The 44,789-nt window shown below is 73.4% G+C and carries 28 protein-coding genes and 1 pseudogene; 23 read left to right on the top strand and 6 right to left on the bottom strand.

The genetic code is table 11. The annotated features are described in order from the left end of the window. Positions 1-274: 274 nt before the first annotated feature. On the top strand, positions 275-1,222 hold the full coding sequence (locus tag ACFXAZ_RS15975; RefSeq protein ID WP_384590412.1) for a helix-turn-helix transcriptional regulator: 948 nt from the start codon (positions 275-277) through the stop codon (positions 1,220-1,222). A gap of 202 nt (positions 1,223-1,424) precedes the next feature. Here ACFXAZ_RS15975 and ACFXAZ_RS15980 read toward each other — a convergent pair. Next, positions 1,425-1,628, bottom strand: a pseudogene (locus ACFXAZ_RS15980) (peptidoglycan-binding protein); the annotation flags it as partial. An 88-nt stretch (positions 1,629-1,716) separates the two neighbouring features. Here ACFXAZ_RS15980 and ACFXAZ_RS15985 point away from each other — a divergent pair. The 4 genes from ACFXAZ_RS15985 (at position 1,717) to ACFXAZ_RS16000 (ending at position 5,840) form a co-directional block, all read left to right on the top strand. After that, the gene (locus tag ACFXAZ_RS15985) at positions 1,717-1,860 is read left to right on the top strand and encodes a hypothetical protein (RefSeq protein ID WP_384590415.1); all 144 of its coding nucleotides are present in this window, start codon (positions 1,717-1,719) and stop codon (positions 1,858-1,860) included. 247 nt (positions 1,861-2,107) lie between these two features. Then, positions 2,108-3,178, top strand: coding sequence for an iron ABC transporter substrate-binding protein (locus ACFXAZ_RS15990; RefSeq protein ID WP_384590418.1), 1,071 nt, complete (start codon positions 2,108-2,110; stop codon positions 3,176-3,178). A gap of 29 nt (positions 3,179-3,207) precedes the next feature. Then, entirely contained in the window at positions 3,208-4,770 is a 1,563-nt protein-coding gene (locus ACFXAZ_RS15995) for an ABC transporter permease (protein ID WP_384590422.1), read from the top strand. Then, positions 4,767-5,840, top strand: a complete 1,074-nt coding sequence (locus ACFXAZ_RS16000) for an ABC transporter ATP-binding protein (protein WP_384590424.1) — start codon at positions 4,767-4,769, stop codon at positions 5,838-5,840. Before ACFXAZ_RS15995 ends, ACFXAZ_RS16000 begins: the two co-directional genes overlap by 4 nt. 165 nt (positions 5,841-6,005) lie before the next feature. Here ACFXAZ_RS16000 and ACFXAZ_RS16005 read toward each other — a convergent pair whose 3' ends face one another. Beyond that, positions 6,006-6,743 (bottom strand): hypothetical protein, encoded by a 738-nt coding sequence (locus ACFXAZ_RS16005; protein WP_384590427.1) that lies wholly within the window; start codon positions 6,741-6,743, stop codon positions 6,006-6,008. A gap of 608 nt (positions 6,744-7,351) precedes the next feature. Between ACFXAZ_RS16005 and ACFXAZ_RS16010 the strand changes: the two genes are divergently transcribed. The 3 genes from ACFXAZ_RS16010 (at position 7,352) to ACFXAZ_RS16020 (ending at position 10,290) form a co-directional block, all read left to right on the top strand. Further along, positions 7,352-7,561: a ferredoxin gene (locus tag ACFXAZ_RS16010; RefSeq protein WP_384590430.1), complete on the top strand. Its 210-nt coding sequence runs from the start codon at positions 7,352-7,354 to the stop codon at positions 7,559-7,561. Continuing rightward, complete coding sequence (locus ACFXAZ_RS16015; RefSeq protein WP_384590432.1) at positions 7,551-8,936, top strand: NAD(P)/FAD-dependent oxidoreductase; 1,386 nt, start codon at positions 7,551-7,553, stop codon at positions 8,934-8,936. The genes ACFXAZ_RS16010 and ACFXAZ_RS16015 overlap by 11 nt, the downstream gene beginning before the upstream one ends. Before the next feature lie 139 nt (positions 8,937-9,075). After that, complete coding sequence (locus ACFXAZ_RS16020) at positions 9,076-10,290, top strand: cytochrome P450 (protein WP_384590435.1); 1,215 nt, start codon at positions 9,076-9,078, stop codon at positions 10,288-10,290. Positions 10,291-10,304: 14 nt separating this feature from the next. Here the strand turns inward: ACFXAZ_RS16020 and ACFXAZ_RS16025 are convergent, their stop codons facing one another. Continuing rightward, positions 10,305-11,132 (bottom strand): lipase family protein, encoded by an 828-nt coding sequence (locus ACFXAZ_RS16025; protein ID WP_384590438.1) that lies wholly within the window; start codon positions 11,130-11,132, stop codon positions 10,305-10,307. 396 nt (positions 11,133-11,528) lie between these two features. Between ACFXAZ_RS16025 and ACFXAZ_RS16030 the strand changes: the two genes are divergently transcribed. The 3 genes from ACFXAZ_RS16030 to ACFXAZ_RS16040 all read left to right on the top strand — a co-directional run bounded on the left by ACFXAZ_RS16030 (position 11,529) and on the right by ACFXAZ_RS16040 (position 14,344). Then, complete coding sequence (locus ACFXAZ_RS16030) at positions 11,529-13,010, top strand: MFS transporter (protein ID WP_384590516.1); 1,482 nt, start codon at positions 11,529-11,531, stop codon at positions 13,008-13,010. A gap of 127 nt (positions 13,011-13,137) precedes the next feature. Further along, on the top strand, positions 13,138-13,428 hold the full coding sequence (locus ACFXAZ_RS16035; RefSeq protein WP_384590441.1) for a DUF6343 family protein: 291 nt from the start codon (positions 13,138-13,140) through the stop codon (positions 13,426-13,428). A 7-nt stretch (positions 13,429-13,435) separates the two neighbouring features. Then, positions 13,436-14,344 carry a hypothetical protein gene (locus tag ACFXAZ_RS16040; RefSeq protein WP_384590444.1) on the top strand — a complete coding sequence of 303 codons (909 nt, stop codon included), beginning with the start codon at positions 13,436-13,438 and terminating at the stop codon, positions 14,342-14,344. Between the two features lie 125 nt (positions 14,345-14,469). Here the strand turns inward: ACFXAZ_RS16040 and ACFXAZ_RS16045 are convergent, their stop codons facing one another. Further along, a complete protein-coding gene (locus ACFXAZ_RS16045) occupies positions 14,470-15,621 on the bottom strand; it encodes a hemin ABC transporter substrate-binding protein (RefSeq protein ID WP_384590447.1) in 1,152 nt (383 codons plus the stop codon). Between the two features lie 85 nt (positions 15,622-15,706). On the opposite strand from ACFXAZ_RS16045, the gene ACFXAZ_RS16050 reads away from it, so the two are divergent. The 4 genes from ACFXAZ_RS16050 to ACFXAZ_RS16065 all read left to right on the top strand — a co-directional run bounded on the left by ACFXAZ_RS16050 (position 15,707) and on the right by ACFXAZ_RS16065 (position 21,164). Then, positions 15,707-16,546 (top strand): hypothetical protein, encoded by an 840-nt coding sequence (locus tag ACFXAZ_RS16050; RefSeq protein ID WP_384590449.1) that lies wholly within the window; start codon positions 15,707-15,709, stop codon positions 16,544-16,546. A gap of 56 nt (positions 16,547-16,602) precedes the next feature. Beyond that, positions 16,603-17,595: an HtaA domain-containing protein gene (locus ACFXAZ_RS16055; RefSeq protein ID WP_384590452.1), complete on the top strand. Its 993-nt coding sequence runs from the start codon at positions 16,603-16,605 to the stop codon at positions 17,593-17,595. Positions 17,596-17,836: 241 nt separating this feature from the next. Then, the gene (locus ACFXAZ_RS16060; protein ID WP_384590455.1) at positions 17,837-18,382 is read left to right on the top strand and encodes a hypothetical protein; all 546 of its coding nucleotides are present in this window, start codon (positions 17,837-17,839) and stop codon (positions 18,380-18,382) included. Between the two features lie 88 nt (positions 18,383-18,470). Next, a complete protein-coding gene (locus ACFXAZ_RS16065; RefSeq protein ID WP_384590458.1) occupies positions 18,471-21,164 on the top strand; it encodes an immunoglobulin I-set domain protein in 2,694 nt (897 codons plus the stop codon). A gap of 87 nt (positions 21,165-21,251) precedes the next feature. On the opposite strand, the gene ACFXAZ_RS16070 is transcribed toward ACFXAZ_RS16065, so the two are convergent. Continuing rightward, positions 21,252-24,620, bottom strand: coding sequence for a CARDB domain-containing protein (locus ACFXAZ_RS16070; RefSeq protein ID WP_384590461.1), 3,369 nt, complete (start codon positions 24,618-24,620; stop codon positions 21,252-21,254). A gap of 1,414 nt (positions 24,621-26,034) precedes the next feature. Between ACFXAZ_RS16070 and ACFXAZ_RS16075 the strand changes: the two genes are divergently transcribed. The 4 genes from ACFXAZ_RS16075 to ACFXAZ_RS16090 all read left to right on the top strand — a co-directional run bounded on the left by ACFXAZ_RS16075 (position 26,035) and on the right by ACFXAZ_RS16090 (position 31,154). Next, on the top strand, positions 26,035-27,027 hold the full coding sequence (locus ACFXAZ_RS16075) for a RimK family alpha-L-glutamate ligase (RefSeq protein ID WP_384590464.1): 993 nt from the start codon (positions 26,035-26,037) through the stop codon (positions 27,025-27,027). Between the two features lie 245 nt (positions 27,028-27,272). Beyond that, positions 27,273-27,773, top strand: coding sequence for an RpiB/LacA/LacB family sugar-phosphate isomerase (locus ACFXAZ_RS16080; RefSeq protein ID WP_384590467.1), 501 nt, complete (start codon positions 27,273-27,275; stop codon positions 27,771-27,773). A gap of 58 nt (positions 27,774-27,831) precedes the next feature. Next, entirely contained in the window at positions 27,832-30,261 is a 2,430-nt protein-coding gene (locus ACFXAZ_RS16085; protein WP_384590470.1) for a glycoside hydrolase family 65 protein, read from the top strand. Continuing rightward, on the top strand, positions 30,258-31,154 hold the full coding sequence (locus tag ACFXAZ_RS16090; protein WP_384590472.1) for an NAD(P)-dependent oxidoreductase: 897 nt from the start codon (positions 30,258-30,260) through the stop codon (positions 31,152-31,154). The genes ACFXAZ_RS16085 and ACFXAZ_RS16090 overlap by 4 nt, the downstream gene beginning before the upstream one ends. A gap of 87 nt (positions 31,155-31,241) precedes the next feature. Here the strand turns inward: ACFXAZ_RS16090 and ACFXAZ_RS16095 are convergent, their stop codons facing one another. Continuing rightward, positions 31,242-31,613, bottom strand: a complete 372-nt coding sequence (locus ACFXAZ_RS16095; RefSeq protein ID WP_384590475.1) for a DUF6479 family protein — start codon at positions 31,611-31,613, stop codon at positions 31,242-31,244. 342 nt (positions 31,614-31,955) lie between these two features. Here ACFXAZ_RS16095 and ACFXAZ_RS16100 point away from each other — a divergent pair, with 342 nt between their 5' ends. The 4 genes from ACFXAZ_RS16100 to ACFXAZ_RS16115 all read left to right on the top strand — a co-directional run. Then, entirely contained in the window at positions 31,956-34,289 is a 2,334-nt protein-coding gene (locus ACFXAZ_RS16100) for a tetratricopeptide repeat protein (RefSeq protein WP_384590478.1), read from the top strand. A 203-nt stretch (positions 34,290-34,492) separates the two neighbouring features. Further along, positions 34,493-36,082 carry a phytoene desaturase family protein gene (locus ACFXAZ_RS16105; protein WP_384590481.1) on the top strand — a complete coding sequence of 530 codons (1,590 nt, stop codon included), beginning with the start codon at positions 34,493-34,495 and terminating at the stop codon, positions 36,080-36,082. A gap of 152 nt (positions 36,083-36,234) precedes the next feature. Beyond that, entirely contained in the window at positions 36,235-42,228 is a 5,994-nt protein-coding gene (locus ACFXAZ_RS16110) for an SDR family NAD(P)-dependent oxidoreductase (RefSeq protein ID WP_384590484.1), read from the top strand. After that, positions 42,228-44,789, top strand: a 2,562-nt coding sequence (locus tag ACFXAZ_RS16115; protein ID WP_384590487.1) for a type I polyketide synthase, incomplete at its 3' end; no start/stop codon positions are given. The genes ACFXAZ_RS16110 and ACFXAZ_RS16115, both read left to right, overlap by 1 nt.

A 44,789-nucleotide genomic window follows, 5' to 3' on the forward strand; every position in this document is an offset into this window, starting at 1 on the left:
TTCGAAGACCTCAAGCTCCACACCATTGACTGAAACAAGGGTGGGCTCGGGGAAATCTGCCGGATCGAACATCGGAATTCTTCTCCTCTTCTCTTCTGGATGATCAGGCCCCGGCGATAGCGGTTCCTGAAGACAACGTCGGCACGCCCCTGACGGGCCGAGGAAAGATGCGGTCCTCGGCAAGGGGGGGGGGCTCGCCGGTGAGTTCATGTCGCCATCCTGGCGGCCTAAACCGGTCACCCCATGACCGGTTTCCTGTGAGAATCTCGTCGTCATGCGAAGCGACCGGCTGGTGGCCATTCTTCTCCTGCTGCAACGACGTGATCAGGTGACAGCGGCAGAGGTCGCCCGCGAGCTGGAAATCTCCGAACGCACCGCCCGCCGCGACCTCGACGCTCTGGCCATGGCCGGGGTGCCCGTGTACTCCGTGCAGGGCCGAGGAGGCGGCTGGCGCCTCGTGGGCGGGGCGCGGACCGACCTGTCCGGCTTGACCGCGAGTGAAGCCCGCGCCCTGTTCCTGGTCGCCGGCCCGGCCTCGGCTGCGACGCCGACCGTGAAAGCGGCTCTGCGCAAGCTCGTCCGGGCCCTGCCGGAGCCGTTCCGGGTGCAGGCCGAGGCGGCAGCGTCGTCGTTGGTCATCGAGCCGCAGCGATGGGGGTCGAGTCGGGTCGAGTACCCTCCGCCTCGTTTCCTCGACCAACTCCAGGACGCGGTGATCCGCGGCGTCCAGGTGCGGCTCGGCTACGTCGACCGCAAAGGGGACGAAACCGAGAGGACCGTTCACCCGCTGGGCATCGTCGCCAAGGGCCCGTCGTGGTACCTCGTCGCGGGCACCGACGCCGGTCGGCGGACCTTCCGGATCGACCGTGTCTCGTCAGCCGACCCGACCGGCGATCCGGTGCACCGGCCCGAGGACTTCGACCTCGCCGAGAGCTGGCGCGAGATCGCCGACGAGGTCGACCGCAAGCGGATGCCCCTTGAGATCCGGGCGGTATGCGTGCCCCACGGAATCGCCCTGCTCCGGATGGCGCTCGGGCCCCGGCTGGAGGTGGGAGGTTCCATGACCGACGGCCGCGTCGAGGTGGTGATCCGCGGCCACAACGAGTACATGCTCGCCGGTGAGCTTGCGTGGCTGGTCGAGTGGCTTGAGGTGACCGGGCCTCCAGGTGTACGAGACCATCTGGCCTCGATCGGCAACGCGCTCGTCAGGCGATACGGCTGAGGCCGTCCGGGAGTGCCGGACGGTTGGCAGGACCGGGTTCGGGCCGAGCACCGAGGGGTTGTCGCGGGATGCCGGCACCGGTTGCCGGGCTTCGCGGTCCTCCTTCGGCCATCACAGACCGGCGGCCTCGGTTGCTGCGGCTTGGCAGTGCTGCCGGGCGCACGGCGACGGCCCGCCGGTATCTGGCGGGCCGTCGCGGAGTTCAGGACTTGGGTGCGGCGAAGCGCTTGAACGCCTCCCGGGTACTCGGTCCGGCGATGCCGTCGATCGCACCGGTGTAGCCCTCATGCGCCGTCAGCCGGTGTTGCAGGGCCTTGATGGTCTCGGTGCTGACGATGCCGTCGATCGCGCCGAGGTAGCCCCAATACTGCTGGAGGAAGCGCTGGAGCGCCTTCCAGCTCTCGGTGTCTACGGTAACGGGACGACATCGGGCGGTACGGGAACCCGTCCATCGGCACTCCGTCACCGGCGGCACCGTCTGGTTCAACCCTGCGGTGGTCTTCCATGTCACCAGTCTTCCCGCCCCCACCCGCGACGGGCTGCTGGAGATCTGCGCTGTGGACGGCCTGCCGAACACCACGTACTACGGCGACGGCCAGCCGATCCCCGACGAGGTCACCGACCATCTCCGCCACTGACGACATGCTGGTGTCCCACGGCCGTGAACCGTTCACCGGCCCGCGCAGGATCGCCGTCGCGGTGGGGGGGGGAGGTGTCCGACGCCCGAGGGACCCCGGGACAGGCCCGGAGGGGCGTCGATTTTCAGTAATCTTGGCCAAAAATTGACAGTTAGGTAAGCCTGACCGTATCTATAGGGTTTCCGGATTCGTTCCCGCGCTCCGCAGGTCGGCCATGGCCGGCCAGCGGGTTGTACAGGAGGCCCTCATGCGTCGCCCGCTCGCTCGCCGCGGTACGGCTGCTTTCGCCATATCCGCCCTGCTCCTGCCCGTTCTCGCCGCCTGCGGCAGCACGGATGCGACGAGTGGCAAGGACGGCAAGGACGGCGAGGCCGCCGCTACGGGGGCCGCCGATGAGCTGGTCATCTACTCCGGGCGCAACGAAGAGCTGATCTCCCCGATCCTGGCGCAGCTGGAGAAGGCCACCGGCACCAAGGTGGAGGTCCGCTACGGCGACAGCGCGGAGTTGGCCGCGCAGATCCTGGAGGAGGGCGACAGAACCAAGGCCGGCCTGTTCTTCTCCCAGGACGCGGGCGCCCTCGGCGCGCTCTCCCAGGCCGGGATGCTCGCCAAGCTCCCCGAGAAGTCGCTGGACAAGGTCGACACCGCGTTCCGGGGCGGCGCGGACGACTGGATCGGCGTCTCCGGCCGTTCCCGGGTCATCGCCTACCACCCGGAGCAGGCCCCGAAGGCCCCGGACAGCGTCCACGACCTGGTGAAGCCCGAGTGGAAGGGCAAGGTCGGCTACGCGCCCACCAACGCCTCCTTCCAGGCGTTCGTCACCGGCATGCGCGTCCTGGAGGGCGACGAGACCACCCTGAAGTGGCTGAAGGACCTCAAGGCCAACGACGCCAAGCAGTACCCGAAGAACGGCGCCGTCCTGGACGCGGTCGACACGGGCGAGGTCTCCCTCGGCCTGATCAACCACTACTACTGGTACGAGAAGGTCGCCGAGGTCGGCGCCGACAAGGTCAACGCCAAGATCCACTTCCTGCCCGGCGGCGACCCGGGCGCGCTGATCAACGCGGCCGGTGTCGGTGTCCTCAAGAACGGCGGACAGGGCGAGGCCGCCGAGAAGGCCGTCGACTTCCTGCTCTCCGACGAGGCCCAGACCTACTTCGCCACGGAGACCTTCGAGTACCCGCTGGCCTCCGGTGTCACCAGCACCGTGCCGGACCTGCCCGCGCTCGCCACCCTCAAGGCCCCCGAGATCGACCTCGGCAAGCTGGAATCCCTCCAGCAGACCCTGGAGATGCTCAAGGAAGCCGGACTGGTCTGACCCGCCCCACGGTCACCCGCCCCACCACCATGACCACGCGCTCCAAGCCGTCCGCGCGCACCCCGGCCGCCGCGTTCCACGCGGCGGCCGGCCGCCGTCGGCCCCCGCTCGTCCTGCTGCTCCCCGCCACGGCGGCGGCGCTCCTCGCCCTGCTGCCGCTCGGCTATCTCGGCGTGCGCGCCATGGAGCACGGCTGGGGCTACGCCTGGGACATCGTCGCCGAACGGCGCACCCTCGAACTCCTGGGCCGCAGCCTCGGACTGACCGCGATCGTCGTCGGCGCCTCACTGCTCCTGGGCATATCCCTGGCCTGGCTGACGGTCCGCACCACCCTGCCCGGCCGCCGGGTCTGGGCCGTGCTCGCCACCCTGCCCCTGGCCGTCCCCAGCTACGTGGCCGCCTTCACCTGGATGTCCGCCGCACCCTCCCTCGCCGGTCTGCCGGGCGCGGCGATCACCCTCACCTTCGCCTGCTTCCCGTACGTCTTCCTGCCCGTCGCCGCCGCCCTGCGCGGCATCGACCCGGCGCAGGAGGAGGCCGCCCGCGCCCTGGGCAGCGGCCCCTGGGAGACCTTCCTCCGGGTGACACTGCCCCAACTGCGCCCCGCCGCGGCCGGTGGCGCCATCCTGGTCGCGCTGTACGTGCTCTCCGACTTCGGCTCGGTGTCCATCACCCGGTACGACACGTTCACCCGGGCGATCCACTCCTCCTACCAGGCCAGTTTCGACCGGACCCCCGCCGCTGTCCTCGGCTGTGTCCTGGTCGCGATGACCGTCCTGCTGGTCCTGGCGGAGAACCGCACCCGGGGCCGGGCCGGGCACTCCCGTACCGGACGCGGCAGTGCCCGGCCGCCCCTCGCGCTCGCCCTGGGCCGCTGGACGGCGCCCGCGCTCGCCTGGTGCACCGCCGTCGCCGCCGCGGCCGTGGCGTTCCCGCTGGGCACCCTCGGCTACTGGCTGACCGTCGGCAACTCCGGCTGGGACCCCGAGCGCTGGTGGTCCGCGCTCGTCGCCACGGTCACCGTCGCCGCCGCCGGAGCCGCCGTCACCACGCTGCTGGCGCTGCCCGTCGGCGTGCTCTCCGCCCGCCACCGCGGACGCCCCGCCCGCCTGCTCGAACAGTCCGTGTACGCCGGTCACGCGGTTCCCGGCATCACCGTGGGCCTGGCCCTGGTGTTCTTCTCGGTCCGCTACGCCTATCCGCTCTACCAGGAACTCCCGCTCCTGATCGCCGCGTACGTCGTCCTCTTCCTCCCCGTCGCCGTCGCCTCCGCCCGCGCGGCCGTCCTCCAGTCGCCGCCCGTCCTGGAGGACGTGGCCCGCTCCCTGGGCCGCTCCCCGCTCCGGGTGCTGCGCGAGATCACGGTGCCGCTCGCGGCACCCGGCATCGGCGCCGGTGCCGCGCTGACCTTCGTCGTCATCATGAAGGAACTCCCGGCGACCCTGCTGCTCCGCCCCACCGGCACGGACACCCTCGCCACCCGGCTGTGGACCGAGACCGGAGCGGGCGCCTTCGCGGGCGCCGCCCCCTACGCGGCGTCCATCGTGCTGCTCGCCGCCATCCCCTCCTACCTCCTCGGAAGGCGCTCATGACCGGACTGCGCGTGACGTCGGTGACCACGTCGTACGGGTCGGGCGGCCCGGTCCTCGACGGTCTCGACCTCACCGTCCCCGACGGTGAACTGGCCGCCCTGCTCGGCCCGTCCGGCTGCGGGAAGACCACCCTCCTACGGGTCATCGCGGGGTTTCTCACGCCCGAGGCGGGCGAGATCGTCCTCGGCGGGCGCACGGTCAGCGGTCCCGGGGTCCAGGTACCGCCGGAACGCCGCGGCGTCGGCATCGTCGCCCAGGAGGGAGCGCTCTTCCCCCACATGGATGTCACCCGCAACGTGGCCTTCGGACTCCGGGGCACCGGCCGGGCCGAACGGCGTGCGCGCGCCGCCGAGATGCTGGAACTCGTCGGCCTCGGCGGCTACGGACACCGGATGCCGCACGAACTCTCCGGCGGCCAGCAACAGCGGGTCGCCCTCGCCCGCGCGCTGGCGCCCCGCCCCGCGCTGATCCTGCTCGACGAACCCTTCAACGCCCTCGACAGCGCCCTGCGCGCCGGGCTGCGCTCCGACATCCGCGCCGCGCTCCGGACCGCCGGCACCACCGCCCTCCTGGTCACCCACGACCAGGAGGAGGCCCTGTCGTCCGCCGACCGGGTCGCCGTCATCCGCGACGGCAAGGTCGTACAGACCGGCACCCCCCAGGAGCTGTACACACGGCCCGCGGACACCTGGGTGGCCTCCTTCGTCGGTGAGGCCGTCCTGCTGCCCGCCACCGTCGACGCCGGCCACGCGGTCACCGCCCTCGGCCGTATCCCGCTGACCGGAACCCCGGCGGACGGCACGCGGACAGGCACGGTCGTCCTGCGCCCGGAGCAACTGCGGCTCGTCCCCGCCTCCGACCCCTCCGTCACCCGCGCCCGCGTGACAGAAGTCCGCTACCACGGCCACGACGCCCTGATCCTCCTGGCCGCCGACGACCTGAGCACACCCGTCACGGTCCGGGCAGCAGGCCCGCTCACCCTCCGCACGGGCGACGAGACCGGCGTACACGTCACGGGCACGGCGACCCTCCATCCGCACGGGGGGCCACTCCCGGACAGAGCCGGCTGACCCGAACAGAAGCGGCGGCGTCATCCCGCCTTCACCGGCGGACGGCATGATCCCGTGAAGCTGCGCGATCCGTCCGCGTCGTCGAGTACCCGCCGGGTCCGCTGCCCCAGTGCCGGAAGGAGTACCTCCTGCTGCGCCCCCCTCGGCCGTCGGTCGGAGAACGGCTCAGCCACTCCGGCTGAACGCGAACTCGATCCAGTTGGCGAACTCCGTGGCCAGGTGCCAGCGGTGCTGGGAGATCATGCGTGGGGGGAGGAAGCGGGGGAATTCGACGCACAGGCTGGCGTGGAATCCGGCGGGCTCATCCCGGAACTGGTGGCGTACGCCGCCGATCGCCCGCCCGGTGGCCGTGCTCGCGGCGCCGGCGAACCGGACGGGAAAGTCGGAGTGGGGGACCGAGGTCAGGCCCGTGGTGTCGGCGAGGTCGATGAAGAACCGGGTGGCCAAGGGGCTGCCGCCCGTGGTCTCGATGACCTCCTGCGTACCGTCGGCGCCGACGCGGAACAGGAAGTGGTCAGGGCTGGCCGCCACCATGCTGCGGAGGAAATCCGCCCGGGTGGTGTCGAGCATCCACCGGCGGAACTCCGCCGCGCTGCCTCCCGTGATGTGGAGGTGGCACATGCTCAGATTGCGCCTGCCGTGGGAGAGCCGCGCGGTGGTGCCGGCCACCAGGTCGCCGAGCTTCACCTCACGGGCCAGACGCCGCCCGATCTCCTCGGGGCCGAGGGCGAGCTTCGCGTCGGCGAACGCGAAGCGCCGCTGTTCGAGGGTTCCCGCCGGGGCCGGGAGACCGATCTTGGCGGCGGCCCGGGAGAACCGTCGGGCCTCCCAGGCGAGCAGTGCGTCGCGGTTGTGGCGGCGGCCATCGATGATCGCGGACACGCTGACAGCCGTACTGCCCATGGTGCTGCCTCCTCAGAATCGCGGGGGACGGGTGCACCCCCTTCGGATACAGATAGCCCTTCCGGGGGCTGTCGAGTCGGCGGGGCGCGCCAGGGCGGTGGTGGGTGAGTTGACCTACTCGTCGGCGGTGGTGGTGCGGTAGCCGTCGCGGTCGGGGTAGTGGAGGGTGTCCGGCGGGTCAGTTCCACGCGGTTGGGCTTGACCATCTCCCTGTAGCGCCCGGCGAGTTCGTCCGGGTGGACGCGCGGCGGATCTCGAACACCTCACGGATGTCCTCCTGCCGGGGCGCGCGCATGATGTGGCGAGGATGTCGTCCTTGAGTCGCCGGTACACCTGCTCATCGGCAGGGTCCGTGGACCTTTGGCAAGCGGCCCCGTGGCCCCGCCCTGCCCGCACCGGCCCCCGGCCGTCACCGGGCCCTCGGATCGCGCCGGGTCGCGCCGGGTCGCCGCCCGCAGCCGCGCCTTACCCACATCGGCCCCCACCCACCCCACCCACCCCACCCCCCCCGTCACCCACACGTCCCGCCCCCGGCTGCGTTCCTCCCGTCCGGGGCGTAGGACGGGAGGGGGCAGTGCAGGCCGACGGCGGCGAGGAGCGGGTGTGGGATGCGAGTCGTGGTCGATCTGAACCGGTGCCAGGGATACGCGCAGTGCGCCTTTCTGGCGCCCGAGGTCTTTGCCCTGCGCGGCGATGAATCCCTCAGGTACCACCCCCGGATCGCCGACGACCAGCGCGAACGCGTCGGCCGCGCCGTGGCCGCCTGCCCGGTGCAGGCGATCTCCGCCGGGCCCGCGGCGGGCGCCGATGTCGACTGACCGTCCCCTGCCGCAGCTCGACACCTCCGTACGGCGAGTGGTCGTCGTCGGTGCCTCGCTCGCCGGGCTGCGGGCCGCCGAGGCGCTGCGGGACGCGGGCTTCGCCGGTGAGCTGACCCTCGTCGGCGACGAGCGGGCCTTCCCCTACGACCGCCCCCCGCTGTCCAAACAGGTGTTACTCGGCGAGGCGGGGCCGTACGACGTGGGGCTGCCCGCCCGTATACCGGTCGACGCGCACTGGCGGCTCGGCGTGCGGGCCGCCGGGGTCGATCCGCTGCGCGGACACGTCCTGCTCGCCGACGGCGACCGGCTGCCCTACGACCGCCTCCTGATCGCCACCGGCACCCGGGCCCGCCCCTGGCCGGTGCCGGAGGAGGCCGCGCTCGACGGGGTGCTCACCCTCAGGACCGGTGACGACGCCGCCGAACTCGTCCGGCGGCTCGACGCCGGACCACGCCGGGTGCTGGTGATCGGCGCCGGGTTCACCGGATCCGAGATCGCCTCCGCCTGCCGGGAGAGGGGCCTGGACGTCACCGTCGTCGAACGCGGCCCCGCCCCCCTGGTGGGCGCGCTCGGCGGGGTCCTCGGCGGCTTCGCGGCGGACGTCCAGCGCGCCCACGGAGTCGATCTGCGCTGCGGGGTGACCGTCACCGCACTGGAGGGCGACCGCGGCAGGCTCACCGGCGCCCGGCTCTCCGACGGCAACCGGGTCGCGTCCGAGGTCGCGGTGGTGTGCCTCGGCGCGGTCCGCAACACCGAGTGGCTCGACGGCTCCGGGCTGGCTGCCGGGCCCCGGGGCCTGGCCTGCGACGCGGGCTGCCGGGCCTTCGACATGTACGGCATCGTCACCGACGATGTGTTCGTCGCCGGGGACGTGGCCAGGTTCCCGCACCCCCTGTTCGAGTACCAGATGCTGTCCCTGGAGCACTGGGGCAACGCCGTCGCGCAGGCCGAGGTCGCCGCGCACAACATGGTGCGCCCCGGGCCGCGCCGCCGCCCCCATCTGGCGGTGCCCGCCTTCTGGTCCAGCCAGTTCGGCCTCAACATCAAGTCCGTCGGGGTGCCGACCTTCTCCGACCGGGTGGTGATCGCCCAGGGCTCACCCGAGGAGGGCCGCATGGTCGCGGTCTACGGCTACCGGGGGCGGGTCACCGCGGCGGTGGCCGTCAACCGGGCCAAGTACCTGGAGTACTACCAGCGGATGATCGAGACCGCCGCGCCCTTCCCGCCCCCGCCGGGCACCGCCGACCGGCACGGCGAACCGGTCCCCGTGCCCTCCGCCGTACCCGACCCCGCGGTGCTTTCCCACGGCCCGACGGTCGCCCTCACCGGACATCTGCCGGACCGGCGCCTCGCCGTGGTGCGCAGGGAATGAACCCGGGCCGGTACTTCGACGAACGCCCCGCCGACATCCGACATCCGACCGCCGACATCCGACCGCCGACCTCGGACTGCTGACCTCGGACTGCTGACCTCTGACTGCCGATCGCCGACCCGCCGCAAGGAGTGCCGACATGCCCACGGAGACCCTCTTCGAGCGGATCACCGACTACGCGAACCGCGCCGACCCCTACCCCCTCTACGCCGAACTCCGCGAGCACGGCGTGGCCCGCCAGCAGGACGGCTCGTATCTGGTGGGTACCTATGACGAGGTGGTCCAGCTGTTCCACGATCCACGGATCAGCTCCGACCTCCGCAACCGCGCCGAACCCGACGAGGCCGTCCTCGCGGAGGTCCACGGCATGGCGCCCACCTTCATCGGCCTCGACGACCCCCGGCACGAACGGCTCCGCGGGATCGCCATGCGCCCGTTCGGGCCACCGCACACCCCCGGGCGGATCGACGCGCTGCGCGGCGACATCACCCGCATCGTCCAGGACCTGACCGACGCCTTCGAGGGCCGTGAGCGCGTCGATGTCGTCGACGACTTCGCCTACCCGCTGCCCGTCACCGTGATCGGGAAGCTGCTGGGCATCCCGGCCGGGGACATGGGCCAACTCCGCGAGTGGACCGACGACATGATCACCAGCCTGGACTTCACCCAGGGCGAGGATCCCGCCGTCAAGCGCCGCCGCGGCCAGGACGCGCGCACGGCGATGGCCGTCTACTTCGGTGACCTCGCCGACTTCCGGCGCGAGCACCCCTCGGACGACCTGCTCTCGTCCTTCGTCGGCGACCCGGGCCCCGACGGGACCTTCACCCGGCAGGAACTGATGTCCACCGCCGTCCTGCTGCTGATCGCCGGACACGAGACCACTGTCAATCTGATCACCAACGGCGCACTGACCCTGCTGCGCCGGCCCGACGTGGCGGCCCGGCTCCGGGACGACCCGGCGCTGATGCCCTCGGCGGTCGAGGAACTGCTGCGCTACGAGCCTCCGGTGCACTTCCTGCCCCAGCGGACCCCGCTCGCCGACATCGAGGTGGCCGGGGTGACCATCCCCAAGGGCGCGCCCCTGATCCTGGTCCTCGCCTCCGCGAACCGTGACCCGCTGCGGTTCGCGGACCCCGACCGCTTCGACCCGGCCCGCCGGGACAACCAGCACCTCGGCTTCGGCAGCGGGATCCACAGCTGCTTCGGCGCCCCGCTGGCCCGGCTGGAGGCCAACCTCGCACTCACCGCGCTCCTGGACCGGCTCGGCGACGGCACCCACCTGGTGGAGGACCCGCCGCCGTATCGCACGAGCCCGCTGCTGCGCGGCCCCCGCCATCTGTGGATCGAACCCTGACGGTGCCAGGGCACTCAGCGGGCGTTCGCGAGGTTCTTCTCCAGCGCGGACAGGTAGTTGTCCAGATGGTGATCCTTGATGGCGTCGGTCTCCGGGGCGAACAGATCGTTCCCGACGCCCTTGGCGCGGTCCCGCAGGGTGGCGAGCAGCGGTAGGGCGTCGTGCAGCTTTCCGTGGGCGTCGAAGTAGCGGAGCGCGGCGACATGGGTGTACACGGGCTCGGGCGGGAGCCGGGGGACGATGTCGTTGTTGTTGACGAAGCGGTGGCAGCGGTCGGCGAACGCCTTGTCGTGCGCGTCGGCGAGCAGCCGTTCGCAGGTGCGGGGCTGGCCGTAGGTGTACACGCCGTCCGCGAGCAGCCGGGGCTCCTCGAAATACAGTTGGGCGGCGGCCAGCATCGCCAGCGCCGCGCCGAGGCTGTGGCCGGTGAACCAGAGGCTCTGCCCTCGGTCGCGCAGTTCCAGGACGGTGTCGCGGAGCTGCGGATAGACGGATCGCAGGGCCTGGTGGAAGCCGAAGTGGACGAAGCCCTTTCGGCCGGGCCCCGGTACGGGCGGCGTGTTGACGTCGGTGAGCCAGTCGCGGATCTGGGTGACCTCGGTGCCCCGGAAGCCCACGACGATCATGCGGTCGCTGGCCATGACGTACGCCTGGGTGTCCTCGATCGGGAACGGCATCCGGTGCGTCGAGGCGAAGTGCCGCACCTCGCCGAATCCCCAGGCGCGGGCCTGTGTCTCGATGCCGTCCGGGTCCAGTGAGGCCAGCCCGGCCGCCCGGCCCATCCAGTAGGCGTGCTCCAGGGAGTAGCGGGTCGTCGAGTGATCCAGCGCGGGAATGGTCATCGGTGTCCTTCGCGACAGCGGGCTCCGGAGCGGACGCGTGCCCCGGTCGCAGGCAACGTAGCCGTGTGCCCGGTCGTGAACGGACCGGCCGCCGCCACGATCACCCGGACGGACGAGACCGCCGGGCGCGCGCTGGAAAAGGGGGCTTGTGACGGGTCGCGTCCAGCGCAGGTCCGGTCCGGTCCACCGCCGCCTCACAGGCTCGGAGTGATCCTCTTCACCTCTGTATCGAAACTTTTGCGTTTCGCTGGGTCGGAGGTCTAGGCTTTTCGACGTACGAAACGGTTTCGTTTCGCTCTCTCCTCAGGCTTTGCGCCCCGTCCCTGACAGGAGTGCGTCTCCATGCCCCACATCGACACGACGTCCGACGCGACGCCGGACACGGCACCGGCTGCCATGTCACCGGCGAAGACCGGATCCCGGCGGGAGGCGGCGGCGTCGCCGCACCGCTGGTGGATCCTCGCCGTGGTCGCCACCGCCCAGCTGATGGTCACCCTGGACTCGACCATCGTGAACATCGCCCTGCCGTCCGCCCAGGCCGACCTCGGCTTCACCGACGGCAACCGCACCTGGATCGTCACCGCCTACTCCCTCGCCTTCGGCAGCCTGCTGCTGCTCGGCGGGCGCATCGCCGACCTCTTCGGCCGCAAGCTCGCCTTCCTGGTGGGGGTGTCCGGCTTCGCGGCGGCCTCCGCCCTGGCCGGAGCGGCCACCAGCTTCGAGATGCTCGTTGCCGGACGCGCCCTCCAGGGCGTCTTCGGCGCGCTGCTGGCCCCCGCCGCGCTCTCCCTGCTGACGACGACCTTCACCGACGCCAAGGAGCGGGCCAAGGCGTTCGGCCTGTACGGCGCGGTCGCCGGTTCCGGCGCGGCCGTCGGACTGCTGCTCGGCGGCGTGCTCACCGAGTACCTGGACTGGCGCTGGACCCTCTACGTCAACGTGGTCTTCGCGGCCGTCGCCCTGGTCGGCGGCTGGTACCTGCTCCAGCGCGGCACCCGTGAGACCGGCGCCAAGCTCGACATCCCCGGCACCGTCCTGGTCACCGGCGGACTGTTCGCCGTCGTCTACGGCTTCTCCAACGCCGAGTCGCACGGCTGGAGTTCGGCTCTCTCCTGGGGCTTCCTCGCCGCCGGAGCCCTTCTGCTCGCCGTCTTCACCTGGTGGCAGACCAGGGCCGCGCACCCGCTGCTGCCGCTGCGTGTCCTGCTCGACCGCAACCGCGGGGCGTCCTTCGCCGCGATGCTGATCATCAGTGCCGGAATGTTCGGTGTGTTCCTCTTCCTCACCTACTACCTCCAGCTCACCCTCGGCTTCTCCGCCGTGGAGACCGGTCTGGCCTTCCTGCCGATGGTCATCTCCCTGATGATCGCCGCCACCCTCGCCACCAGCCTGCTGCTGCCGCGCGTCGGGCCGAGGACCGTGGTCGGGCTGGGCATGGCCCTCGGCGCGGTCGGCATGGCCTGGCTCACCCGCCTGGACCTGACCAGCACGTACGCCGCCGATGTGCTGCCCGCCCTGGTCGTCTCCGGTATCGGTATCGGCCTCGTCATGGCTCCGGCGATGAGCCTCGCCACCAGCGGGGTCGGCGCCGACGACGCCGGAGTCGCCTCCGCCTCCGTCAACACCATGCAGCAGATCGGCGGCTCCATCGGCACGGCCCTGCTGAACACCCTCGCCGCCAGCGCCGCCACGTCCTACCTGGTCGGCCGTGACGCCGCCGACCCGCTGGTCCAGGCACAGGCCGCCCTGGACTCGTACGCCACCGCCTACTGGTGGTCGGCCGGGTTCTTCGCGGTGGGCGCCCTGCTCACGCTGGTGCTCTACCGGCGCGGTGTCCCGGCGGCCGACGCCGACGCCGCCCCCGCGGTCCACATGTGAGCGGCATGTGGTGAGCCGCGCCCGCCCTGGGACGGGGCGGGCGCGGACGGGCTCCCTGATGCCGACAGCGGGCCGGGCTGCTTGGCTGGAGGGTGGGGCCGACGCCCGTGACCGAGGAGGGACACCTGTGACCCAGCGCACCGGGACCGAGCCGAGAACCGCCCGCAGCCCCCTGCGTCTGCGGATGCTGCTGAGCGGGATCTTCCTGCCGGTGTTCGTCGCCGGCGCGGTCGGGTTTGCCATCTGGGCGGCGCTGTCCGAACCGGGGGACAGCCCCGGGCGAGCCGTCACCGTGACCCTCGCGGCCGTGTGCGCGGCGCTGGCACTGGCGGCCGGGGTGGACCTGGCGGTGCTGGTCCGACGGGTACGGGAGGAACGGCGGGTCGGTGACACCACGCTCGGGACGGGGAAGCGGTGAGGTGGCGATGACGAGCAGGACGAGCAGGACAGCCGGAACGAGCAGGACGACCAGATCGAGCAAGGCGACGAAGGCGACGCAGGCGACGAAGGTCTCGACCACGGCGACGAGAGCCAGTGTGAGGAAGCGGACGGCGACGCGTAGCGCGACCGCCGCGAAGGGCACGAGCCCCGCCGCGCGCACGAGCCCCACCAAGAGCACGCGGGCCACCAAGCGGGCCACGACCGCGCGGGGTACGAGCGTCCCGCGGACCGTCGGCGCCACAGGTACCGGCGCCGAGGCGACGTACCACGCCGTCGTCCGTGCCCTCCTCGACCGCCGTCCGCGCACCTACCCCGCCGGGGCCGGGATCCGGCTGCGTAACACCCCGGCGCCGCTGTACCAGACGCTGGTGCTCGCCGTGCTGCTCAGCGCGCGGATCAGGGCGAGTGCGGCGGTGTCGGCGGCGCGGGAGCTGTTCGCCGCCGGGCTGCGGGACGCCCGGTCGATGGCGGACGCCTCCTGGCAGGACCGGGTCGACGCGCTGGGCCGGGGCGGCTACCGGCGGTACGACGAGAGCACCGCCAATCTGCTCGGCAGGGGAGCGGAGTTGCTCCTTGAGCGCTACGGGGGTGATCTGCGGCGGCTCCGTGCGGAGGGTGACCCGAAGCGTGCGCTGCTCGACGTTCCCGGGATCGGGCCGACCGGGGCGGACATCTTTCTCCGCGATGTCCAGGGAATCTGGCCGGAATGGGCTCCCTACTTCGACCGCAAGGCCCTGGAAGGTGCTCGGCGCCTGGGGCTTCCGGTCTCGGTCCGGCGGCTGAGTCGGCTCGTGCCGGACCGTGAATGGCCCGGGTTGGCCGATGCGCTGGTGCATGTGGCGCTCGAAAAGCCTTTGGGGGACGAGGTGTTGAGTGCGGTGAGGGGGGTGTGAGTGGGGGCTCGTGGGGTGCGTGGTCGGGTGCGGGTGTGTGGGGGCTGGTCGCGCAGTTCCCCGCGCCCCTTAGGGGATCGGGGGCGGCCTGCGTCGACAGCTCCCCCGGCCGACCCCGCCTCACCTCACGTCGTGTGCAAGCCTGACACCAGGATGTCGATGACCAGTGGTGTTCGTGGGCCGAAGCCGAGGAGGACGCCGTCCTCCAGGGTGACGACTCGGCGGTCCATTCCGGCGGGTGTCTCGCGGATGCCCGGGATCTCGACGAGGCCGTCCACGCCGCCCACCGACTCCAGGCCCTTGGTCATCATCAGCAGGACATCGGGCTGTGCGTTGACCAGGGCCTCGCTGGTCAGGGGGGTGAAGGGCTGGTCGAGACCGGCGTCGACGCCCGCGTCGACCGCGCCCGCCGCCGCGATGAGGGAGTCCGCCCCGGAGCCCTTGCCGCCCATGAGATACACGGCGGCGGTGCCGCGCATGTAGAGGAACGCCACCTTGGGCGTGCTGTCCTCGGGCACGGCGTCGCGCGCGGCCTTGAGTTCGGTGTCGATACGGGAGTTGAGGGCCCGGCCCGCCTCGGGCACCCCGAGGGCCTCGGCGATCCGGGTGGTGCGCGTGGTGACATCGGCGAGTTCGGTGGCCGGGTCGAGGACCACGACCGGCACGCCCGCGTCGCGGATCTGGTCGATGGCCTCCGAGGGGCCGGTGTCGGTGTCCGCGAGGACCACGGTCGGCCGCAGCGACAGCACGCTCTCCGCACTGACGTCATGGGCCTTGGTGACCAGCGGCAGATCCTTCGCCTCCTCGAAGGTCGCCGTGATGTCCCGGCCCACCACCCGCTCGCCCAGCCCCAGTGTGAACACGATCTCGGCCACGCCGCCGTTCAGCGGCAGGATCCGCGTGGCGTCCTCCACGGTGACCTGACGGCCGTCGGAGGAGTCCACGGTGGCCGGCAGTTCCGGTTCGGGCGGCGCCCCTTCCAGCGGTACGAGGGTGTTCGCGTCGAGCCGTTCCCGCGCGGCCTCGGCCCGTTCGCCCGCCGACACGGAGGTGGCACCGGAGCCCCCCTGGTCACCGGAGGTCTCCGTGCCCCCCGAGCCGCTCGCGCACGCCCCGGTCAGCAGCGCGAGGGACAGGGCGAGGGCGGCCGGACCCCGGCGGCGCGCGGCGCGCGTCGGACGTCCGGCGGCCGTCGGGTGTGCGGTGGCGGTCGGCCGTCCCGTGGCGGTCAGGCGTCGGGTGGCCCTCGTACGACCGGCGGCACTCGTGGCTGTCATGACTCGGCCTTTCCTCTTCGCTGGCACTCAGTTGGGCGACAGTTTAGGTTAGGCTGGCCTAAGTTTTCTGAGCTGGGGGTGTTTCATGTCATCGGCAAGTGGCCCGCGCGGCAAGCGAGTCGGGTGGGCCGGCGTGGTCGCGGTCTCGGCGGCGCTGACGCTGACGGTCCCGTCGCCGGCCGTCGCGGCGGAGGGCTCGGCGACCGGCCCCGAGGGGCAGACGCTCACCGTGTCCAAGACGTCCGGCCTCACCGAGGCGGGCGAGACGGTGACCGTGTCCGGCACCGGCTACAACACCGAGAAGGGCATCTACATCGCCCTGTGCGTCGACAACGGGGCCGGCAAGACACCGACCCCCTGTGTCGGCGGGGTCGACATGTCCGGCGAGTCCGGCGCCTCGGTCTGGGTGTCCTCCAACCCGCCGTCGTACGGCGAGGGACTGGCCACGCCCTATGAAGGCAGCGGCCATGACGGGTCGTTCTCCGCGCAGCTCACGGTCCGCGCCAAGGACGCCGGCACCGACTGCACGGCGTCCGGCGTGACCTGTGCCGTCATCACCCGCAACGACCACACGCGCGGCGGTGACCAGACCCAGACGGTCCGGGTCCCGGTGACGTTCGGCGCCACGGACGGCGGGTCGTCGTCCGGCGCCGAGACGTCCCCGACGCCGACCGCCTCGGGCGGTGCCGGGACGACCGGCGGTGACACCGCCACCGGTTCCACCCATGGTTCCACCACCGGCTCCACCACGGGCGGCAACGGCTCGGACTCCGGTTCCACCGGGGACGGCCCGCTGGCCAGCACCGGTTCGGATCTCGCGCTGCCGCTCGGGCTCACCGCCGCCGGTCTGGTCGTCGTGGGCGGCGCCACCTGGGCCCTGGCCCGCAGGCGCCGGTCGGCCACATCGACGGCGGGCGCCGAGTGACGTACGGCCGGTTTCTTCGAGGGAGGGGGACGGAGAGGGTGACAAGGAGGGTGAAGGTGAAGGCCAGGAAGCGGCCCGCCGCCGCACTGGTGGTGGCGGGCGGTGCCGTGCTCGCGCTGTTCGCGCCGGGCGCGGCGACGGTGCGGGCGGCACCGGCCGGGAGCGAGATCTCCGGGGGGTACGTGGGCTGGTCCACGGCCGAACTGGCCGCCGGCGGAGTGACCCTGACGAGCGGCACCGCGTCCGCCGGGCGGAGCTGGTTCCGTGCCGAGGGCGGCACCGCCGACGCCGGGTCCGCCGAGGTCGACCTGGCCGGGACCGCCTCGTTCACGACGGGCGACGAGCCCGCGCAGGGGCTGCTCCTCGGCGAGCTGCGGCTCACCCTGGACGGCGGAACGGGCACGCTGTACGCCCGCCGGCTCGAAGGCGACCGGGGTGAATTCGCCCTCGCCGCCGTACGGCAGGGCGGCGCCGTTCCCGTCGTACGGGACACCGGGGCCACCTGGTCCGGGCTGCGGATGACCCTGACGGACGCGGGCGCCGAGCTGCTGTCCGGCTGGAGCGGGCAGGAGTTCGCCGCAGGGGAGACGCTCGGGCTGCTGGATGTGACCGTGGGCACCGGCGGCGGTACCCCGGACGCCCCGGCCGACCCCGCCGGGGACGACACGGACCCCGCCACCCCGCCGCCCGCCCCGACGGACGTACCACGGTCACCGGAGCCACCGGAGCCACCACGGGCGCCGGAGCAACAGTCCCCGGAGTCACTCGCGAGCGGTGCCGCGCCGACCGCGGCCGTGGGTACGCCCGTTCTGACGGGCGGTGGTGAACAGCGGGTCACCGGGGCCGGGTTCACGCCCGGCGCGGTGGTGCTGGTCGCCATCGACGGGGACACGCGCTATCAGGCGGTCGCCGACGAAACGGGGCGCTTCGAGCGGGCGTTCCCCGTCTACGCCAGTGCCGTGGCGGGGGAGCACGAGGTGGAGCTGACGCCCGTGACCGGGGGCGGCGGCGGTGCCGTGGCCCGGTTCGAGGTGCGCGGCACCGACTGACCCATGCGCTTGCGGCCGACCGACCCCTGCGCCGACGCGGGGGGAGCATCGGGGTGAGGGAGGAGCGGGCTCGGCGACGAGTCCGCTCCTCGGCATGCCCCGGACCGCCTGTGAAGCGCACCCCAACCACCCCTGAAAAAACGGGAGTTGGGGATTCTTGCAGACCATTGACAAGGATCCCCAGATCGGACTTAGGTTTGCCTTACCTAACTGGGGCCGCTTCCGAGAGAAGGAACCTCGTATGAGACCCGTTTCCCCCCGCACCGCCCGTAACGCCGCCCGTGCCGGTCTGGCCGTCGCCGCCTCCGCCGCGCTGACGCTGGGCCTGGCGGGCTCGGCCTCCGCCGCCACCTCGACCCGCACGATCACCGACGGCGCCACCATCTACAACCTGTCCCTCACCGCCCCGAACACCGCCACCGCCGCCGGCCAGGTCATCACCGTCTCCGGGTCCGGATACAACACCGCGCAGGGCGTCTACGTGGCCCTGTGTGCCGTCAGCGGTGCCCCGGGACAGGGCCAGCCGGGGCCCTGCCTGGGCGGCGCCGACCAGACCGGCACCACCGGGTCCTCCCACTGGGTGTCCAACTTCGGCGGTGGCACGGTCGCCAACAGCTCCCGCTTCGGGACCGGCGGCACCTTCTCCGTGAACATCTTCGTCAAGGCGACGCTGGACGACGGCAGCGTCTGCGGCGAGGACGTCACCTGCGCGGTGGTCACCCGTGCCGACCACACCGACACCACCGACCGGAAGTACGACGTGCACGTCCCGATCAGCTTCCCGTAGTCCCGTCCGGCCGGGCGTCCCGCAGTACGCGGGGCGCCCGGCCCATGGCCTGTGGGCAGCCGGACGCCACCCATCCACGAGGAACCCCATGACTGACGACACCCCCGGCACCAGCCGCCCGGACGCCCCGGCCAGACCTCGCCTGCGCCGCCCCGCCGCGCTCATCGGCTCGGCCGCGCTGATCGCCGCGGGCGCCACCGCCCTCACCATCGGCCCGCCCGCGCAGGCCGCCGACACCCCGAGGACCGGACTCGGCAAGGACGGCCAGGAACTGACCGTCTCCGCCTCCGCCGACCTCGACCCCGACGGCGAGACGCTCCGCGTGACCGGCGCGGGCTACGACGCCACCAAGGGCCTGTATGTCGCCCTGTGCAAGGACAACGGGGACAACCGGATCCCCTCCCCTTGTCTCGGCGGTGCCGATCAGACCGGCGGCAGCGGTTCCTCCCAGTGGATCGTCCCGCCGGGCGACCCCAACGAGGGCGATCTCACCGAGACCTGGGGCGCGGGCGGCACCTTCGACGTCCGGATCGACGTGAAGGCGCAGGACGGCGGCCTCGACTGCACCCAGGTCGCCTGCTCGGTGATCACCCGCGTCGACCACCGCGCCGCGGGCGACCGCTCCCAGGACGTCCGGGTCCCCGTCACCTTCGAGGGCCAGGACCCCGGTGAGCCCGGCGGCGGTGTGGATGTGCCCGCCGGTACGGTCAGTTATGTGCGCGCCGCCGAGTACGGCACCGCGGGTCAGCCCAACGATCTGCTGCTGCACCCCGAGTCCGGGAAGCTGTACGTCGGTTCGAACAACATCCCCGACACCGCCGATGTCAACGAGGCCGGACTGTACGTCCTCGACCCGAAGGACGGCAGGGTCCTCAGCCATGTCGCCCAGGCGCCCAGCTCCACCGGGGTGCTCGCCCCGCGCAACGTCCAGCGGATCGCCGGACCGCTCGCCGGGGACGGCGTCGTCTTCCAGTACCCGGTGCGCGGCATCGGCACCGCCAAGGACGGTGACACCGCCGCCACCGGGTTCTGGCCGGCGGGCGCCTCCATCAACGGCATCGCGCCCGGCACCGACGCCGCCACCGTGCTGGTCTCCCAGGGCACCACCCTGTCCGAGATCGAGTACGCCACCGGCACCGTCCGGCGCACGGTCACCCTCGACGGCGTGGGCGAACTCGCCACCGACACCGCCCGCCAGGCCGTCTGGGCCGTCGACTACGCGACGAAGAAACTGCGCCGGATCGACACCGGCACCCTCGCGGTCACCGCCACCGCCGATCTCCCCTCCGACCTGCTGGCCTTCGTCCAGGTCGACCCACGGACCGGCGATGTCTGGGTGGGCAGCGGCTACGACGTCCTCGTCCTCGACCAGGACGCCACCGTCCTGACCACCCTGACGGGCACCGACCGCCCGACCGCCGTCGCCTTCGACCAGGACACCGGCTCGGCGTTCGTGCTGCGCGAGGACTACGGCAGCGCCGAGGACGGCGCCGACAACGTCGGCTCCCTCGACATCCTCTCCACCACCACCTACGAGAAGGCCGCCGAGTCCCTCGCCCTGCCGGGCAGCCGGGCCGGGGCCTACGCGGGCGTCGCCGTCACCCCGGGCGCGGGCACCGTCTTCGTCACCAACCAGGCGGAGAGCGAGGTGCTGCGGCTGGAGCGCCGGATGTCGCCGAAGGTGACCCAGTCCCCGACGGACCGGAGCGTCGCCCCCGACGACGAGGTCACCCTCGTCGCGGCGGCCGAGGGCACCCCGGCACCGGCCGTGCGCTGGCAGGTCAGCCCGGACGACGGCCAGACCTGGACGACCATCGAGGGCGCCACCCAGAACGCGTACCGCTTCACGGCGAAGCAGTCGCAGGACGGCTACCGCTACCGCGCGGAGTTCACCAACACGGTCGGCACCACCCGCACCACGCCGGTCACCCTCTCCGTGGAGGAGCCCGACGACGGCGGCACCGGCGGCGGTGACGGCGGTGCGGAGGAGCCGTCGGACACCCGGACCGGGACCGGCCCCGAGGGCCAGCGGCTCACCGTCACCCCGGTCAACCACCTCGCGGTGGAGGACCAGAAACTCACCGTCACCGGCTCCGGCTACGACACCGACAAGGGCGTCTATGTCGCCCTGTGCGTCGACAACGGCCCCGGCGAACTGCCCAGCCCCTGCGTCGGCGGCGTCGACATGACCGGCACCTCGCACTCCTCGGCGTGGATCTCCGCCAACCCGCCGGACTACGGCGAGGACCTGGCGATCCCGTACGGCGCCGGCGGCACCTTCGAGGTCGAGCTGACCGTGGACGCGGCGGACGAGTTCACCGACTGCTTCGAGGTGACCTGCGTCCTCGCGACCCGCGCCGACCACACCCTGTCCGGCGACCGCACCCAGGACGTCAAGGTGCCGGTGGCGTTCACCGGCCAGGACCCGGTGGACACCGACCCCGACGGCGGTGACACCGGAGGCGGTGACACGGGCGGTGACACCGGCGGCGGTACGGGCGGCACCGGCGGCACGGGAGGCACCGACGGCGGCTCCACGGGCGGCGGTTCGAGCAGCGACGGCGGCACCACCTCCGGCTCGGCGGGCGGCACCGGCACCACCGGCGGTTCGACCGGCGGCACCGGTACGACCACCACCGGCGGCGGCAGCCTCGCCTCCACCGGCGCCACCATCGGCACGGCCGCCGCGCTGGCCGCGCTGCTCACGGCCACCGGCTGGTTCGTCCACCGCCGCGCCCGCGCCCGCGCCACGGCGGACCCGGCACCGGCCGCCGCCGAGTGAGGTCGGGCCCGCACCCCGGGGTACGGGGTGCGGGCCCTTGTGGGGGACACCGGCCACTGGCGGCCGGCACGGTAGGGGCCGTGGCCCCTACTGGTTGATGACGAACTGCGATCCCGGCTGGACCAGGATGTTCCCGTCGGCCGAGTTGGTGATCGTCACGTTCGACAGGGTCGCGCTGCCCCGGGCCCCGCTCATGGCGAGGATGCCGGCGCCGTGGTTGGACTTGTCGATGACGACATTGGAGATCTGGGCGGTCACCGTGCCGCCGCCCGTCTTGAACTGGATCCCGTCGTACGTGGAGTCATGGATCTCGGTGTCCCGGATCACGACTCCCGGGATGCCCTGCCCCTGGGCGAACAGGGTGATGGCCCCGAACTCCTGGTCCTCGTTCCAGAAGGCGCCGCCCGTGCGGTACAGGCCGTTGTTGGCGATCAGGGTCTGCCCGGAGAAGGGCAGCGGATCGTGATCGGTCGCCAGCATGATGCCCGGGTAGTTCATGGTGTCGGAGATCAGATTGTTCTCGATGGTGTTGTCATAGCCGCCGTAGACCGCGATCCCATTGGCCCGCCAGGGCAGCTGGATGGTGTTGTTGCGGAAGGTGTTGTCGTGGCCGATGTCGACGGACTGGTCCTTGACGTACTTGTTGGCCCACACGGCGAGCGCGTCGTCCCCGGTGTTGCGGAAGGACGAGTTCTCCACCGTCGAGTTGCGGGTGCCGTTGGAGAAGTTGATGCCGTCCGCGTACGTGTTGCGGATCCGCATCCCGGAGAACTCCAGGCCGTCGGCCGGACCCCACAGGTCGGGGATGTTGCTGTAGTCGCGGCCGACCCACACCCCGACATTGGCGTGCTCGATCCACACATTGCTGATCTTGGTGTCCTTGCCGAACCGGCCGTTGAGCCCGACGCCGCCCTCCGCGCCGCCCGCGCCGCCCCGGATGGTGCCGGAACCGAAGATCGCGATGTCGGAGATCTGGGTGTTGTCGTCGATGTCGAAGCCGAAGTTGCCCTCGTGCGGATGGTTGATGCCGCCCGCCTCCTGCGGCGGGGTCAGCGTGTAGAGCTGGGAGTGCCACATGCCGGCGCCCCGGATGGTGACATCGCTGATGCCGACCTGGTTGTACTGACCCCGGTTGAGCGGGTCGTCGGTCAGGATCTTCTGCTCCTGGCGCCACTGGCCCGCCGGGATCCACACGCAGCCGATCTGCCCGTTCTGGTCGGCGGTCACGGCCCGCTGGATGGCGTCCGTGTCGTCGAGCCCGTCATTGGGCACCGCCCCGTACTGGGTGATCGACACACATCCGGCCGGCTGCGGGGTGGGCGGCGCCACCTGCTCCAGATCGATCAGGTCGATGATGTAGAAGGGGGCCGTGTCCCCGGCGTCCCGCTGCAACCGGAACGTGGTCCCCGCCGGGTAGGACTGCGCCAGCAGCGCGTTGGACTCGTCGAACAGCCGCCGCGCGTCCGTCTGCGGGGTGTTGGTCAGCCCCTCCGGGTCGTCCGTGGTGCCGTACAGCCAGCTGTGCTTGGACGACAGATTGATCTTGCGTACGAAGGTGCCGTTGGCGTAGAGGCTGATCGTCGCCTCGGTGCCGCCACCGCCCGCCGCGTCCGGGATGGAGTTGCGCACGACGATCGAGTTGGCCGCCGCGGTGGAGGTGAACTCCACGTACTGGCCCGTCGAGTTGAGCCGCACCGACTGACGGCCGGAGGACTCGGTGGCGAAGTTGGTGTGTCCGAAGGTCCGCTGCGCGTCCGCCGTCAGCAGCGTGCCGTTGTGGGTGCCCTTCTCCGCCTCGTACTCGATGTAGGGCACCGCCGCGCCCCGGCCGACCACGATCGAGCGGGAGTAGACGTTGTTGTTCTCGTTGGTCTCGGTGACGGTGTTCGTGGCGTCGGCGGTCGCGGTGAGCACGGCCGCGCCGCTGGTCGCCGTCCAGGTGCCGGAGATGGCGACCGTGGCGGTGGCGCCCGCCGCGATCGATCCGGCCGTGCCGTTGAGGGTGGTGGAGCCGGCCGTGACCCGGGTGACGGAACCCGCCGGGACGGCTGTCGTGCCGCGGTTGTGCACCGACACCGTGAAGGAGACGGAGGCGCCGGCCGCCGGGCTCGACGGGTTGGTGCTGATGCCGCGGACCTCAAGGTCGGGGCCGGGGCTCTGGGCGACGGTCAGCTTGGTGGCCGCCGTCCGGCTGTTGTTGCTGTTGTCGAGTTCGGGCACGGTGTCCGTCGGGTCCACCACCGCCGAGACGGTGTAGCTGCCCGTGGTCCGCTTGCCCACGGTCACCGGTACGGTGGCGGAGGCGCCCGCCGCGAGGGCGGCCACCGGGGCGCTGCCCGCGACCGTGCCCTCCAGGCTGACGTCGACCGTCGAGGCCGGTGCGGCGGCGGTGCCCGCGTTGCGCACGGTCACCTGGGCCGTGACGCTGTCCGACTCGGTGGGCGCGGCGGGGGTCCAGGTCAGCTCGTTGATCACCAGGTCGGGGTTGGGCGCGGCCGTCCCGATCACCTCGAACTCGGCGATCTGGGCGCCGTATCCGCTGCTGTTGGAGTGGACCGTCAGCCGTACGTCGGCGTAGCGCCCGCTGACCGGGATGGTCACCGTGTTGGCGTTGGCGCCGGGGCTGAAGGCGTAGTCGGCGCGGGCCTTGATCGAGGTGAAGGCCGATGAGCCCTGCGGCCGGCCGAGCACCTCGATGTTCTGGGTCCGGGCCGCCCATGCCGCGGCCGGGTTGAGCTTGAGGGTGATCCCGGACAGGTCGGCGTTGGCGCCCAGCTCCGCGGTCAGCGAGGCCGGGTGGCCGTTGGACTCCCAGTAGGTGCCCACCTGGCCGTCGTTGGCGTTGGCCGCGACGAACGAGTGGACGCTGGAGGTGGCGGTGATCGGCTTGCCGCGGGCCAGGTTGGTGCCGACCGGCGGCTCGCCCGTCCCGGGATCGGTGCCGCGGATCTCCAGCTCGGACAGCTGACCGGCGTTCCAGCCGGTGTTGGCGGTCACCTGGACCCGTACGTAGCGCACGCTGCGGGCCGTGAAGTCGACGGTCACCGTGTTGGCGGACGCCGGGGCGAAGCTGCGGGCGGCGGAGGCGGACAGGGCGGTGAAGGTGGAGCCGTCCGTGCTGCCCTCGATGGCGAGGGTCTGGGTCCTGGCGCCCCAGGAGGCGGGCAGCTTCAGGGCCACCTGGTTCACCTCGACCGCGCTGCCCAGGTCGACGCGGACCCAGCTCGGGAAGGACCCGGTCGGGCCCTCCCAGTACGACTGCTGGCTGCCGTCGGTGACGTTCGCGGCCGGGTAGCCGCCGACCGAGCCGCTCGCGGTGGCGGTCTTGCCCAGGGCGAGATTGGGGCCGACGGCCGCGGTTGCGGCGCCGGCCGTGCCGGGTTGCAGGCCGAAGGCGACCAGCGCGGCCAGAATCAGGCCGGTGATCGTCCTAAGACCGTGTCTTGTCCGTCTCATGGCGTCCTCGTTCCATGGCGGGGGACGACGGGGGGAGGGGTGCGCTGGACCTGTTGTCCGGAACTACCGGAGTGGAGTTGGGATTTTGCGTGAATCGATCGTAAGTTTGCGCGGCTTGGGTGATAGATTTCTGGCCGGGTTCCCGTTTGTCAATGGCATGAACACGAAGAGATGCACAGGGCGCCGGGGCGCGAGGGGTCGGTTTCCGGCCCACGGGGCGAAGTGACGGGCGATATCGATCGATTCGCGCCACCGGGGTACCCCGCCTGGACTCGACCTTGTCCCCACTCGCCGCCGGGGCTGAGGAGGGTGGGTCGGGGGGCGGGCCCAGGGGCGGGGTGAGGCGCGGGCTGGGCGGACGGTATGCGTCCCGGTCCGCGAACGGGGGAGCGGGTCCGGGCCGGCTCAGGGCGTCCGCCCGGCCGCGGCCTCAAGGCATCCGGGACTCCCCGTCGACATTCGCCGGCCGTGGCCCCGGCCGCCCCGGACCGGCCCACGGCATTGGCCCGACCGCGACCTCGGGCAGGTCGGGCGGACTCGCGGCATCCGCCGGGCCGTGCCAACGGACACCCCGGACCAGGCCACGGCATTCGCTCGGCCGTGCTCCCGGGTCCGTCGGACGGGCCGACGGCGTCCGCTTGGCCGTGTTTTCGGGTGTCTTGGGCTCGCGGATGGCGTTCGCCTGGTCGTGGCTTCGGGTGCGTCAGGTTGGCTCGTGGTGTTTGTCCGGCTGTGTTTCCAGGTCTGCTGGGCGTGCCGCCGGGCGTCCGCCTGGCTGTGATTTCGGGTGCTTGGGCTCACCGGCGGCGTTCGCCTGGATGTGGCTTCGGGTGCGTCGGGTCGGCTCGCGGCATTCGCCCGGTCGCGATCCCGGGTCTGTCGGACGGGCCGACGGCATTCGCCCGGTCGTCGCCCCGGCTACCCCGGACGAGCCGACGGCATCCGCCCCGTCGTCGCCCCGGCTACCCCGGACGGGTCAACGGCATCCGCCCTGTCGCCACCCGGCCACCCCGCGCCGACCCACACGCCATCCGCCCGGCCGTCACCCCGGGCGCGCCGGACGTACTGACGGCGCACGGGAGGGGCGAGCGGCGCAGAGGCGGGAGCAGGGGTCGGGGCCACATGCGCCCTGTCACGCCGCGGCGCCCGGCACTTACAGTGTGTCCCCCACAGCCCTGCGGCCCGGCCGGCAGGGCCGAGCCCCATCTGTACGGATCTCGCCCCACCTGTACGGTCACCGCCCGGCCCGCCCTGACCCCCGCCGGACCGAACTCCGCGGCCGGCGTCCCGGCCCGGCTCCGGCGTGACGGGTGGCGGTGACCGCGTGTGTCAGGCACCACCCGTGAGAGCGCCCGGCCGCGCGCAGGCGGAACTGCGCGCGGCACCGGCGCGTCCCGAGCCGTTGGAGGCCGCTGTGTCCCGACCGTGCGTCGCCCTCGTCACCGATCCCACCTCGCCCGAAGGCTGCGGGGACGTCCTCGCCGAAGCCGTCGAGCAGCTCACCGGCCGCCCCCCGGTGCGGATCGACTCCCGGCACTTCGCCACCGGCGGCACCGGCCGCGGCGTCCGGTCCGGGAACCGGTTGCGCCTGATCGTCCCCGGTCAGGGGCTCGACGTGGAGCCGGACGTGGTGGTCCTGTACGAGATTCCGCCGCACCGCCGCCACACCCTCGCCGGGTTCCAGCGCCTGCTGGTCCGCCACGATGTCGTGACCCTCGGAACCGGTGTGTCCGCCTGGCGCACCGCCACCGAGAAGAACCTCACCGTGGAGCGCTTCCAGCGGGACGGCGTTGCCCACATGGAGACCATCGTCCTGTCCCGGCCGAGCCCGCACGAGGCGTCGGCCGCGTTCGGGAAACTCGGCGGCGACGTCTGGGCCCGCCCGGTGATCGGCACCGGCGGCTACGACACCTTCCATGTCACCGGCCTCGACCGCCTGGAGCACGTCACCGACTTCTACGCCGAACGCGGCACCGACTGGATGCTGTCCAAGGACGCCGGGAACATCACCGCCGACGGCATGCGCCACCAGTTCCGGGTCTTCGTCCTGAACGGCCGGGTCGTGCACGCCCGCGAACACCTCCAGCCGGAGCCCGACGAGCCCTGCAACACCAGCCAGGGCGCCACCGCGGTGTTCCTCACCCCCGAGGAACTCGACCCCCGCCTCACCGACCTCGCCGTGGCCGCCACCGCCTCGATCGGCCTCCCCTTCTCCGGCGTCGACCTCGCCATCGAGAACGGCGGCGTCGTCTTCGAGGTCAATGTCCAGCCCGCCTTCATCCCGGGCGAACTCCGCAAGGCGGCCGTCCCCTACATCGAGGCCCACCTCCAGGCCCTGAAGTCCCAGCGCACGGGGCGGCAACGCCCGTCGGACCGAAGGGCGGGGGCGGGCGAGCGACCGGCGTGAGGGGAGGGGGTGGGGGGTGGGGCGAGGGTGCCTGAGAGGTGCCGGCGGGCCTCCGGCGGCGTAACGCGCGCGGGCCCGTTCCCCCCTGCGGTGGCGGGGAGGGCCGAGTCCCGACGGGGCCCGCGCAGGCGGCGGTAGCTCCCCCCGGGCGGCCCCCACTCCGCCGCCGCCCCGCCCCGTCCCCCCGCTCAACCGCCCGCCCGCTCGACCGGCCCCTTCCCAAGCCCCGATGTACGCTCCGAGACATGCGGATCTCCGTTTCCTCCGACATGGACGAACCCGTTGCCCGCCGCCTGGTCGTGGAACTGCGCGAACGTGGACACGAGGTGGTGGCGCGCGGGGCGCTGCGCCCCGGGGACGACCCGCAGTGGGCGGTGTGCTCGGCGGCGGCGGCCCGGGACGTGGCCGACGGGGCCGCCGATCAGGCCGTCGTCTGCTGCTGGACCGGCACCGGCGCGTCGATCGCCGCGAACAAGGTGCCCGGCGTGCGGGCCGCCCTGTGCGCCGACGCCTACACCGCCGACGCCTACACCGCCGACGGCGCCCGCCGCTGGAACGACGCCAACGTCCTCGCCCTCAGCCTGCGCCTGACCTCCGAACCGCTGCTCCGGGAGATCCTCGACGCCTGGTTCGCGGCCGAGGCCAGCACGGACCCCGAGGACCGGGGGAACGTCCTCCACGTGGACCGTATCGACGCCGCCCCGACCCGAGCGGCGGACCCGGCCGTCCCCGGCGGCGCCCTTTAGGCCCGCGCCGCCCCTGGGACCCGTACCGGACACCGCCCGCTGCGTGAGGAGCGTCGGAGTGACCCGCTGGATCTGGGAGTACGACGGCTACGACCCGGCCGACCAGCGGCTGCGGGAGTCCCTGTGCACCCTCGGCAACGGCAGCTTCGCCACCCGGGGCGCCCTGCCCGAGTGCGCCGCGAACGGCATCCACTACCCGGGGACGTACGTCGCCGGCTGCTACAACCGGCTGACCTCCTCCGTCGCCGGCCGCGAGGTCGACAACGAGGACATGGTCAACGTCCCCAACTGGCTGCCACTGCGCTTCCGCCCGCTCGGCCGCCGCTGGCTCACCCCGGACCATGCCACCGTCCTCGACCACCGCCAGGCCCTGCACCTGGACGCCGGCACCCTGGAACGCCGTACCCGCTACGCCCTGCCCGACGGCGGCGAGCTGACGGTACGGCAGCTGCGGCTCGTGCACATGGGCGATCCGCATCTCGCCGCGCTGCGCACCGAGTTCACCGCCGAGGGCGCCGACATCGAGCTGGAGGTCGAGGCCGCTCTCGACGGCGGTGTCCGCAACTCCGGCGTCGCCCGCTACCGCGACCTCGACGGCCACCACCTCACCCACGTCCACACCGGCACCCACACCCCCGACACCGTCTGGCTGCGCTGCCGCACCCGCACCTCCGACATCCGCATCGGCATGGCGAGCCGCATCATCACGGACGCCGCCCTCGGCGTACGGCACACCCCGCCCCGCGCGATCCAGTACCTCACCCTGCGCCTCACCCCCGGCACCACGGCCACCGTCGACAAGACCGTCGCCCTGCACACCTCCCGCGACCCCGCCATCAGTGACCCCCTGTACGCCGCCCTGTCCCGCGTCGAACGCGCCCCCGGCTTCGACGCGCTCCTCGACTCCCACCGCGCCGCCTGGGCCCAACTGTGGCGCCGCGCCGATCTCGACGTGCCCGGCGAGGCGGGCCGGATCCTGCGGCTGCACCTCTTCCACGTCCTCCAGACCCTCTCGCCGCACACCGCCGACATCGATGTCGGAGTGCCCGCGCGCGGCCTGCACGGAGAGGCGTACCGGGGCCATGTCTTCTGGGACGAACTCTTCGTGCTGCCCTACCTCAACCTGCACTTCCCCGAGGTCTCCCGCGCCCTGCTGCTCTACCGCCACCGCCGCCTGGAACAGGCCCGCACCGCCGCCCGGGACGCGGGCCGCCGGGGCGCGATGTACCCGTGGCAGAGCGGCAGCGACGGCCGCGAGGAGACCCAGCAGCTCCATCTCAACCCCAACTCCGGCCGCTGGCTGCCCGACCACTCCCGGCTCCAGCACCACGTCGGCTCCGCCATCGCGTACAACGTGTGGCAGTACTGCGAGGCCAGCGGCGACACCGAGTTCCTGCACACCAAGGGCGCCGAGACCATGCTCCAGATCGCCCGCTTCTGGGCCGACGCCGCCGACTTCGACCCGCGCCTCGGGCGCTACCGCATCGCCGGGGTGGTCGGTCCCGACGAGTACCACGACGCCTACCCGGGCGCGAAGCGACCCGGGCTCGTCGACAACGCGTACACCAACGTCACCGCCGCCTGGGTGCTGGCCCGCACCCTGGACCTGATCGCCGGTCTGCCCGCGCCGCGCCGCCGCGAACTCACCGAGCGCACCGGCCTGGACGACGGCGAACTCGACCAGTGGGAGGACATCTCGCACAAGCTGCACGTCCCCTTCCACGAAGGGGTGATCAGCCAGTTCGACGGCTACGGCGACCTCGCCGAACTCGACTGGCAGCGCTACCGCGAGCGGTACGGCGACATCCGCCGCCTGGACCGGATCCTGGAGGCCGAGGGCGACACCGTCAACCGCTACCAGGCCTCCAAACAGGCCGATGTCCTGATGCTGGGCTATCTCTTCTCCCCGGCCGAACTGCACGCCCTCTTCCACCGGCTGGGGATGCCGCTGGACGACGAGACCTGGCGGCGCACCGTCGACCACTACCTCCACCGCACCAGCCACGGCTCCACCCTCAGCGGCCTGGTGCACGGCTGGGTGCTGGCCCGCGACCGGCGCGCGGAGGCCTGGGAGTTCGTCCAGGAGGCGCTGCGCGGCGACATCGCCGACATCCAGGGCGGCACCACGGGCGAGGGCATCCACCTCGGCGCGATGGCCGGCACCCTCGATCTCGTCCAGCGCGGACTGACCGGTCTGGAGACCCGGGACGGCGCCCTGTGGCTGGACCCGGTGCCGCTCCCCGAGCTGTCGTCGTACGGCTTCTCCGTGCGCTACCAGGCCCACTGGGGCGTCCGTTTCCGGCTGCGCCAGGGCAATCTGGAGATCACGGTGCCCAATCACACCGACGCCGCCCCCATCGACGTACGCCTCCCGGACCGCGCGTTCTCCCTCGGACCGGGCGAGACCGCCCGGCTGCTGCTCCCGGCGGAGGACGGCACGCAGGGGCGTCGCCCCCCATCCCTCGCACCAGGAAAGTTGACACCATGACCGACAAGCTCACCGTGGGTGTCCTGGGTACCGGCATCATGGGCGCCGCGATGGCCCGCAGCCTCGCCCGCGCCGGACACTCCGTCCGAGCCTGGAACCGCAGTCGCGCCAAGGCTGAGCCGCTGGCCGCCGACGGCATCCGGATCGCGGACAGCCCCGCCGAGGCGGTACGGGACGCGGACGCCGTGCTCACCATGCTGTACGACGGCGGCACGGTCCGGCAGGTCATCGCCGAGGCCGCTCCTGGGCTCCGCCCCGGCACGGTCTGGTCCCAGTCGACCACCGCGAGCCTGGAGGACGTCGCCGCGCTGGCGGCCCTGGCCGGGCAGCACGGGGTGATCTGCTACGACGCCCCGGTCCTGGGCACCCGGCAGCCCGCCGAGGCCGGTGAGCTGACCGTGCTCGCCGCCGGGCCGGTGGCCGGGCGGGAGCGGATCACGCCGGTCTTCGACGCGATCGGCGCCCGGACCGTGTGGACCGGCGACGACGCGGCGGCGGCCACCTCCACCCGGCTCAAACTGGTCGCCAACGGCTGGCTCGTCACCGCCACCAACGCGACCGGCGAGATGCTCGCCCTGTGCGAGGCGCTCGACGTGGACCCGCAGCGGTTCTTCGAGGCGATCGCGGGCGGCACGCTCGACATGCCCCTGCTGCACGCCAAGGCCGCCCTGCTGCGGGAGGGACGGCTGAGCCCGCCCCAGTTCGCCGTGGCCACCGCCGCCAAGGACGCGCGGCTGATCGTCGCGGCGGGGGAGCGGCACGGCGTACGTCTCGATCTGACCGCCGCGAGCGCGGAGCGGTTCGCCCGCGCGGAGGCGCAGGGGCACGGCGACGAGGATGTGGTGGCGGCGTACTACGCCAGCTTCGACGGACGGCCGCCCGCGGCGGTGTGACCCACGGGGCCGCCCGCGGCGGTGTGACCCACGGGTCTGCCCACGGCGGTGTGACCCACGGGTCTGCCCACGGGTCACCCGGGTCGGTCAGTGGGCGCCGAGCCCGCCCCCGCCGAAGGACCCGCTGCTGCCCTTGCTCCACTTCGGCCGGTCCTTGGACGGGGACGAACTGGGCCGGGTCTGCATATTGCCCAGCTCGTACGGGGTCATGGCGCGTCCGCCCTTGGGCACCTTGGGCACCTCGTCGGGCTCGCGGCTCTCCATGACCTCGTGGACCGGGCCGCCCTCCGGTGGCCGTGGATGCTCCTCGGGCCGTGGCGTGGGTGGCTCACGGTCCTTGATCCGGTTGCCTAGCCAGAAACTCCCCGCCAGGACGGCCAGGAGCGCCACGGCGATCACGAACAGACCGAGGCTGAGCAGTCCGCTCGCCGCGGCCAACTGCATGGGTGCACTGCTCATACCTCATGAATACCCCCAAATGGGTGCCCCGACCAGTCGGGGTCCCGGAATCCCGCCCTCTTCGCCTTCGGCGACGGCAGGGGCCGCCTTGGGCTCCCCGGCCCTCCGGGCCCTCCTGGCCCTGGCCGCCTGGGCCGCCGGTGGTGCCGCGCCCGGCCCCGCCGCTTGCCGCGAGCCGTCCCCGCACGGCTACGCTGGCCCCGCCTCCTGATCACTTTCGGCGGGTCCTGGCCGACTCTGTCGTGGTGTGTGCCCGGCGCCGTTCAAAGTCGGACGGCCGGTCGCCATACTGGACGGGCCAGGGGAGGGCGCGGCAACAGGTGACGGGGGCGACTGCGGGCGATGGCGGAGACCAGGCTGATCCAGGGCCGGTACCGGCTGCTCGACCTGATCGGGCGCGGCGGCATGGGCGAGGTGTGGCGGGCGCGCGACGAGTCGCTGGGGCGGCAGGTGGCCGTCAAGTGCCTGAAGCCGATGGGCCCGCAGCACGATGCGTCCTTCACCCGGGTCCTGCGCGAGCGGTTCCGCCGGGAGGCCCGGGTGGCCGCCGCGTTGCAACATCGCGGGATCACGGTGGTGCACGACTTCGGCGAGTCCGAGGGTGTGCTGTTCCTGGTGATGGAACTGCTGGAGGGCCGCAACCTCAGCCAGTTGCTGGACGACAACCGGCAGCATCCGCTGGCCGTCGACGATGTCGTCGAGATAGCGGACCAGGTCGCCGCCGCCCTCGCCTACACCCACCAGCAGGGCATCGTGCACCGCGACCTGAAGCCCGCCAACATCGTCCGGCTCGGCGACGGCACGGTGAAGATCTGCGACTTCGGCATCGCCCGGCTCGGCCATGACATCGGCTTCACCTCCAAGCTCACCAGCACCGGCGTGGCGATGGGCACCCCGCACTACATGTCCCCCGAGCAGATCGTCGGCAGCGAGGTCGACCAGCGCAGCGACCTCTACTCCCTGGGCTGTGTGCTGTACGAGATCGCCACGGGCGTGCCGCCGTTCGACCTCGGCGACCCCTGGGCGATCCTCGTCGGTCACCGCGACACCGTGCCCACCCCGCCCCGCACCCACCGCGCCGAACTCCCCGCCTACCTTGAGGAGATCATCCTCGACCTGCTCGCCAAACAGCCCGACGAACGCCCCGATGACGCCCGCGAACTGGGCCGCCGGATCAACGCCGCCCGCGCCACACCTGTCCGGGTGCCGACCCTGGCCGCCACCCGCCCCCGGCCCGGCGTGCGTACCGCCACCCCCGGACCCCGTACGACGGCGCCCGGCCCCCGGACCGCGCCCGAACCCGCCGCCCCGGCCGGCCGGCTGCCCGCCTGGACCCGGGGCATGACCACCGGCCACAAGGCCACCGGCGCCGGACCGCACGCCACCCCGCCGGACACCTGGGCGGCCCTGACCGGCGACTGGACCGCCCGCCCGGACACCGCCCGCCCGGACACCGCCCGCCCGGACACCGGCCGTTTCGCCGAACCCGTCCCCGCCGAACCTGTCCCCGGCGGCCCGCCCACCCCCTCCCCCGAGGTGCTCGCCGACCTCGCCGGACGGCACAACGCCGGGCTCAGCCTCGGACGTCTCGGCCGCTGGCCCGAGGCCGGTGAGACACACCGCGCGGTCGCCGCCGAACGCGAGCGGCTGCTCGGCCCCGGCCACCCCGACACCCTCGCCAGCCGCTACGAGATCGCCTTCACCCTCAGCCGCACCGGCCACGCCGCCGACGCGCTCGCCGAGTACACCCATGTCGCCCAGGCCCGCCACCGCGCCCTGGGCCCCGGCCACCCGGACACCCTCGCCGCCCGGCAGGAGATGGCGTACGTACTGGGCCAGCTGGGGCGGCCCTTCGACGCCCACGAGGTCTACACCTCCGTCCTCGCCGCCCGCGAGCACGCCATGGGCCCCGACCATCCCGACACCCTGCGCTGCCGCCACAACCTCGCCTTCAACCTCTCCCGGCTCGGCCGCCTGGAGGAGTCGTACCGCATGGCCCGCGAGGTCGCCGACGCCCGCGCCCGGGTCCTCGGCCCACAGCACCCGGACACCCTCGTCACCCGCTACGAGGTCGGCTACGCGCTCGGCCAGCTGGGGCACTGGGCGCAGGCCCTCCAGGCCTACCGCGAGGTCGCCGACGCACGGGCACAGGCCCTCGGCCCCGACCACCCCGACACCCTCGCCGCCCGCTACGAGATCGGCATCAGCCTCGGCCGCCTCGGCCGCAGCGCCGAAGCCCTCACCCTCTACCGCGCCCTGGTCGCCGACCGCACCCGCGTGCACGGCCCCGCCCACCCCGAGACCCTCCGCGCCCGCCACGGCCTCGGCGTCAACCTCGGCCGGCTGAACCGCTGGGACGAGGCGCTCACCGAGTCCGCGGACGTCTGCGCGATCCGCGAGCGCGCCATGGGCCCCGACCATCCCGACACCCTGGTCTCCCGCCGCGAGGTCGCCGTCGGCCTGGGCTGGCTGGGCCGCTGGGCCGACGCCCTCGCCGAGTACCGGAAGGTCGCCGAGGCCCGCGAACGCGTCCTGGGCGCCGCCCACCCGGACACCCTCGCCAGCCGCAACGACGAAGCCCACTGCCTCGAACAACTCGGCCGCACCGCAGAGGCGGGCCAGCTCTACCGCCGAGTCGCCGCCCTACGGGGGCAGGGGGCCCCGGGCGGGAGCTGAGACGCCGGGTGGGGGGTGAGGCGGGTGGTCGGGGTGGTGGGGTGGTGGGGTGGGATGGTCCGGTGGTTCGGGCGGGGCGGCTGGGCCGTGTCCGGTGCTCGTGCCGCCCTGCTGGGCTGAACGGGGAGGTTCCCCACCCCCCATCACCACCCGCATTCCCCCGCCCCCTGGCCCATCGCGATCACCTCGTGTTACCAAGAAACATGCCTGCTCGTGAGGGGATCGGGTCTGTGTCGGTCTATGACGTCGTGGTGGTCGGTGGTGGTCACAACGGGCTGGTCGCCGCCGGCTATCTGGCGCGGGCGGGACGTTCCGTGCTGGTGTTGGAGCGGCTCGGGCATATCGGGGGTGCGGCTGTTTCGTCGCGGCCCTTCGCCGGGGTCGACGCGCGGCTGTCGCGGTACTCGTATCTGGTCAGTCTGCTGCCCGGGAAGATCGTGCGGGATCTCGGCCTGGACTTCCGGGTCCAGCGCCGCACCATCTCCTCGTACACGCCCGCCGAGCGCGACGGGCGGCCCACCGGACTGCTGGTCGGGGGCGGGGAGGAGCGGACGCGTGCGGCCTTCGCCCGGCTGACCGGTGGTGAGGGGGAGTACGCGGCCTGGCGGCGGTTCTACGGGATGACGGGACGGGTCGCCCGGCGGGTGTTCCCCACACTGACCGAACCGCTGCCCACGCGTGCGGAGCTGCGCCGGAGGGTGGACGACGAGGAGGCCTGGCGGACGCTGTTCGAGGAGCCGATCGGGGTCGCCGTCGAGCGGGAGTTCCGTGATGACCTGGTGCGCGGGGTCGTCCTCACGGACGCGCTCATCGGGACGTTCGCCGACGCCCACGACAGCGATCTTCGGCAGAACCGGTGCTTCCTCTACCACGTCATCGGCGGCGGCACCGGCGACTGGGACGTCCCCGTCGGCGGCATGGGCGCCCTCACCGACGCCCTCGCCGACGCGGCCCGCCGGGCGGGCGCCGTCATCGCCACCGGCCATGACGCCGTACGGATCGACACCGACGGGCGGCGGGCGGAGGTCACGTACCGGACGGGGGACGGCGAAGGCGTCGCCGCCGCCCGGCACGTCCTGGTCAACGCCTCCCCGCAGCAACTCGCCGCGCTCACCGGCGACGCCCCGCCCGAGCCCGCCGAGGGCGCCCAGCTCAAGGTCAACATGCTGCTCACCCGGCTGCCCAGGCTCCGCGACCGCTCCGTCGACCCGCGCGAGGCGTTCGCCGGTACGTTCCACATCGCCGAGGGGTACGGGGAACTGGCCGCCGCCCATGCCCAGGCCGCCGCCGGTCGGCTGCCCGTCGCGCCGCCCTCGGAGATCTACTGCCACTCGCTCACCGACCCGACGATCCTCGCCCCGGACCTCGCCGCGAGCGGCCACCACACCCTCACCCTCTTCGGACTGCACACCCCGGCCCGGCTCTTCGCCCGGGACAACGACGCCGTACGGGACGAACTGCTGGCCGCGACCCTCGCCCAGCTCGACGCCCACCTCGCCGAACCGATCGCCGGCTGCCTGGCCACCGACGCCGACGGCAGGCCCTGCATCGAGGCCAGGACCCCGCTGGACCTGGAACGCGATCTCGGACTTCCCGGCGGCAACATCTTCCACCGCGAGCTGTCCTGGCCCCACGCCGACGACCGCACCGGCCGCTGGGGCGTGGAGACCCCGCATCCCAACATCCTGCTGTGCGGGGCGGGCGCCGTGCGCGGGGGAGGGGTGAGCGGGGTGCCGGGGCACAACGCGGCGATGGCGGTCCTTGCCGACGAGGTCGACCCGTCGGAGGGCTGACCTGCCGTTTTCCCATCGACCCCAGACCCCCTGCCGGGTGCTGGGGCCTGTAGGGGTGTCTCCCGCCGACGCGCGCTGCCTAGCCTCCGGAAGGCGGAGGGGAAGCGGATCGACGGCCGCCCTCACTTCGATCGCGATGGGATGGCGTGCTGGTGACCAACGAAGAGCAACTGCTCGACTATCTCCGGCGCACGACCGCGGACCTGCGGGAGGCACGGCGGCGGCTGCGCGAGAACGAGCGGCGGGCTCATGGGCCGATCGCCGTGGTGGGTGTCGGCTGCCGGTATCCCGGCGGCGTCACCAGCCCCGAGGAACTGTGGGAACTGGTCGCGTCGGGCACCGACGCGGTGTCCGGTTTCCCCGCCGACCGAGGCTGGGACACCGACGCGCTGTACGACCCCGACCCGGACGCCCCCGGCAAGACCTACGCCCGCACCGGCGGATTCCTCCACGACGCCGCCGACTTCGACCCCGGCTTCTTCGGCATCGGCCCGCGCGAGGCCCTCGCCATGGACCCGCAGCAGCGGCTGCTGCTGGAGACCTCCCACGAGGCCGTCGAACGGGCCGGGATCGTCCCGGCCACCCTGCGCGGCAGCCGCACCGGCGTGTTCGCCGGGGTGATGTACAACGACTACGCCACCCGGCTCACCTCCGCCCCTGACGACCTGGACGGCTACCTCGCCAACGGCAGCGCCGCCAGCATCGCCTCCGGCCGCGTCGCCTACACCCTCGGCCTCGAAGGCCCGGTCGTCACCCTCGACACCGCCTGCTCCTCCTCCCTGGTCGCCCTGCACTGGGCCGTCCGCGCCCTCCAGGCCGACGAGTGCTCGCTCGCCCTGGCCGGCGGGGTGACCGTGATGTCCACGCCGGAGACCTTCGTCGACTTCAGCCGGCAACGCGGCCTCGCGCCCGACGGCCGCTGCAAGGCCTTCGCGGCGGCGGCCGACGGCACAGGCTGGGGCGAGGGCGCCGGGATGCTGCTCCTGGAGCGGCTCGCCGACGCCCGCCGCAACGGCCACCCGGTGCTCGCCGTCATCCGCGGCAGCGCCGTCAACTCCGACGGTGCCAGCAGCCGGCTCACCGCGCCCAACGGCCCCTCCCAGCAGCGGGTCATCCGGCAGGCGCTGGCCGGTGCCGGACTCACCGCCGCCGATGTCGACGTGGTCGAGGCGCACGGCACCGGTACCCACCTCGGCGACCCCATCGAGGCCCAGGCCCTGCTCGCCACCTACGGCCAGGACCGGCAACAGCCCCTGTGGCTGGGCTCGGTCAAGTCCAACCTCGGACACACCCAGGCCGCCGCGGGCGTCGCCGGTGTCATCAAGATGGCGCTGGCCATGCGGCACGGCGAGATACCGCCCACCCTCCACGTCGACACCCCCACCGACCAGGTCGACTGGAGCGCCGGAGCCGTCGAACTGGCCCTGGAACGCAGCCCCTGGCCCACCACCGGCCGCCCCCGCCGCGCCGCCGTCTCCTCCTTCGGCATCAGCGGCACCAACGCGCACGTCGTCCTGGAGCAGGCCCCGGACGCCGACGATGCCCCGGACGCCGAGGACATCCCGGCTGCCAACGGCTCGCCAGCCGCCGACAGTTCCCCAGCCGCCGACAGCTCCGCAGCCGCCGACAGCTCCGCAGTCGCCGAGGAGACCTTGCCCGCCGACGGTTCCCCGGCCGCCGAGAACGCTCGGGCCGCCGATGGCTCCCCGGCTGCCAGCGGCTCTCCGGCCGCCGAGAACACCCCGGCCGCCCACGGCTCCCCGGTACGGGCCGACCCCTGCGTCCCCTGGATCGTCACCGGGCGGACCCGCCAGGCCCTCACCGCCCAGATCGCCCGCCTGCGCGAGCACCTCGCCGCCCGCCCCGCCGCCCGCCCGGCCGACCTCGCGCTGTCGCTGGCCACCACCCGGGGCCACTACGAGCACCGGGCCGTCGCGGCCGGCAGGGACACCGCCGAACTGCTCGACCGGCTCACCGCCGCCACCCCGCTCACCCCGGCCGGCGGCCGGACCGCGTTCCTGTTCACCGGACAGGGCGCCCAGCGCCCCGGCATGGGCCGGGCACTGCGCCGCGCCTTCCCGGTCTACGCGCAGACGTTCGACGAGGTCTGCGCGCTCGCCGACCGCGACCTCACCCGGCCCCTCGCCGACATCATCGACACCGACCCCGAACTGCTCACCCGCACCGACCACGCCCAGATCGCCCTCTTCGCCACCGAAGTCGCCCTGTACCGCCTCCTGGAGTCCTGGGGCGTGACCCCCGACCATGTCGCCGGGCACTCCGTCGGCGAACTCGCCGCCGCCCATGTCGCCGGGGTGCTCTCCCTCCCCGACGCCGTCCGCCTCGTCGTCGCGCGCGGCGCCCTGATGGCGGCCCTGCCCCCGGGCGGCGCCATGGCCGCGCTGCGCGCGAGCGAGGACGAGATCACGCCCCACCTGGACGAACGGGTCGGGCTCGCGGCCGTCAACGGCCCCCGGTCCGTGGTGATCTCCGGCACCGCGGACGCGGTCGACGCGCTCGCCGCCCGCTTCGGGAAGAGCAAGCGGCTGAGCGTCTCGCACGCCTTCCACTCCCCGCTGATGGAACCCATGCTGGCCGCCTTCGCCGAGGTCGCCGCCGGATGCTCGTACGCCGAGCCGAAGATCCCGGTCGTCTCCACCCTCACCGGCACCCTCGCCGCCCCCGGCCTGCTCACCAGCCCCGGCCACTGGGTGGACCACGTCCGCCGCCCCGTCCGTTTCGCGCCCGCCCTGGCCGCCCTGCACGAGCTGGGCACGCGGGTGTTCCTCGAAGTCGGCCCGGACGCCCCGCTCACCGCCCTCGCCGCCGACTGTCTGCCCGAGGACAGCATCGCCGTCGCCGGGCTGCGCCGGGACGGCGACGAGGAACGCGACCTGGTCACCGCCGTCGCCCGGCTGCACGCGGCGGGCGCCGCCGTCGACTGGGCGGCGTTCTTCGCCCCGCACCGGGCCCGGCGCACCGACCTGCCCACCTACGCCTTCCAGCGCGAGCGCCTCTGGCTGGAGGGCACCTCCGGCGGGGGCGGCGACGCGGGCGGGCTGGGCCAGAGCGCCACCGGCCACCCCCTGCTGAGCGCCTTCGCCGAACTCCCCGACACCGGGGGAGCGGTCCTCACCGGCCGGCTCTCCCGCGCCTCCCACCCCTGGCTGGCCGACCACGCCGTGCACGGCACCGTGCTGCTGCCCGGCACCGCCCACGTCGAGATGGCCTGGCAGGCCGCCGAACGCACCGGCTGCGCCACCATCGACGAACTCACCCTGCACGCACCGCTGATCCTGCCCGACCGGGGCGCCCTCGCCGTACAGGTGGCCGTCGGCGGCGAACGGGACGGCCGACGGGAGCTGACCGTGTGGTCCCGCCGAACGGACCTGCCCGACACGCCGTGGACGCGCCATGCCGCCGGAGTGCTCGGCGCGGGGGATGGGCCGGGGGCTGCCGCCTTCGCCTCCGGGGATGGGCCGGGCGCCGTTGCGCTTGCCTCCGGGGACCGGCCAGGTGCTGCCGCCTTCGCCTCCGGGGGCGGGTCGGGCGCTGCCGCCCTTGCCTCCGGGGATGGGTCTGGCGCTGTCGCCTCCGGTTCCGGGGACCAGCCGACCGCCGTCGCCCCCGCCCCCGGCGTCGAGCCGGCCCCACTCGCCCTCACCGAATGGCCACCCGCCGACGCCGACCCCGTCGACCTGGACGGCCTCTACCCCGCACTGGCCGGTACCGGCTACGGCTACGGAGAGGTCTTCCAGGGGCTGCGCGCCATGTGGCGCCGGGGCGACGAACTGTTCGCCGAGGCCGCCCTGCCCGAGAGCGCCCGCGCCACCGCGTCCGCGTTCGGCGTGCACCCCGCCCTGCTGGACGCCGTCCTGCACGTCAATCTGCTGGACCTACCCGGCGGACAGGCCGTGCTGCCCTTCGCCTGGGGCGGCGCCACCCTGCACCGGGCCGGGACCGACACCCTGCGCCTCCACCTCGCCCCCTCCGGCCCCGATGCCGTCACCCTCACCCTCGCCGACGCCACCGGGGCGCCCGTCGCGACCGTACGCAGCCTGGTGGCCCGGCCCGTATCCGCCGAGCAACTCGCGGGCGACGGCGACGATCCGCTCTACCGCGTCGACCTCGTCCCGGCACCGGGGGTGGCGGCCACGGACGTACCGGACCTGGCCGTGTGCGGCCTCAAGGACACGGGCCACGCCCGGGAGACCGGTGGCCCTGACCGCAGCGGCCTCGCCGCCCCCCGTCACCTCGACCTCAGCGCCCTCGCCGCCGCCGGTCCGGTGCCCGAGGTGGTGGTCCTGGCCGTCCCGGCCGCTCCCGTCGCCGTCCCCGACCTGCCCGCTCTTGTACGGGACCGGGTGAACGCCACCCTGGACACCCTCCGCGTCTGGCTGGACGACGAGCGGTGCGCCGGCCGGCGGCTCGCGGTGCTGCTGCGCCGCGGTGACCTCACCCACGCCCCGCTGTACGGCCTCGTACGGGCCGCCCAGGCCGAGCATCCGGGACGGTTCCTGCTGATCGACGGCGACGGCGACGGCGAAGGCGATGGGGGCGCGAGCTGCCGCGCCGCGCTCGCCGTCGGGGAACCCGAGGTCGCGGTGCGGGACGGAGAGGTGCGGGTGCCCCGGCTGGTCCGCGCCGAGCCGGGGGAGCCCCTCGCCTGGGACCCCGACGGCACCGTCCTGATCACCGGCGGCACGGGCGGCCTGGGCGCCCTGATCGCCCGGCATCTCGTCACCGAGCACGGCGTACGGCGGCTGCTGCTGGCCGGGCGGCGCGGCCCGGACGCCCCCGGCGCGGCGGAACTGCGCGACGAACTGGCCGCGTCCGGCGCCGAGGTGATCCTCGCCCGCTGCGACGCCGCCGACCGCGCCGACCTCGCCGCGCTGCTCGCCCGGCACGAGATACGGGCCGTGGTGCACGCCGCGGGCGTGGTCGACAACGGGGTCCTCGACACCCTCGACGCCGCCAAGGTCGACCGGGTGCTGCGGCCCAAGGTCGACGCGGCCTGGCAGCTGCACGACCTCACCCGCGACATGGACCTCACGGCGTTCGTCCTGCTGTCCTCCACCGCCGGGCTCCTGGTCGGGGGCGGGCCCGGCCCCCACGGCCCCCCCCCACCCCACCCCCAACCCCCACCCCCCCCCCCCCCCCCCCCTGAGCGGACACCCTCCCCCCCTCCACTGCACCTCCCGGGGTTGGCCCTGCGGGCCCCCCCCCGGGGGCTCGGGGGCGGCGGCGGCCAGGCCAACTACGCCGCCGCCAACACCTTCCTCGACGGCCTCGCCGCCCACCGCCGCTCGCTGGGCCTGCCCGCCGTCTCGCTGGCCTACGGCCTGTGGACCGGCACGGGCGGCATGAGCGCCGGTATCGACGCCGCCGACCTCGAACGGCTGCGCAGGCTCGGCCTGCCCCCGCTGACCCCGGCCCAGGGGCTGCGCGCCTTCGACGCCGGGCCCGGCGCGGCGGACGCCGTACTGGTCCCCGTACGCCTGGACGCCGCCGCACTGCGGGCCCGGCCGGACGGGGTGCCCGCGCTGCTGCGGGGGCTGGTGCGGCCCGCCCGGCCGCGTGGCGGCGAGCCCGGGGCGGGCGCCGCCGCCGGTTCCTGGCGGGCACGGCTCGCGCCGCTGGCGGACGCCGAACGGGACCGCGCCCTGCTGGAACTGGTCCGCACCCATGTCGCCGGGGTCCTCGGGCATCCCTCACCGGAGTCCGTGGAACCCGGGCGCGCCTTCCAGGAGATGGGCTTCGACTCGCTGGCCGCCGTCGAACTGCGCAACCTCCTCGCGGGCGCCACCGGCCTGACCCTCCCCGCCACCCTCGTCTTCGACCAGCCCACCCCCCGCGCCCTCGCCGCGCACCTCGGGTCCGCGCTCGTCCCGCGACCCGCCGACCTCGCCCGCACGGCGCTCACCGAGGTCGACCGCCTCGAAGCCGCCCTGCACGCCCTGCCCGACCAGGACGGCAGCCACGCCCGCGTCACCGCCCGCCTCGAAGCGCTGCTGCACGGCTGGCGGGACACCCACGGACGGGGCACCCACCGACAGGGCACCGACCCGGTGGCGCCGGAGGACTTCCGGGAAGCCAGCGACGACGAACTCTTCGCCAGGATCGACAACCAACTGGGAGCCCTGTGATGGAAGACTCGGCCACGGCCGGCAAGCTCCGCGACTACCTCAAGCGGGCCACGACCGAGCTGGAGCGCAGCCGCCGCCGCGTGCGGGAGCTGGAGGAGCGGGACCACGAGCCCGTCGCCATCATCGGCATGGGCTGCCGCTACCCCGGCGGGGTGCGCACCCCGGAGGACCTGTGGCGGGTCGTCGCCGAGGGCGTCGACGTCGTCACCGAGTTCCCCACCGACCGCGGCTGGGACGTCGAGGCGCTCTACGACCCCGAGCCCGGCGCCCCCGGCAAGAGCTATGTGCGGCACGGCGGATTCCTGCACGACGCCGCCGAGTGCGACCCCGCGTTCTTCGGCATCAGCCCCAAGGACGCCCCCGGCACCGACCCGCAGCAGCGGATGCTGCTGGAGGTCACCTGGGAGGCGTTCGAACGGGCCGGTATCGACCCCGCCACCGTCCGGTCCACCCCGACCGGCGTGTTCGTCGGGCTGATGCACCACGACTACGTCGGCGGCACCATCTCCGGCAGCATCGTCTCCGGCCGGATCGCCTACACCCTGGGCCTTCAGGGCCCCGCGGTCACCATGGACACCGCCTGCTCCTCCTCGCTGGTGGCGCTGCACTCGGCGGTCCAGTCGCTGCGCAGGGGCGAGTGCTCGCTGGCGCTGGCGGGCGGCGCCGCCCTGATGGCCAGCCCCGAGATGTTCGTCGAGTTCAGCGAGCGCCGGGCGCTGTCCCCCGACGGGCGCTGCCACTCCTTCTCCGACGACGCGGCGGGCGCCGCCTGGGCGGAGGGTGCCGGGATGCTGCTGGTGGAGCGGCTGTCCGACGCCCTGCGCAACGGCCACGAGGTGCTGGCGGTCGTGCGCGGCTCGGCCGTCAACCAGGACGGCGCCTCCAACGGGCTGACCGCGCCCAGCGGCCCCGCCCAGATCCGGGTCATCCGGCAGGCCCTCGCCGACGCCCGGCTCGCCCCGGGGCACATCGACGCGGTGGAGGCGCACGGCACCGGCACCACCCTCGGCGACCCCATCGAGGCACAGTCCGTCATCGCCGCCTACGGGCAGGACCGGCCGGACGCCTGGCCGCTGTGGCTCGGCTCCATCAAGTCCAACATGGGCCATCCGCAGGCCGCGGCGGGCGTCGGCGCCATCATCAAGACCGTCATGGCGATGCGCCACGGCACCCTGCCCCGCACCCTGCACGTCAGGACGCCCAGCACCGCCGTCGACTGGAGCGCCGGGGACGTCCGGCTGCTCACCGAGGCCCGCCCCTGGGACACCCCCGACGGCCGCCCCCGCCGCGCCGGTGTCTCCTCCTTCGGGATCTCCGGCACCAACGCCCACACCATCCTCGAACAGGCCCCGCCCGCCGACCGGCCCGCCGCCCCTCGCGCGCCGCTGCCCGTCGTGCCCTGGGTGCTGTCCGGCAAGGGCGCCGACGCCGTCCAGCGGCAGGCGCGGGCGCTGCTCGCCGTCGCCGGGGGACTCGACCCGTACGACGTCGGCTACACGCTGGCCACCGCGCGCGCCCGGTTCACCCACCGGGCCGCCGTCACCGGCCGCGACCGCGAGGAGCTGCTCGCCGGGCTGCGCGCGGTCGCCGACGGCAGCCGGCCGGCCGTCGTGGCGCCCGAACCCGGGCGGCTCGCCGTCCTGTTCTCCGGCCAGGGCTCCCAGCGGCCCGGCATGGGCCGCACCCTGCACGCCGCGTTCCCGGTGTTCGCCGCCGCCTTCGACGAGCTGTGCGCCGCCTTCGACGCCCACCTCGAACGGCCGTTGCGGGAGGTGATGTTCGGTGAGGGCACCGACCTCGCCCGCTCGTCTCTCCATCAGACCGTCTACACCCAAGCCGCCCTGTTCACCTTCGAGACCGCCCTGTTCCGGCTGCTGGAGCACTGGGGCGTACGTCCCGACCTGCTCGCCGGGCACTCCATCGGCGAGATCGTCGCCGCGCATGTCGCCGGGGTCCTGGAGGTGACGGACGCGGTGGCCCTGGTCGCCGCGCGCGGCCGGCTGATGCAGGAGCTGCCCATGGGCGGCGCGATGGTGTCGCTGCTCGCCGCCGAGGCCGAGGTCGTGCCGCTGCTCACCGACGGCGTCGACATCGCGGCCGTCAACGGCCCCCGCGCGGTGGTGATCTCCGGCGACGAGGAGGCCGTCCTCGCCGTCGCCGCGAAGGCCGAGAAGGCGACCCGGCTGAAGGTGTCCCACGCCTTCCACTCGCACCGCATGGACCCCATGCTCGACGCGTTCCGCGCGGTGCTGGACGGGCTCACCTTCCACGAACCCGCCCTGCCCGTCGTCTCCAACGTCACCGGCCGCACGGCCGACGCGCTCACCTCACCCGAGTACTGGGTACGGCATGTCCGCGAGGCCGTCCGCTTCCACGACGGGGTCACCACGCTGGCCGCCGAGGGTGTCACCCGTTTCCTGGAGGTCGGCCCCGACGCGGTGCTCACCACCATGGCGCAGGACGCGGTGCCCCATGTCGTCGCGGCCCAGCGCCGCGCCCCCCCCCGGGCAGCCCCCCGCGCCGACGCCCCCCCGCCAATCCCCCTCAGCCGCCCCCGCCCC

The organism is Streptomyces sp. NPDC059477 (assembly GCF_042749375.1).
Classification (GTDB): domain Bacteria; phylum Actinomycetota; class Actinomycetes; order Streptomycetales; family Streptomycetaceae; genus Streptomyces.

Coding starts and splice junctions, on each gene's coding strand:
- ACFXAZ_RS15975 (WP_384590412.1), top strand. CDS start 275: ATGCGAAGCGACCGGCTGGTGGCCATTCTTCTCCTGCTGCAACGACGT.
- ACFXAZ_RS15990 (WP_384590418.1), top strand. CDS start 2,108: ATGCGTCGCCCGCTCGCTCGCCGCGGTACGGCTGCTTTCGCCATATCC.
- ACFXAZ_RS15995 (WP_384590422.1), top strand. CDS start 3,208: ATGACCACGCGCTCCAAGCCGTCCGCGCGCACCCCGGCCGCCGCGTTC.
- ACFXAZ_RS16000 (WP_384590424.1), top strand. CDS start 4,767: ATGACCGGACTGCGCGTGACGTCGGTGACCACGTCGTACGGGTCGGGC.
- ACFXAZ_RS16005 (WP_384590427.1), bottom strand. CDS start 6,743: ATGGGCAGTACGGCTGTCAGCGTGTCCGCGATCATCGATGGCCGCCGC.
- ACFXAZ_RS16010 (WP_384590430.1), top strand. CDS start 7,352: ATGCGAGTCGTGGTCGATCTGAACCGGTGCCAGGGATACGCGCAGTGC.
- ACFXAZ_RS16015 (WP_384590432.1), top strand. CDS start 7,551: ATGTCGACTGACCGTCCCCTGCCGCAGCTCGACACCTCCGTACGGCGA.
- ACFXAZ_RS16020 (WP_384590435.1), top strand. CDS start 9,076: ATGCCCACGGAGACCCTCTTCGAGCGGATCACCGACTACGCGAACCGC.
- ACFXAZ_RS16025 (WP_384590438.1), bottom strand. CDS start 11,132: ATGACCATTCCCGCGCTGGATCACTCGACGACCCGCTACTCCCTGGAG.
- ACFXAZ_RS16030 (WP_384590516.1), top strand. CDS start 11,529: ATGTCACCGGCGAAGACCGGATCCCGGCGGGAGGCGGCGGCGTCGCCG.
- ACFXAZ_RS16040 (WP_384590444.1), top strand. CDS start 13,436: ATGACGAGCAGGACGAGCAGGACAGCCGGAACGAGCAGGACGACCAGA.
- ACFXAZ_RS16045 (WP_384590447.1), bottom strand. CDS start 15,621: ATGACAGCCACGAGTGCCGCCGGTCGTACGAGGGCCACCCGACGCCTG.
- ACFXAZ_RS16050 (WP_384590449.1), top strand. CDS start 15,707: ATGTCATCGGCAAGTGGCCCGCGCGGCAAGCGAGTCGGGTGGGCCGGC.
- ACFXAZ_RS16060 (WP_384590455.1), top strand. CDS start 17,837: ATGAGACCCGTTTCCCCCCGCACCGCCCGTAACGCCGCCCGTGCCGGT.
- ACFXAZ_RS16065 (WP_384590458.1), top strand. CDS start 18,471: ATGACTGACGACACCCCCGGCACCAGCCGCCCGGACGCCCCGGCCAGA.
- ACFXAZ_RS16070 (WP_384590461.1), bottom strand. CDS start 24,620: ATGAGACGGACAAGACACGGTCTTAGGACGATCACCGGCCTGATTCTG.
- ACFXAZ_RS16080 (WP_384590467.1), top strand. CDS start 27,273: ATGCGGATCTCCGTTTCCTCCGACATGGACGAACCCGTTGCCCGCCGC.
- ACFXAZ_RS16090 (WP_384590472.1), top strand. CDS start 30,258: ATGACCGACAAGCTCACCGTGGGTGTCCTGGGTACCGGCATCATGGGC.
- ACFXAZ_RS16095 (WP_384590475.1), bottom strand. CDS start 31,613: ATGAGCAGTGCACCCATGCAGTTGGCCGCGGCGAGCGGACTGCTCAGC.
- ACFXAZ_RS16100 (WP_384590478.1), top strand. CDS start 31,956: ATGGCGGAGACCAGGCTGATCCAGGGCCGGTACCGGCTGCTCGACCTG.
- ACFXAZ_RS16105 (WP_384590481.1), top strand. CDS start 34,493: ATGCCTGCTCGTGAGGGGATCGGGTCTGTGTCGGTCTATGACGTCGTG.